This window comes from Amycolatopsis sp. NPDC088138, assembly GCF_044741685.1.
Classification (GTDB): Bacteria; Actinomycetota; Actinomycetes; order Mycobacteriales; family Pseudonocardiaceae; genus Amycolatopsis.
The window spans coordinates 840165-896426 of sequence record NZ_JBIUTB010000004.1; the positions used below are offsets into that span (position 1 = coordinate 840165).

54 protein-coding genes and 1 riboswitch (2 of these 55 running past the window's edge) are annotated in these 56262 nt (G+C 71.2%); of the genes, 38 read left to right on the plus strand and 16 right to left on the minus strand.

What is annotated here, in order from left to right:
• The 3 genes in view from ACIOD2_RS24640 to ACIOD2_RS24650 are tightly spaced (each overlapping or abutting the next) and all read left to right on the plus strand, a layout consistent with a single transcriptional unit that may run on beyond the window.
• On the plus strand, positions 1 to 537 hold the 3' portion of the coding sequence (locus tag ACIOD2_RS24640) for a gamma-glutamyl-gamma-aminobutyrate hydrolase family protein (protein WP_400542209.1). The gene continues 177 nt to the left of window position 1, outside the view; the window shows 537 of its 714 coding nt (coding positions 178-714); its start codon lies beyond the left edge, outside the window; its stop codon occupies positions 535 to 537.
• Positions 534 to 1898: an aldehyde dehydrogenase family protein gene (locus ACIOD2_RS24645; RefSeq protein ID WP_400542212.1), complete on the plus strand. Its 1365-nt coding sequence runs from the start codon at positions 534 to 536 to the stop codon at positions 1896 to 1898. The genes ACIOD2_RS24640 and ACIOD2_RS24645 overlap by 4 nt, the downstream gene beginning before the upstream one ends.
• Positions 1898 to 2665 (plus strand): 3-oxoacyl-ACP reductase, encoded by a 768-nt coding sequence (locus tag ACIOD2_RS24650; protein ID WP_400542215.1) that lies wholly within the window; start codon positions 1898 to 1900, stop codon positions 2663 to 2665. The genes ACIOD2_RS24645 and ACIOD2_RS24650 overlap by 1 nt, the downstream gene beginning before the upstream one ends.
• Here the strand turns inward: ACIOD2_RS24650 and ACIOD2_RS24655 are convergent.
• Positions 2662 to 2862: a hypothetical protein gene (locus tag ACIOD2_RS24655; protein ID WP_400542218.1), complete on the minus strand. Its 201-nt coding sequence runs from the start codon at positions 2860 to 2862 to the stop codon at positions 2662 to 2664. The genes ACIOD2_RS24650 and ACIOD2_RS24655 overlap by 4 nt on opposite strands.
• 71 nt (positions 2863 to 2933) lie before the next feature.
• Between ACIOD2_RS24655 and ACIOD2_RS24660 the strand changes: the two genes are divergently transcribed.
• The 7 genes from ACIOD2_RS24660 (at position 2934) to ACIOD2_RS24690 (ending at position 12551) form a co-directional block, all read left to right on the plus strand.
• On the plus strand, positions 2934 to 4274 hold the full coding sequence (locus ACIOD2_RS24660; protein ID WP_400542221.1) for a helix-turn-helix domain-containing protein: 1341 nt from the start codon (positions 2934 to 2936) through the stop codon (positions 4272 to 4274).
• Positions 4275 to 4419: 145 nt separating this feature from the next.
• Positions 4420 to 4519, plus strand: a riboswitch (glycine riboswitch).
• 44 nt (positions 4520 to 4563) lie between these two features.
• Positions 4564 to 7395: an aminomethyl-transferring glycine dehydrogenase gene (gcvP, locus tag ACIOD2_RS24665; RefSeq protein ID WP_400543235.1), complete on the plus strand. Its 2832-nt coding sequence runs from the start codon at positions 4564 to 4566 to the stop codon at positions 7393 to 7395.
• An 8-nt stretch (positions 7396 to 7403) separates the two neighbouring features.
• Positions 7404 to 8507 carry a glycine cleavage system aminomethyltransferase GcvT gene (gene gcvT, locus ACIOD2_RS24670; RefSeq protein WP_400542224.1) on the plus strand — a complete coding sequence of 368 codons (1104 nt, stop codon included), beginning with the start codon at positions 7404 to 7406 and terminating at the stop codon, positions 8505 to 8507.
• A 12-nt stretch (positions 8508 to 8519) separates the two neighbouring features.
• Positions 8520 to 8897 carry a glycine cleavage system protein GcvH gene (gene gcvH, locus ACIOD2_RS24675; protein ID WP_323331761.1) on the plus strand — a complete coding sequence of 126 codons (378 nt, stop codon included), beginning with the start codon at positions 8520 to 8522 and terminating at the stop codon, positions 8895 to 8897.
• Positions 8897 to 10171 (plus strand): serine hydroxymethyltransferase, encoded by a 1275-nt coding sequence (gene glyA, locus ACIOD2_RS24680; protein WP_400542227.1) that lies wholly within the window; start codon positions 8897 to 8899, stop codon positions 10169 to 10171. Before gcvH ends, glyA begins: the two co-directional genes overlap by 1 nt.
• A complete protein-coding gene (gene lipA, locus ACIOD2_RS24685; RefSeq protein ID WP_400542230.1) occupies positions 10168 to 11169 on the plus strand; it encodes a lipoyl synthase in 1002 nt (333 codons plus the stop codon). The genes glyA and lipA overlap by 4 nt, the downstream gene beginning before the upstream one ends.
• Positions 11170 to 11183: 14 nt before the next feature.
• Positions 11184 to 12551: an L-serine ammonia-lyase gene (locus tag ACIOD2_RS24690; protein ID WP_400542233.1), complete on the plus strand. Its 1368-nt coding sequence runs from the start codon at positions 11184 to 11186 to the stop codon at positions 12549 to 12551.
• Here the strand turns inward: ACIOD2_RS24690 and ACIOD2_RS24695 are convergent.
• Positions 12538 to 12774, minus strand: a complete 237-nt coding sequence (locus ACIOD2_RS24695) for a hypothetical protein (protein ID WP_400542236.1) — start codon at positions 12772 to 12774, stop codon at positions 12538 to 12540. The two genes, ACIOD2_RS24690 and ACIOD2_RS24695, sit on opposite strands and share 14 nt — an antisense overlap.
• 200 nt (positions 12775 to 12974) lie before the next feature.
• On the opposite strand from ACIOD2_RS24695, the gene ACIOD2_RS24700 reads away from it, so the two are divergent.
• Both ACIOD2_RS24700 and ACIOD2_RS24705 read left to right on the plus strand, forming a co-directional pair.
• Positions 12975 to 13703, plus strand: a complete 729-nt coding sequence (locus tag ACIOD2_RS24700; RefSeq protein ID WP_400542239.1) for a FadR/GntR family transcriptional regulator — start codon at positions 12975 to 12977, stop codon at positions 13701 to 13703.
• 89 nt (positions 13704 to 13792) lie between these two features.
• Positions 13793 to 15745 (plus strand): transglycosylase domain-containing protein, encoded by a 1953-nt coding sequence (locus ACIOD2_RS24705; protein WP_400542242.1) that lies wholly within the window; start codon positions 13793 to 13795, stop codon positions 15743 to 15745.
• Between the two features lie 4 nt (positions 15746 to 15749).
• Here ACIOD2_RS24705 and ACIOD2_RS24710 read toward each other — a convergent pair whose 3' ends face one another.
• On the minus strand, positions 15750 to 16406 hold the full coding sequence (locus ACIOD2_RS24710; protein ID WP_400542245.1) for an O-methyltransferase: 657 nt from the start codon (positions 16404 to 16406) through the stop codon (positions 15750 to 15752).
• A 68-nt stretch (positions 16407 to 16474) separates the two neighbouring features.
• Here ACIOD2_RS24710 and ACIOD2_RS24715 point away from each other — a divergent pair, with 68 nt between their 5' ends.
• Entirely contained in the window at positions 16475 to 17803 is a 1329-nt protein-coding gene (locus ACIOD2_RS24715; RefSeq protein WP_400542248.1) for a PLP-dependent aminotransferase family protein, read from the plus strand.
• Between the two features lie 331 nt (positions 17804 to 18134).
• Positions 18135 to 18806, plus strand: coding sequence for a S1 family peptidase (locus ACIOD2_RS24720; protein WP_400542251.1), 672 nt, complete (start codon positions 18135 to 18137; stop codon positions 18804 to 18806).
• Here ACIOD2_RS24720 and ACIOD2_RS24725 read toward each other — a convergent pair whose 3' ends face one another.
• The 3 genes from ACIOD2_RS24725 to ACIOD2_RS24735 form a co-directional block, all read right to left on the minus strand.
• Positions 18807 to 20603, minus strand: a complete 1797-nt coding sequence (locus ACIOD2_RS24725) for a hypothetical protein (protein ID WP_400542254.1) — start codon at positions 20601 to 20603, stop codon at positions 18807 to 18809.
• A 362-nt stretch (positions 20604 to 20965) separates the two neighbouring features.
• Complete coding sequence (locus ACIOD2_RS24730; RefSeq protein WP_400542257.1) at positions 20966 to 22936, minus strand: SDR family oxidoreductase; 1971 nt, start codon at positions 22934 to 22936, stop codon at positions 20966 to 20968.
• 67 nt (positions 22937 to 23003) lie between these two features.
• Positions 23004 to 23207, minus strand: a complete 204-nt coding sequence (locus tag ACIOD2_RS24735) for a hypothetical protein (protein ID WP_247062208.1) — start codon at positions 23205 to 23207, stop codon at positions 23004 to 23006.
• Positions 23208 to 23420: 213 nt separating this feature from the next.
• Between ACIOD2_RS24735 and ACIOD2_RS24740 the strand changes: the two genes are divergently transcribed.
• Together ACIOD2_RS24740 and ACIOD2_RS24745 are read left to right on the plus strand one after the other, a co-directional pair.
• Positions 23421 to 24644, plus strand: a complete 1224-nt coding sequence (locus tag ACIOD2_RS24740; protein ID WP_400542261.1) for an NAD(P)/FAD-dependent oxidoreductase — start codon at positions 23421 to 23423, stop codon at positions 24642 to 24644.
• Between the two features lie 17 nt (positions 24645 to 24661).
• Entirely contained in the window at positions 24662 to 25264 is a 603-nt protein-coding gene (locus ACIOD2_RS24745; RefSeq protein WP_400542264.1) for a hypothetical protein, read from the plus strand.
• On the opposite strand, the gene ACIOD2_RS24750 is transcribed toward ACIOD2_RS24745, so the two are convergent.
• Positions 25242 to 26468 (minus strand): multidrug effflux MFS transporter, encoded by a 1227-nt coding sequence (locus ACIOD2_RS24750; protein ID WP_400542267.1) that lies wholly within the window; start codon positions 26466 to 26468, stop codon positions 25242 to 25244. The two genes, ACIOD2_RS24745 and ACIOD2_RS24750, sit on opposite strands and share 23 nt — an antisense overlap.
• Before the next feature lie 202 nt (positions 26469 to 26670).
• Between ACIOD2_RS24750 and ACIOD2_RS24755 the strand changes: the two genes are divergently transcribed.
• Genes ACIOD2_RS24755 through ACIOD2_RS24780 form a run of 6 tightly spaced genes read left to right on the plus strand, consistent with a single transcriptional unit; the run spans position 26671 to position 33149 of the window.
• Positions 26671 to 27522: a fumarylacetoacetate hydrolase family protein gene (locus ACIOD2_RS24755; RefSeq protein WP_400542270.1), complete on the plus strand. Its 852-nt coding sequence runs from the start codon at positions 26671 to 26673 to the stop codon at positions 27520 to 27522.
• Positions 27523 to 27524: 2 nt separating this feature from the next.
• On the plus strand, positions 27525 to 28829 hold the full coding sequence (locus ACIOD2_RS24760; RefSeq protein WP_400542273.1) for an enolase C-terminal domain-like protein: 1305 nt from the start codon (positions 27525 to 27527) through the stop codon (positions 28827 to 28829).
• Positions 28822 to 29568 carry an SDR family NAD(P)-dependent oxidoreductase gene (locus tag ACIOD2_RS24765; RefSeq protein ID WP_400542276.1) on the plus strand — a complete coding sequence of 249 codons (747 nt, stop codon included), beginning with the start codon at positions 28822 to 28824 and terminating at the stop codon, positions 29566 to 29568. Before ACIOD2_RS24760 ends, ACIOD2_RS24765 begins: the two co-directional genes overlap by 8 nt.
• Positions 29569 to 29611: 43 nt before the next feature.
• Positions 29612 to 30646, plus strand: coding sequence for a sugar ABC transporter substrate-binding protein (locus ACIOD2_RS24770; RefSeq protein ID WP_400543238.1), 1035 nt, complete (start codon positions 29612 to 29614; stop codon positions 30644 to 30646).
• On the plus strand, positions 30643 to 32139 hold the full coding sequence (locus ACIOD2_RS24775) for a sugar ABC transporter ATP-binding protein (protein ID WP_400542279.1): 1497 nt from the start codon (positions 30643 to 30645) through the stop codon (positions 32137 to 32139). The genes ACIOD2_RS24770 and ACIOD2_RS24775 overlap by 4 nt, the downstream gene beginning before the upstream one ends.
• Positions 32136 to 33149, plus strand: coding sequence for an ABC transporter permease (locus ACIOD2_RS24780; RefSeq protein WP_400542282.1), 1014 nt, complete (start codon positions 32136 to 32138; stop codon positions 33147 to 33149). Before ACIOD2_RS24775 ends, ACIOD2_RS24780 begins: the two co-directional genes overlap by 4 nt.
• A gap of 108 nt (positions 33150 to 33257) precedes the next feature.
• Here ACIOD2_RS24780 and ACIOD2_RS24785 read toward each other — a convergent pair whose 3' ends face one another.
• A complete protein-coding gene (locus tag ACIOD2_RS24785; RefSeq protein WP_392763448.1) occupies positions 33258 to 33977 on the minus strand; it encodes a FadR/GntR family transcriptional regulator in 720 nt (239 codons plus the stop codon).
• A gap of 81 nt (positions 33978 to 34058) precedes the next feature.
• Here ACIOD2_RS24785 and ACIOD2_RS24790 point away from each other — a divergent pair, with 81 nt between their 5' ends.
• The 3 genes from ACIOD2_RS24790 to ACIOD2_RS24800 are packed head-to-tail and all read left to right on the plus strand — an operon-like array spanning position 34059 to position 36197.
• Positions 34059 to 34397 carry an L-rhamnose mutarotase gene (locus ACIOD2_RS24790; RefSeq protein WP_392763451.1) on the plus strand — a complete coding sequence of 113 codons (339 nt, stop codon included), beginning with the start codon at positions 34059 to 34061 and terminating at the stop codon, positions 34395 to 34397.
• A 4-nt stretch (positions 34398 to 34401) separates the two neighbouring features.
• The gene (locus ACIOD2_RS24795) at positions 34402 to 35370 is read left to right on the plus strand and encodes an aldo/keto reductase (protein WP_400542287.1); all 969 of its coding nucleotides are present in this window, start codon (positions 34402 to 34404) and stop codon (positions 35368 to 35370) included.
• The gene (locus tag ACIOD2_RS24800) at positions 35367 to 36197 is read left to right on the plus strand and encodes an amidohydrolase family protein (RefSeq protein ID WP_400542290.1); all 831 of its coding nucleotides are present in this window, start codon (positions 35367 to 35369) and stop codon (positions 36195 to 36197) included. The genes ACIOD2_RS24795 and ACIOD2_RS24800 overlap by 4 nt, the downstream gene beginning before the upstream one ends.
• A 67-nt stretch (positions 36198 to 36264) precedes the next feature.
• Here ACIOD2_RS24800 and shbA read toward each other — a convergent pair whose 3' ends face one another.
• The 4 genes from shbA to ACIOD2_RS24820 all read right to left on the minus strand — a co-directional run bounded on the left by shbA (position 36265) and on the right by ACIOD2_RS24820 (position 38677).
• Complete coding sequence (shbA, locus tag ACIOD2_RS24805; protein ID WP_392763457.1) at positions 36265 to 36918, minus strand: RNA polymerase sigma factor ShbA; 654 nt, start codon at positions 36916 to 36918, stop codon at positions 36265 to 36267.
• Between the two features lie 253 nt (positions 36919 to 37171).
• Entirely contained in the window at positions 37172 to 37765 is a 594-nt protein-coding gene (locus ACIOD2_RS24810) for a DUF202 domain-containing protein (protein ID WP_400542294.1), read from the minus strand.
• A 55-nt stretch (positions 37766 to 37820) separates the two neighbouring features.
• Positions 37821 to 38177 (minus strand): YidH family protein, encoded by a 357-nt coding sequence (locus tag ACIOD2_RS24815; protein ID WP_400542297.1) that lies wholly within the window; start codon positions 38175 to 38177, stop codon positions 37821 to 37823.
• Positions 38178 to 38188: 11 nt separating this feature from the next.
• Entirely contained in the window at positions 38189 to 38677 is a 489-nt protein-coding gene (locus ACIOD2_RS24820) for a GtrA family protein (protein WP_400542300.1), read from the minus strand.
• Between the two features lie 145 nt (positions 38678 to 38822).
• Between ACIOD2_RS24820 and ACIOD2_RS24825 the strand changes: the two genes are divergently transcribed.
• Together ACIOD2_RS24825 and ACIOD2_RS24830 are read left to right on the plus strand one after the other, a co-directional pair.
• On the plus strand, positions 38823 to 39233 hold the full coding sequence (locus tag ACIOD2_RS24825) for a hypothetical protein (protein WP_400542303.1): 411 nt from the start codon (positions 38823 to 38825) through the stop codon (positions 39231 to 39233).
• Between the two features lie 82 nt (positions 39234 to 39315).
• Positions 39316 to 39609, plus strand: a complete 294-nt coding sequence (locus ACIOD2_RS24830) for an iron-sulfur cluster biosynthesis family protein (RefSeq protein WP_400542306.1) — start codon at positions 39316 to 39318, stop codon at positions 39607 to 39609.
• Between the two features lie 653 nt (positions 39610 to 40262).
• Here the strand turns inward: ACIOD2_RS24830 and ACIOD2_RS24835 are convergent.
• The 4 genes from ACIOD2_RS24835 to ACIOD2_RS24850 form a co-directional block, all read right to left on the minus strand.
• Positions 40263 to 41387, minus strand: coding sequence for a glycerate kinase (locus tag ACIOD2_RS24835; RefSeq protein ID WP_400542309.1), 1125 nt, complete (start codon positions 41385 to 41387; stop codon positions 40263 to 40265).
• Entirely contained in the window at positions 41384 to 42316 is a 933-nt protein-coding gene (locus ACIOD2_RS24840; protein ID WP_400542312.1) for a 2-hydroxyacid dehydrogenase, read from the minus strand. Before ACIOD2_RS24840 ends, ACIOD2_RS24835 begins: the two co-directional genes overlap by 4 nt.
• Before the next feature lie 9 nt (positions 42317 to 42325).
• Positions 42326 to 43213: an SGNH/GDSL hydrolase family protein gene (locus tag ACIOD2_RS24845; RefSeq protein ID WP_400542315.1), complete on the minus strand. Its 888-nt coding sequence runs from the start codon at positions 43211 to 43213 to the stop codon at positions 42326 to 42328.
• Positions 43214 to 43322: 109 nt separating this feature from the next.
• A complete protein-coding gene (locus ACIOD2_RS24850; protein ID WP_400542318.1) occupies positions 43323 to 45410 on the minus strand; it encodes an alpha-galactosidase in 2088 nt (695 codons plus the stop codon).
• 76 nt (positions 45411 to 45486) lie between these two features.
• Here ACIOD2_RS24850 and ACIOD2_RS24855 point away from each other — a divergent pair, with 76 nt between their 5' ends.
• From ACIOD2_RS24855 to pcaD, 11 genes are all read left to right on the plus strand, one after another.
• Positions 45487 to 46677: an ROK family protein gene (locus ACIOD2_RS24855; RefSeq protein WP_400542321.1), complete on the plus strand. Its 1191-nt coding sequence runs from the start codon at positions 45487 to 45489 to the stop codon at positions 46675 to 46677.
• Between the two features lie 20 nt (positions 46678 to 46697).
• Positions 46698 to 47966: an ABC transporter substrate-binding protein gene (locus tag ACIOD2_RS24860; protein ID WP_400542324.1), complete on the plus strand. Its 1269-nt coding sequence runs from the start codon at positions 46698 to 46700 to the stop codon at positions 47964 to 47966.
• Positions 47966 to 48919 (plus strand): carbohydrate ABC transporter permease, encoded by a 954-nt coding sequence (locus ACIOD2_RS24865; RefSeq protein WP_400542327.1) that lies wholly within the window; start codon positions 47966 to 47968, stop codon positions 48917 to 48919. The genes ACIOD2_RS24860 and ACIOD2_RS24865 overlap by 1 nt, the downstream gene beginning before the upstream one ends.
• The gene (locus tag ACIOD2_RS24870) at positions 48919 to 49752 is read left to right on the plus strand and encodes a carbohydrate ABC transporter permease (RefSeq protein WP_400542330.1); all 834 of its coding nucleotides are present in this window, start codon (positions 48919 to 48921) and stop codon (positions 49750 to 49752) included. The genes ACIOD2_RS24865 and ACIOD2_RS24870 overlap by 1 nt, the downstream gene beginning before the upstream one ends.
• Before the next feature lie 29 nt (positions 49753 to 49781).
• Positions 49782 to 51089, plus strand: coding sequence for a glycoside hydrolase family 27 protein (locus ACIOD2_RS24875; protein WP_400542333.1), 1308 nt, complete (start codon positions 49782 to 49784; stop codon positions 51087 to 51089).
• 166 nt (positions 51090 to 51255) lie between these two features.
• The gene (locus ACIOD2_RS24880; protein WP_400542336.1) at positions 51256 to 52065 is read left to right on the plus strand and encodes a CoA transferase subunit A; all 810 of its coding nucleotides are present in this window, start codon (positions 51256 to 51258) and stop codon (positions 52063 to 52065) included.
• Positions 52066 to 52564: 499 nt separating this feature from the next.
• The gene (locus tag ACIOD2_RS24885; protein WP_400542339.1) at positions 52565 to 53323 is read left to right on the plus strand and encodes a CoA-transferase subunit beta; all 759 of its coding nucleotides are present in this window, start codon (positions 52565 to 52567) and stop codon (positions 53321 to 53323) included.
• Positions 53324 to 53339: 16 nt separating this feature from the next.
• Complete coding sequence (locus tag ACIOD2_RS24890) at positions 53340 to 54521, plus strand: thiolase family protein (protein ID WP_400542342.1); 1182 nt, start codon at positions 53340 to 53342, stop codon at positions 54519 to 54521.
• Positions 54522 to 54531: 10 nt separating this feature from the next.
• Entirely contained in the window at positions 54532 to 55266 is a 735-nt protein-coding gene (pcaH, locus tag ACIOD2_RS24895; protein WP_400542345.1) for a protocatechuate 3,4-dioxygenase subunit beta, read from the plus strand.
• Positions 55266 to 55820 (plus strand): protocatechuate 3,4-dioxygenase subunit alpha, encoded by a 555-nt coding sequence (pcaG, locus tag ACIOD2_RS24900; RefSeq protein ID WP_400542348.1) that lies wholly within the window; start codon positions 55266 to 55268, stop codon positions 55818 to 55820. Before pcaH ends, pcaG begins: the two co-directional genes overlap by 1 nt.
• 14 nt (positions 55821 to 55834) lie before the next feature.
• Positions 55835 to 56262, plus strand: the 5' portion of a protein-coding gene (pcaD, locus tag ACIOD2_RS24905) for a 3-oxoadipate enol-lactonase (protein ID WP_400542351.1). Its footprint extends 349 nt past the window's final position; the window shows 428 of its 777 coding nt (coding positions 1-428); its start codon is at positions 55835 to 55837; its stop codon lies beyond the right edge, outside the window.

Sequence of the window (56262 nt, forward strand, 5' to 3'; positions counted from 1 at the left end):
GTGTCCACAGTGGACGGCCTGGTGCTGACCGGCGGCGCCGACGTCGAGCCGGAGCGCTACGGCCAGGAACAGCACCCCAGCACCTACACCCGGCCGAACCGCGACGCCTTCGAGTTCGGGCTCCTGGCCGCCGCGCGCGAGCAGGGCAAACCGGTGCTCGGCGTGTGCCGCGGCCTGCAGGTGATCAGCGTCGCCCTCGGCGGGACGCTGGTCCAGCACCTGCCCGAGGCCCGGGAGTCCACCGAGCACCAGCCCGCGCCCGCGACGTTCGGCAAGGGCATCGTCACCCTGGCCGACGGCAGCCGCGTGGCCGGGATCCTGGGCCCGGAGACCAAGACCCTGTGTTACCACCACCAGGCCATCGACCGGCTCGGTGCCGGCCTCGAGCCGGTCGGCTGGGCCGCCGACAGCACGATCGAGGCCGCCGAAGCGCCGGGTGAGAACTTCCTGCTCGGCGTCCAGTGGCACCCCGAGCAGGACACCGACGACGTCCGGCTGTTCCGGGCGCTCGTCGAAGCGAGCAGGGAGAGGGCATGACCAGTTTCGACGTGATCAACCCCGCCACCGAACAGGTGGTGCGGTCGGTCGCGCTGACCGGCGCCGACGAGACCGACGCGGCGATCGCCCGTGCCCACGCGGCGTTCCCGGCGTGGCGCGACGTCGCTCCCGGCGACCGGGCGCGGCTGCTGCGCCGCTTCGCCGACGCCGTCGAGGCGGACATCGAGCACCTCGCGCGGCTGGAGGTCGAGAACTCCGGCCACACCATCGGCAACGCCCGCTGGGAGGCCGGCAACGTCCGCGACGTGCTCACCTACTACTCCGCCGCGCCGGAACGCCTGATCGGGCAGCAGATCCCGGTGCCGGGCGGGGTGAACATCACCTTCCACGAACCGCTCGGCGTGGTCGGCGTGATCGTGCCGTGGAACTTCCCGATGCCGATCGCCGGCTGGGGGTTCGCGCCCGCGCTCGCCGCCGGCAACACCGTCGTGCTCAAGCCCGCCGAGCTGACCCCGCTCACCGCGATCCGGCTCGGCGAGCTGGCCCGTGAGGCCGGCATCCCCGAAGACGTCTTCCAGGTGCTGCCCGGCAAGGGATCCGTTGTGGGACAACGGTTCGTCGAGCACCCGGCCGTCCGCAAGGTCGTCTTCACCGGCTCCACCGAGGTCGGCAAGCAGATCATGGCCGGCTGCGCGGCGCGGGTGAAGCGCGTGACGCTGGAGCTGGGCGGCAAGAACGCGAACGTCGTCTTCGCCGACTCCGACCTGGAGAAGGCCGCGGCGACCGCGCCCTACGGCGTCTTCGACAACGCCGGGCAGGACTGCTGCGCGCGGTCGCTGATCCTGGTGCAGGCGAGCGTCTACGACCGGTTCATGGAGCTGCTGGAGCCGGCGGTGCACGGCGTCGTCGTCGGCGACCCCGCCGAGGAGAAGACCGAGATGGGGCCGCTGATCTCCGCGGCCCACCGGGAAAAGGTCGCCTCCTACGTGCCGGACGACGCGCCGATCGCGTTCCGTGGCACCGCGCCGGCCGGGCCCGGCTTCTGGTTCCCGCCGACCGTCCTGACCCCGCCGGACCTGCGGCACCCCGCCGCGGCCGAAGAGGTCTTCGGCCCGGTCGTGGCCGTCGTGCCGTTCACCGACGAGGCGGACGCGGTGCGCCAGGCCAACGCCACCGAGTACGGCCTGTCCGGGTCGATCTGGACCCGCGACACCGGCCGCGCCTTCCGCGTCGCGCGGGCCGTCGAGGCCGGCAACCTGTCGGTCAACTCGCACTCGTCGGTGCGCTACTGGACACCCTTCGGCGGCTTCAAGCAGTCCGGCCTCGGCCGCGAGCTGGGCCCCGACGCCCCGACGGCGTTCACCGAGACCAAGAACGTTTTCATCAGCACGGAGGAGTAATGGTCCAGCGTTTCGAAGGCCGCGTCGCGGTGATCACCGGCGGCGCGAGCGGCATCGGCCTGGCGACCGCCCGCCGCCTGGCGAGCGAAGGCGCGCAGGTCGTCATCGGCGACCTGACGCCGGAGTCCGGCAAGGCCGCGGCGGACGAGGTCGGCGGCCTGTTCGTGCAGGCCGACGTCACCGACGCCGAGCAGGTGGAGAACCTCTACCGGACCACGGCCGACCAGTACGGCAGCATCGACGTCGCGTTCAACAACGCCGGCATCTCGCCGCCCGAGGACGACTCGATCCTGACCACCGGGATCGACGCCTGGGAGCGGGTGCAGCGGGTCAACCTGACGTCGGTTTACCTGTGCTGCAAGGAAGTCCTGCCGTACATGCAGCGCCAGGGCAAGGGCTCCATCGTCAACACGGCGTCGTTCGTGGCGGTGATGGGCGCGGCGACGTCGCAGATCTCCTACACCGCGTCCAAGGGCGGCGTGCTCGCCATGAGCCGTGAGCTGGGCGTGCAGTTCGCGCGGGAGAACATCCGCGTCAACGCGCTGTGCCCGGGGCCGGTGAACACGCCGCTGCTCAAGGAGCTGTTCGCGAAGGACCCGGAACGCGCGGCGCGTCGCCTGGTCCACGTCCCGGTCGGCCGGTTCGCCGAACCGGAGGAGATCGCGGCGGCCGTCGCGTTCCTGGCCAGCGACGACGCCAGCTTCATCACGGCGTCCCAGTTTCTCGTGGACGGCGGCATCTCCGGCGCGTACGTCACCCCGATCTAACGGCGGTTCGTCGGCTTCCGGATGCCGTACACCTCCCGCAGGTACTTCCAGGCGGCGTTGAGCGACTTCCGTTCGGCGGCCACCCGCGCTTCACGGCGGCGAAGCACGCGAACGGCGGTTTCGGCGGTGAGGAAGGCCCCGGCGGCGAAGGTGAGCACGCCGACGATCAGGGTCAGGGCGACGACAGTGGTGGTCATGGCTCCAGCGTCGGCGCGCTGTGGGCGGTTTGTCCCTGCGCAAAGCTAGCGGGTTTCGTTAGCTTTGTGAGGTGACGCACTGGCGCGCCGACGAGTGGGCGGAAGCGGTCCGGGCCGGGATCCGCTCCCGGGGCCTCTCGCTGGACGAGGCCGCGCGCCGGATCGGCGTGCCGACGTCGACCCTGCGCAGCTGGATCGAGCACCGGCACGCGCCGAAGGTGACCGTGTTCGACCACTGGGCCCAGCTCGCCGAGGTCACCGGGCTCGGGGAGGCCGAGCTGCTGCGGGTCGCCGGGGTGCTGCCCGAGTCGCTGGTCAGCCCGGTGCACGTCGCGCAGGCCGCGAAGTCGCTGCGGGAGGGCATCGACCGGGCCGGGGACTTCCTGCGGCAGGCGACGGCGCTCGTGTACTCGTCGCCCGGCACGCAGGTGGCGAACGCGATCGCCGCGTCGCCGATCGACTGGGAGATGCGGATCCGCTCGGCCACCCGCGGCGACGAGGTCCGCGTCACCTACCACCACTACGTCGGCATCGTGCCGCCCCGCGGCTTCCCGCATTCCGACGCCGAGGCGCGCCGGATCATCGAACGCGAGATCCTCGGCGGCCTCTGGCAGCCGCTCGGGCTGTACTGGCGGGTCGCCGAGCCGCACGACTGGGCCGACCCGCCGCGGCTGGTGATCCAGGTGCCCGAGCAGGAGGCGTCACGCCCGCCTTCGCCGTCGCCGCCGCTGGTGACCGCGCCGCCGGTCGTGGTGCTGTCGCCGATCTGGGGGTACGGCGAGCTGCTGGCGTCGCTGGTCGCCGACGGGCTCGGGTTCGGCAACGTCGACTTCCGCTACTTCGGCCTGCCGGACGCGATGGCCGACCGGCTCCGGATCACCGCGCGCGAGCTGGCCGAGCCGGCGCCGCGGCTGGTGCACAGCGTGCCGCCGATCATGCTGCTGCACGGCCTCGACGTGCCCGACCTGGCCGGGCGGCTCCCGGTCGTGGTCCGCCACGGCCCGCGGATGCGCGCCCGCGCCGCCCGGATCTACCGCGAGCCGCTGCTCGAGGCGGGCTTCGCCGACCCGGAGGACGGCGCCCGCGCGATCGAAGACGCCGTCGACGCGGTGGTCGCCCGGCTGCCCGGCGAGTACTTCGAGGTGGTCCTCGACGACGCGGACGTCTTCGACGGCGACCGGCCGTCCCTGGACCGGCTGAACGACTCGGTCGCGTGGCTCGCGGAGCAGGTGGTCGAGCACATCCTGCTCGGCGCGGGCCTCCCGCCGGTCCCGCTGGGCGGCCCGCTCAAGCGGCTGGTGCTGCCGTCGGGCCGGGTCCGCCGCCCGCCGCCACTGGTGAGCGCGGTCACCCGGCGGGCCGGCGGTCGAGGCGGGCTCGAAGACCGATGTGGTGTTGCCCGGGTGAAGTAGACGGGGGCCGAACGCGGCAGGTACGGTAGCCGCCATAACTGCAGATCGGGCCGTCGAGCCGAGGCGGGAGAGCCCTCACGAAGTCAGTGGGGCACCGAAGGAGCAAACTCCCCGGAATCTCTCAGGTACCTGCTACCGCTTCGCGCGAGGCCACTCTGGAAAGCAGGCGCACCCGCGCCTCACCCAAGGTGAAAGCCGTGTTCTCACACGGTGAAACTCTCAGGTGCCATGACAGAGGGGGAGTTCCCAGCGCACCGTTGTGCCCGGTGCCCGGCCCGAGGAGCTCCCGATCACCTCTACGCAGTTCGACGCCCGCCATATCGGCCCCTCCGAGGCCGAACGCGCCAAGATGCTCGCCGAGTGCGGCTACGGATCCCTCGACGCGCTGCTCGAAGCAGCCGTCCCGAGTGCGATCCGCGCCACACGCGACCTGGTCCTCCCGCCCGCGGCGTCCGAAGAGGACGCCACCGCGGAGCTGCGCGCGCTCGCCGCGCGTAACCGGCCGATGACGCAGATGATCGGTCTCGGTTACTCCGACACCGTCACCCCCGGCGTGATCCGCCGCAACGTCCTCGAGAACCCGGCTTGGTACACGGCCTACACGCCGTACCAGCCGGAAATCTCCCAGGGCCGCCTCGAAGCGCTGCTCAACTTCCAGACGATGGTCGCCGACCTCACCGGCCTGGCCACCGCGAACGCGTCCCTGCTGGACGAGTCGACCGCCGTCGCCGAGGCCGTCACGCTGATGCGCCGCTCGTCGAAGTCGAAGTCCAACAAGGTCGTGCTGGACGCCGAGTGCCTGCCGCAGACCATCGCCGTCGTGCGCACCCGCGTCGAGGCGCTGGGCATCGAGGTCGAGGTCCGCGACCTGCTGACCGGCCTGCCCGACGACTTCTTCGGCGTGGTCGTCCAGTACCCCGGCGCGTCCGGCGTGCTGCGCGGCCGCGGTTTCTACCACGCGATCTCCGAGTCGGCGAAGGCCGCGGGCGCGCTGTTCACCGTCGCCGCCGACCTGCTCTCGCTGACGCTGATCACCTCGCCCGGCGAGTTCGGCGCCGACGTCGCCGCCGGGTCGACGCAGCGCTTCGGCGTCCCGCTCGGTTACGGCGGCCCGCACGCCGGGTTCATGTCCGTCCGCGCCGGGCTCGAGCGCTCGCTGCCCGGGCGCCTGGTCGGCGTCTCGGTCGACGCCGACGGCAACTCGGCCTACCGGCTGGCGCTGCAGACCCGTGAGCAGCACATCCGCCGCGAGAAGGCGACGTCCAACATCTGCACCGCGCAGGTCCTCCCGGCCGTGCTGGCCGCGATGTACGCGGTCTACCACGGCCCGGACGGTCTCAAGCGGATCGCCCAGCGGGTCCACGGCCTGGCCGCGGGCTTCGCCGACACGCTGCGCAAGACCGGTGTCGAGGTCGTGCACGAGTCCTTCTTCGACACGGTCGTCGCGCACGTCCCGGGTCAGGCCGCCGACGTCCACGCCGCCGCCCGCGAGGCCGGCATCAACCTCGGGCACGTCGACGCCGACCACGTCCGCGTCGCCTTCGACGAGGTCAGCACCCCGGCGATCGCGGCGAAGGTCCTGAAAGCCTTCGGTGTCGAGGGGGACGTCCAAGACGGCGTCGCGCTGCCCAACGGCCTGGCCCGCGAGAGCGGCTTCATGGGCCACGAGGTCTTCGGCAGCCACCGCTCCGAGACGGCGATGCTGCGCTACCTGCGCCGGCTGTCCGACCAGGACTACGCGCTCGACCGCGGCATGATCCCGCTCGGCTCCTGCACGATGAAGCTCAACGCCACCACCGAGATGGAGCCGATCAGCTGGCGCGAGTTCGCCGGCATCCACCCGTTCGCGCCGGCCGAGGACGCCGAGGGCTACCACGTCCTCGTCGCGCAGCTGGCCGAGTGGCTGGCCGAGGTCACCGGCTACGACAAGGTGTCGCTGCAGCCGAACGCGGGCAGCCAGGGCGAGTTGGCCGGGCTGCTGGCGATCCGCGCCTACCACCGTTCGAACGGCGACGAAGCTCGCGACGTCTGCCTGATCCCGTCGTCCGCGCACGGCACCAACGCCGCGTCCGCGGTGCTCGCCGGGATGCGCGTGGTCGTCGTCAAGTGCACCGACGAGGGCAACGTCGACCTGGCCGACCTGCGGTCCAAAGTGGACGCGCACCGGGACACGCTCGCCGCGATCATGGTCACCTACCCGTCCACGCACGGCGTGTACGAGCACTCGATCGACGAGCTGGCCAAGATCGTGCACGACGGCGGCGGCCAGGTGTACGTCGACGGCGCGAACCTCAACGCCCTGCTGGGCCTGGCCAAGCCGGGCGAGTTCGGCGGCGACGTCTCGCACCTGAACCTGCACAAGACCTTCTGCATCCCGCACGGCGGTGGCGGCCCCGGCGTCGGCCCGGTCGCGGTGCGCGCGCACCTCGCGCCGTTCCTGCCCAACCACCCGCTGCTGGACCAGGCCGGTCCGGCGACCGGCGTCGGCCCGATCAGCGGCGCGCCCTACGGCTCGGCGTCGATCCTGCCGATCTCCTGGGCCTACGTCCGGATGATGGGCGCCCCCGGCCTGACCGCGGCCACGAAGGTCGCCGTGCTGGCCGCGAACTACGTCGCCTCGCGGCTGGCGCCGCACTACCCGGTGCTCTACACGGGCCAGGACGGCCTGGTCGCGCACGAGTGCATCCTCGACCTGCGCCAGATCACCAAGGAGACCGGCGTGACGGTCGACGACGTCGCGAAGCGGCTCATCGACTACGGCTTCCACGCGCCGACGATGTCGTTCCCGGTCGCCGGCACGCTGATGGTCGAGCCGACCGAGTCCGAGGACCTGGGCGAGATCGACCGGTTCATCGCGGCGATGATCGCCATCCGCGGCGAGATCGACGAGGTCGCCAAGGGCACGTGGACCGCGGAGGCGTCGCCGCTGCGCGGTGCCCCGCACACCGCCGAGACGCTGGTCGGCGAGTGGGACAAGGCCTACGACCGCGAGCTGGCGGTGTTCCCGGCGGGTGTCTCGCGCAAGAACAAGTACTGGCCGCCGGTCCGCCGCATCGACGGCGCCCGCGGTGACCGCAACCTGGTCTGCTCCTGCCCGCCCCTCAACGCTTACGAAGGCTGAGTTCTCCCTTGAATTCCACAGCGTCGAAAGAGACCAGCCTGCACGGAGTCCACAAAGGACTTGGTGCACTGTTCACCGACTTCGCGGGCTGGTCCATGCCGGTCCGCTACGCCAGCGAGCTGGCCGAGCACAAGGCCGTCCGAGAGGCGGCCGGGCTGTTCGACCTTTCGCACATGGCCGAAATCCACGTCACGGGCAAGCAGGCCGCCGACGTCCTCGACTTCGCGCTGGTCGGCAACCTCACCGGGGTCAAGCCGGGCCGGGCGCGCTACACGATGATCTGCGACGCCGACGGCGGCGTGCTCGACGACCTGGTCGTCTACCGGCTGGCCGACGAGCACTACCTCGTCGTCGCCAACGCGGGCAACGCGAAGGTCGTCGCGGACGCACTGGCCGAGCGGGTCGCGGGCTTCGACGCGGTGGTCGACGACCGGTCCGAGACGACCGCGCTGATCGCCGTCCAGGGCCCGAACGCCGTCAAGATCCTCGGCGCGGTCACCGACGCCGACCTCGACGCGCTCAAGTACTACGCCAGCGTCCCGGCGGTCGTGAAGGGCCACGAGGTCCTGCTCGCCCGCACCGGTTACACCGGCGAGGACGGCTTCGAGCTGTTCGTCCCGGCCGACGAGGCGCCCGACGTGTGGCGCATCCTGTCCGAGGCGGGGGAGGCCCACGGGCTGGTCCCGGCCGGCCTGGCCTGCCGCGACACGCTGCGGCTCGAAGCCGGGATGCCGTTGTACGGCAACGAACTCACCCTCGGCCAGAGCCCGTTCGAAGCCGGGCTCGGGCGCGTGGTCAAGTTCGAGAAGCCGGGTGACTTCGTCGGCCGCGCGGCCTTGGAAGAGCGGTCCAAGGCGGACGTTCCGCGCGTACGCGTGGGGCTCAAGGGCCAGGGTCGCCGCGCGCCGCGGCACGGTTACAAGCTGCTGGCCGACGGCGTCGAGATCGGCGAGGTCACCAGCGGGGCGCTGTCACCCACTCTGGGTCACCCGATCGCCATGGCGTACGTCGATCGGGCGTACACCGAGCCCGGCACCGAACTTTCCGTCGACATCCGGGGCAGGATCGAGCCCGTCGAGGTCGTCGCCCTCCCGTTCTACTCCCGCGCGTAAAGGACTTTCACCATGAGCATCCCCGAGAACCTGAAGTACACCAAGGAACACGAGTGGCTGAACGTCGAAGGTGACGTCGCCACCGTGGGCATCACCGCCTTCGCCGCCGAGTCGCTCGGCGACATCGTGTTCGTCCAGCTGCCCGACGTCGGCGCCACGATCACCTCCGGCGAGGTGTTCGGCGAGGTCGAGTCGACCAAGTCCGTCAGCGAGCTGTACGCGCCGGTCTCCGGCGAGGTCGTCGAGGTCAACGGCACCACGTCGGACACCCCCGAGGTGATCAACTCGGACCCGTACGCCGAAGGCTGGCTGCTCAAGGTGCGGCTCTCCGGAGACGTGCCCGAGCTGCTCGACGCCGCCGCCTACGCCGCCCTCACCCAGGAGAACTGATGACGACCTTCGACGCCCACCTCGCCGACGTCGACCCCGAGGTCGCCGCGGCCGTCGCCGACGAGCTGACCCGCCAGCAGTCCACCCTGGAGATGATCGCCTCCGAGAACTTCGCCCCGGTGGGCGTGCTCGAGGCGCAGGGTTCGGTGCTGACCAACAAGTACGCCGAGGGTTACCCCGGCCGCCGCTACTACGGCGGCTGCGAGCACGTCGACGTCGTCGAGCAGCTCGCCATCGACCGCGCGAAGGCGCTGTTCGGCGCCGAGCACGCCAACGTGCAGCCGCACTCGGGCGCGCAGGCCAACGCCGCCGCGATGTTCGCCGTGCTCAAGCCGGGTGACACGATCCTCGGCCTCGACCTGGCGCACGGCGGTCACCTGACGCACGGGATGAAGATCAATTTCTCGGGCAAGCTCTACAACGTCGTCGCCTACCACGTCGACAAAGAGACCGGCATCGTCGACCTGGCCGAGATCGAGCGCCTCGCTGTCGAGCACAAGCCGAAGCTGATCATCGCCGGCTGGTCGGCGTACCCGCGTCAGCTCGACTTCGCCGAGTTCCGCCGCATCGCGGACCTGGTGGAAGCCAAGCTGATGGTGGACATGGCGCACTTCGCCGGGCTGGTCGCGACCGGGCTGCACCCGTCGCCGGTGCCGCACGCCGACATCGTCACCACGACCACGCACAAGACCCTCGGCGGCCCGCGCGGCGGCCTGATCCTGTGCCGCCAGGAGCTGGCGAAGAAGATCAACTCGGCGGTGTTCCCGGGCCAGCAGGGCGGGCCGCTGGAGCACGTCATCGCGGCCAAGGCCGTCGCGCTGAAGATCGCCGCGAGCGAGGAGTTCAAGGAGCGCCAGCAGCGCACCCTGGACGGCTCCCGCATCCTGGCGTCGCGGCTGTCGCAGCCGGACCTGGCCGAGGCCGGCGTCCGCGTGCTGACCGGCGGCACCGACGTCCACCTGGTGCTCGTCGACCTCGTCCAGTCCACTCTGGACGGTCAGCAGGCCGAGGACCGGCTGCACGAGGTCGGTATCACGGTCAACCGCAACGCCGTCCCGTTCGACCCGCGCCCGCCGATGATCACTTCCGGGCTGCGCATCGGCACTCCGGCGCTGGCCACCCGCGGCTTCCAGGCCGAGGACTTCACCGAGGTCGCCGACGTCATCGCCGAGGCGCTCAAGCCGGACTTCGACGACGCCGTGCGCTCGAAGCTGCGTGACCGCGTCGAGACGCTGGCCAAGAAGCACCCGCTGTACGCGGACCTGTCCCGGTGAGCGCTCTGCCCGAGGGCCGGAAGCTGCTGCGTCTGGAAGTCCGCAACAGCGAAACGCCGATCGAGAAGAAGCCGCCGTGGATCAAGACGCGCGTGCGGATGGGCCCGGAGTTCACCGAGCTGAAGGGCTTGGTGCGCCGGGAAGGTCTGCACACGGTTTGTGAAGAAGCGGGTTGTCCCAACATCTACGAGTGCTGGGAAGACCGCGAAGCCACGTTCCTCATCGGCGGTGACCAGTGCACCCGCCGGTGTGACTTCTGCCAGATCGACACGGGCAAGCCGGCCGAGCTGGACCGGACGGAGCCGCGGAAGGTCGCGGAGTCCGTCCAGGCCATGGGTCTGCGGTACTCGACGATCACCGGTGTGGCTCGCGACGACCTCGCTGATGGTGGGGCGTGGCTGTACGCGGAGACCGTGCGTCAGATCCACGACCTGAACCCGGGTACCGGTGTCGAGCTGCTGATCCCGGACTTCAACGCGGACCCCGCGCAGCTGGCCGAGGTCTTCGGATCGCGGCCGGAAGTCCTTGCTCACAACGTCGAAACGGTGCCGCGGATCTTCAAGCGGATCCGGCCGGGCTTCCGGTACGCGCGTTCGCTCGAGGTCATCACCAAGGCGCGTGAGTTCGGCCTGGTCACGAAGTCCAACCTGATCCTCGGCATGGGGGAGACCCCGGACGAGGTCGCTCCGGCGATGCAGGACCTGGTCGACGCGGGGTGCGAGATCCTGACGATCACGCAGTACCTGCGTCCGTCGCCGCGGCACCACCCGGTGGACCGGTGGGTGAAGCCGGAGGAGTTCGTCGAGCACTCCCAGGCCGCCGAGGCGATGGGCTTCGCGGGTGTCATGGCGGGTCCGCTGGTGCGGTCTTCGTACCGCGCGGGACGGCTCTACGCCCAGACCAAGGCCCACCGCGGCGAAGACCTCCCGGACAACCTGCGGCACCTCACCGAGCAGGGACCGGCCGCGCAAGAAGCCAGCTCCCTGCTGGCGAGATAGGAAGGGGCAGATCAATGGCGATCAGCGTCTTCGACCTGTTTTCCATCGGCATCGGGCCGTCGAGTTCCCACACCGTCGGCCCGATGCGGGCGGCACTGACCTTCGCGGACGGCCTCGGCGACGAGCTCGGCAAGACCGCGCGGGTGCAGGCCGAGCTGTTCGGCTCGCTCGGCGCGACCGGTTTCGGCCACGGCAGCGACAAAGCCGTCCTGCTCGGGCTGTCCGGTGAACGTCCCGAGGACATCGACACGGACACCGTTCCGGTTCGCGTCGCGGCGATCCGTGAGTCCGGGCGGCTGCTTCTGGCCGGCACGCACGAGATCGCGTTCGACGAGGACAACGACCTCACCATGCACCGCCGCAAGTCCCTGCCCGCGCACCCGAACGGCATGGTCTTCCGCGCCTTCGACGCGGACGGCACGCTGCTGCGCGAGCGGACGTACTACTCGGTCGGCGGCGGGTTCGTCCGCGACGAGTCGTACGAGACGGACGCGGTGTTCGTCGAGGACGCGACGCCCGTGCCGTACCCGTTCCGCACCGGCGCGGACCTGCTCGGGCACTGCGCGTCGACCGGCCTGCCGATCAGCGAGATCATGATGGCGAACGAGCTTTCGTGGCGTTCGCGCGACGAGGTGCGGGACGGCCTGCTGCGGATCTGGGCCGTCATGGCGGAGTGCGTCCGCAACGGCTGCGTCCACGAAGGGGTGCTGCCGGGCGGGCTGAAGGTGCCGCGCCGGGCCCGCGCGCTGCACGAGAAGCTGCTCGCCGAAGACGGCGTCGGCGATCCGCTGTACGCGATGGACTGGGTGAGCCTGTACGCGCTGGCGGTCAACGAGGAGAACGCCGCTGGTGGCCGGGTAGTCACCGCGCCGACCAACGGCGCCGCCGGGATCATCCCCGCGGTCCTGCACTACTACCAGCGGTTCATCCGGCACTCGTCGGACGACGGGATCGTCACGTTCATGCTCACCGCGGGCGCGATCGGCTCGATCCTCAAGCAGACGGGCTCGATCTCCGGCGCCGAGGTCGGCTGCCAGGGTGAGGTCGGCTCGGCGTCCGCGATGGCGGCGGCCGGCCTGACCGAGGTCCTCGGCGGCTCACCGGCCCAGGTGGAGAACGCGGCCGAGATCGGCGTCGAGCACCACCTCGGGCTGACCTGCGACCCGGTCGGCGGCCTGGTGCAGATCCCGTGCATCGAGCGCAACGCGGTGGGCGCGTCGAAGGCCATCCACGCGGCCCGGATGGCGATGCGCGGCGACGGCAGTCACGTGGTGACGCTGGACAAGGCGATCAAGACGATGCGCGAGACGGGCGCGGACATGAGCGTCAAGTACAAGGAAACCGCGCGCGGCGGCCTGGCGGTGAACGTCATCGAGTGCTAGCCGGGGCCCCCGGCTCTGCTGACTCTTCCGGCTCCACGGCCAGCCGCAGGCCGACCTCCACGAGGGTCCAGCCGAACTGCTGGCGCCGGGTCCCGGTGTGGCGCCGTGGCGTCGCCCGGCCCGGCGGACGGTTGCGCACTCCGTGGCGCAGCTCGTTCTCGCGCTCGTGGACCAGGTCCTCGGCCATCAGGAAATGCACCGGATCGCCCCCTGCGTCGTTCATCGGTGTCGTGGGACCATCGTCGCCGACGGTGCCCGTCCGGTTCCACCGGTTTTTCGCACAACGAACACAGTGTGACGGCCGGGCCGAGCATGGTCCACTCCGACGATGCGATCCGTGCCGGAACGGACACCGAGTGTGTCCGGGTCGGCCGAGGCGGGTGAACCACCCGGCCTCCGCGGCCCGCGGCCTAAACTCGCGGGATGGAGTCGACCTCGGTGGTGAATGCCGGCGAAGCGCTGTTCCGGCCGGTCCGCGCGGGCAACGCCTTCGAGGAGACCGTCGAGCGGCTGCTGCAGGCGATCCGCCTCGGCGTGGTGGGCGCGGGGGAGCGGCTTCCGTCCGAGCGTGAGCTCGCCGAGCGCCTCGGGGTCAGCCGTGTCACGCTCCGCGAGGCCATCCGAGCGCTCTCCGACGCCGGTTACGTCGAGTCACGACGAGGGCGGTACGGCGGCACGTTCGTGAACGAGACCCTGCCCGGCCCACCCGAGCGCTCAGCCGACGCGGCCGCCGTCGACTCGGTGGTGCTGGAGGACGCACTGAGCCTGCGCTACGTCCTGGAGACGGGCGCGGCGGAGATGGCCGCGGCCCGCTCGCTGAGCCCGGCCGACCGCCAGCACCTGACGGGCACCCTGGCTGAGGCAGCGGGCGCCGACCTCGAGGACTACCGCCGCAAGGACTCCCGCCTGCACCTGGCGATCGCCGAGGTCACGGCCTCGGGCTCGCTGACCACGGCGATGGCCGACGCGCGGACCAAGGTGAACCAGCTGCTCGACCGGATCCCGCTGCTGCAGCCCAACCTGGAGCACTCGAACGCCCAGCACGAAGCCATCGTGGACGCGATCCTGGCGGGCGACGCCGAAGCGGCCCGCCAGGTGATGGCGGAGCACATCGAGGGAACGGCTTCGCTGCTGCGCGCCTTCCTGGCCTGACCTGACGCCGTCAGGGCGTCTTGACAGGATTCTGACAACCTCGTTAATTCTCCACAGAACCTTTTCAGCCGACCGGGCGTCATCCATTCGTGACCTCGACGACGACGGAACCCGACGACGCCGATGACGCCGACGCGACGCCCGGCACCCCGCGGCGACGGCGGTGGCGGCGGATCCGGCGGATCGGGTACTGGACCGCCGGTGTGCTCATCGGCGGACCCCTGATCGCCTTCTGGATCGCCTACCTGGTGCTCGACGTCCGCAGCCCGCAGGAAGTCCTCGCCGGGCTCGACAAGACCGTCGTCCTGAACTACTCGGACGGGTCGCCGCTGCTCAAGGTGATCCCGGCCGACGGCGACCGGATGTTCGTGCCCTACGCGCAGGTGCCCGCGAAACTGCGCGACGCGATCATCGCCACCGAAGACCCGACCTTCTGGGACAACCAGGGCTTCGACCCGACCGGCATCGGCCGCGCGTTCCTCACCGGCGTCGGCGGCGGGTCCGGGATCACCCAGCAGTACATCAAGAAGTCCACCGGTGACGACGACGCCACAGTCGGGCGCAAGTTCGCCGAGCTCGTGCTGGCCACGAAGATCACCCAGGAACAGAGCAAGGAACAGATCTTCGAGAGCTACGTCAACATCATCTCCTTCGGCCGCGGCACGTTCGGGCCCGCCGCGGCGATGAACGCCTACTTCGGCAAGAAGCTCGACGACTCGATGACCTGGAGCGAGGCCGCGTTCCTGGCCGGGATGATCCAGTCGCCGTCGGTGCACGACCCGGCGGCCTCCGGCGACGCGCACGCCGCGCGGCGCTGGCAGTACGTGCACGACAAGCTCGTCGCGCGTGGTTACGTGAAGAGCGACGAGACCATGGCCTACCCCGGTGCGGAGATCCAGCCGCCGTCGGAAACCCGCGCCGGCCGCGTCACCTACGACGAATTCCACATCAAGCAGCAGGTCCTGGCGGAGCTGGAACAGGACGGCTTCCCGCTCAGCCGGCTGCAGGAGGGAAACATGACCGTCGAGACGACGCTGGACCGGAAGGCGCAGGAGGCCGCGAAGAAAGCGTTGCAGGACAGGCTGAAGGGCGAGCCGAAGGAGTTCCGCGGCGCCGTCGTCGCCGTCGACCCGAAGACCGGGGCCGTGCGCGCCTACCAGGGTGGTGACCAGGGTGTCCGCGACTACGCGAGCACCCCGCACGCGGCCGGTTCGGCGTTCTACCCCTTCACGCTCGTCGCGGCGCTGCGCCGTGGTTACGGCCCGGACCAGCCGCTCCCGTCACCGGAGAAGCAGGAGTTCCTCGGCGAGAGCTTCCAGTACCCGGCCGTCTGCGGCCCCGAGTGCACCCCGCGCACCGCCATGGAGACCCACGCCGACAGCCCGTTCATCGACCTGGCGAAACAGCTCGGCCCGGACGCGGTGAGCGAGGCCGCGCGGCAGGCCGGCATCCCGGAGACCGTCGACGGCGTGCCGACCATGCGGGAGAAGGACGGCTTCCTGATCGGCGCGGGCATCGCGATCGGCCGGTACCCGTTGCGGCCGCTGGACATGGCGGGCGCGTACGCGACCTTCGCCGCCGACGGTGTACGCACGACGCCGCACCTGGTGGCGAAGGTGCGCGACGAGAGCGGCGCGGTCGTCTGGGAGCACACCGACACCGCGCGGCCGGCCTTCGGCGGGGACGGCGACGCGAGCCGCCGCATCGCCCAGGACGTCACCGGCACGCTGGTCACGAAGCTCGGTGACGGCCGTCCGGCGGCGCTGCGCACCGGCGAGGCCGAGCACGGCATCTCCCCGGACAACCAGGACGCCTGGGCCGTCGGGTACACCCCCCAGCTGGCCACCGCGGTCTGGATCGGCTCCGACGACGAGCGGCTGCTCAAGGACGCGACCGGCGCCAAGCTCACCGGCGACGTCGTCCCCGGCGACATCTGGCGCACGTTCATGGCGGCAGCTCTCGACGGTCAGCCGATCCGCCCGCTCGGCGGCGGCGAGCGGAAGGTGCTCGCGCCGCCGCCGGAGATCCGCCCGCGGCGGTGACACCTCAGCGCACCAGGCCGAGCACGAACCCGTCGTACCCCTTCCCACCGACGGTCTGGACGGCGGTCGCGTCCAGCCGCGGCTCGGCGGCGAGCAGCTCGAACATCCGCCGCGCGCCCACGACGTAGGAGTCGGTGCTCTGCGCGTCGACCACGGCGCCCTGCCGGACGACGTTGTCGACCACGATCGTCGTGCCCGGCCGCGACAGCTCCAGCGCCGCGCTCACGTACCCGGCCAGGTTGATCTTGTCCGCGTCGATGAAGATGAAGTCGAACGGCCCGTCGAGGGTCGGCAGCGTGTCCAGCGCGGCGCCGACGCGGATGTCGACGACGTCTTCGCCGAAGCCCGCCCGCGCCAAGTTCGCTCGTGCGACGTCGGCGTGCTTCTGCTCGTACTCGCAGGTCACCAGCCTGCCGCCGGCGGGAAGCGCGCGGGCCAGCCAGATCGTGCTGTACCCGCCGAGCGTGCCGATCTCGAGGATCGACCGCGCGCCGGCGAGGCGCGCCAGCAGGTTCAGCAGCTTGCCCTGGTTCGGGGCGACGGCGATCGACGGCAGGCCGGCGGCCGCGGAGTCGGCCAGCGCGGCGTCGAGCACCGGATCGGGACTCAGCACGGCGTCGGCGAAGTACTCGTCGACCGCGGCCCAGGTGTTGTCGGTCATGGGACCCAACCTAGCGGGATCCGGGCCGGTGGGATCATGACCGGGACGGCCGAGCAGGGAAGGTGGACATGGACGACTACCGCGTCGTCGCGGACACCCTCGCTGCCGACATCGAAGCCGGCCGCCTGCGTCCCGGTGACCGGCTCCCGCCGCAGCGCCGCTTCGCGCGGCAGCACGGCATCGCGAACTCCACCGCCGCCCGGGTCTACGGCGAGCTGGTCCGGCGCGGCCTGGCCGTCGGCGAGGTCGGCCGGGGCACGTTCGTCCGGGCCGCGAAGCCGCCGCCGGAACCCGCGCTCGCCGAGCCCGGGGACGCCCGCGTCGACCTCGAACTCAACTTCGCCGTGCTGCCCGGCCAGTCCGCGAACCTCGCCCGCGCGCTGGAACCGTTGCTGCGCCAGGACGTCCTGACCGCGGCGCTGCACCCGGTCGGCGCGGCGGGCACCCCGGCCGCGCGGACGGCGGCGGCCGCGCTGCTCACCCGCGGCGACTGGCGCCCGGACCCGGCGACGGTGCTGTTCACCGGCAACGGCCGCCAGGCCATCGCGGCGGCGATCGCCGCGTTCGTGCCGGTGGGGGAGCGGCTCGCGGTGGAGTCGCTGACCTACCCGGTGCTCAAGGGCGTCGCCGCGCGGCTCGGCGTGGAGCTGGTGCCGATCGAGACGGACGACGACGGTCTGGTGCCTGCGGCGCTGGAGGCGGCCGGTCCGGTACGCGCGCTGTACGTCCAGCCGACCCTGCACAACCCGCTCGGCACGACGATGCCCCCGTCCCGGCGCGCGGCCCTCGCCGAAGCCGTGGCCCGGCTGGACATCCCGGTGATCGAGGACGGCATCTACACGTTCCTGCGCGGTGAGGTCCGCCCGTTCGCCGCGTTCGCGCCGGAGCGGACGGTGTTCGTGGACAGCCTGTCCAAGCGCGTCGCCCCGGGGCTGACGGCGGGTTTCCTGGTGCCCCCGCCGGCGTGGACGGCTCGGCTGGCGTCGGCGATCCGGTCAGGCGGCTGGGCGGCTGGGCGGTTCGCGCTCGAAGCGGCGACCCGCTGGATCACGACGGGCACCTTGGCGGAGGTCGAGACGGCGAAGCGCCGTGACGCCGCTTCGCGTGCTGCGGTGCTGGAGGAGAAGCTGGCCGGTTTCACGGTGCTGGGCGACCCGGCGTCGTACCACCGCTGGTGGGTGCTGCCGGAGCAGTGGCGAGCGGAAACGTTCGTCGCGGCGGCGGCCCGCCGTGGGATCGCGTTGTCCCCGGCGTCGGCGTATGCGGTGTTGCCGGGGCATGCGCCGAACGCGGTGCGGATCGCGGTGTCAGCGCCGCCGGTCGAGACCCTGGCTGCGGCGCTGGAGGCTCTCGCGGCTCTCGCCTCCGGCACGCCGGACGACTTGTTCGTGGACTAGCTCGCGGTTTCGGCGCTATCGGTCGAAATGCTCGAACCAGCCCTTGCAACGCCGGCGTCCGGCGGCCCAGGCGACTTGTTCGTGGAGTAGATCACGCAACCATCTCGGCCTGGCATACGTACTCATAAGAGTGAGGACGAAATCGCGCGGCCGCCGCGGGCCGAGGCTGGGGGCTGCCGCTGTCGCGGCTGTCGTGGGAGCCGGGCTGGCCTGCGCTTACACCACTTTTGGTGCGTCGCTGATCGCGAGCGCCGATGCGCCACGTCATGCCGCTGTCACCCAAAGCAGTACTACCGCGAGTAGTCCGACGACTCCGGTGCTCAGTCGTCCGGTGCCCGATCCGGTGATTCCGTTCAACGCCAAGCTGACTTCCCAGGACATTCCGGTCCCGGACGGCGGTGTGCGCAGCGGTGCGTGCAGCGGCTCGCTCGTCGATCCCGAGTGGGTCGTGACCGCCGGGCACTGCTTCCACGACGTCAACGACGTCCGCGTCGGGGGCAAGCCGCGCTACCACATGACCGTGACGCTCGGGAAGCTCAAGGACAGCGACACCGGCGGTGAGTCCGCGGAGGTGATCGACGTCCGGCAGTCCGCGCTCAACGACCTCGCCGTGGTCAAGCTGAGCAAGCCGATCACCGGCATCACCCCGCTGAAGCTCGCGGACGAGCCGCCGGCGAAGGGGCAGCCGCTCAAGTTCGCCGGCTGGGGGTCGGTGTCGGCCACCGTCGTCGCGCCGTCGGATCACCTCAAACGCGGGAACTTCACCGTCGCGAAGATCCGGCAGACCACCCTCGAAGCCGCGCCGGTCGTGACGCGGACCGTCGAGAACAGCCCGTGCAAGGACGATTCGGGCGGCCCGTTCTTCACCTCGGACGACGACCGCACAGGCACCCTCGTGGCGATCGTCAACGACGGCCCGGCGTGCCCCCAGCCCGGCCTCGAGGTGATCGCGCGGGTCGACGTCGTCGCGAACTGGATCCACCAGCAGATCAACGAAGGCTGATCAGCGCGCGTACTTCCCGACAAAACTCCCGCAGGTCACCGCTTGCCCGGTGAGCTTCGCCTGAATCGCCTTCTCCAGCCCGAGGTAGTCGAACACCGGCGTGTCCAGCGGGATCTGCGTGGGCACCGGGCCGCCGGTCGCGAGCTGCCGGATCGAATCCGTCTGGAACAGCACCAGGTAGTCGCCCTCGCGGTTGAGGTCGCCGGCCTCGTCCAGCATGCGCTGCGGCGCGTCGCCGACGATCTCCAGCGGCAGCGGCCACTCCAGCGGGAACGGGTTGCGCAGCCCGAACGCGGGGTAGGCGAACGAGCTGTCGGGCAGGATCGCCGTCCGGCCCGCCGGGAACTCCGCCAGGCAGTCGCGGATCTGCTGGACGTACCGGAACGTCGAGGGGTTCGTGCGGATCCCGCTCATCGCCGGGGTCACCGCGCCGAGGTCCTCGGTCAGCTTGTCGTGGCTCAGGTCGAGGTAGGCGGCCTGGTCGTGCCGCGCGACGACGACCCAGCCGCACACCGCCACCGCCGTCAGGCCCGCCGTCGCCGTCACCCAGCGCCGGGCCAGCCGCGGTCGCGGCGGGACGACGGCGCTCAGCAGCAGCAACGTCGTCAGGGCGAGCGTGCCGGTGAGCAGGGTCGGGGTGTCGTTGCCCCACGACAGGCTGGTCATGAAGCCGGTCGCGAGCACCAGCAGCCCGGCCCACGGCACCTTCCGCGTCACGGCCGCGTTGACCAGCACGCTCAGCGCGACGATCCACCACAGCACGTCCGCCCAGCGCGACGAGCCGGTGAACCGGCCGTCGACCACGGTCAGGACCACGGCCGTCGCGCCGCCCAGCACCAGCACCCAGGACGCCGCGCGCCCGGCCGCGCCGAGCCGGTCGCCCGGCAGCCGGACCGCGAGCAGCACCACCGAGATCGCGGCGAAGAAGCTCAGCTCCCGCACCGGCGCCCGGGTCAGCACCTCCGGATCGTCCAGCCACAGCCCGAGCAGCCGTTCGCCGTACGCGGGCACGCCGCCGGTCAGCTGCTCGACCATCTCCGAGAACCCGCCGCCCAGGCTCACCCAGGCCACGTACGCCAGACCGGGCGCGCCGAGCGCGAGCAAGTCGAGGACCAGGCGGCGCCACCAGCGTGCCGTCCGCAGCGCCCCGGCTCGCGTCGACGGGTGCAGCAGCAGCCAGAAGACGCCGATCACCGCGGCCAGCACGAAGCTCTGCTTGACGAACACCGCGCAGCCGAGCAGCGCCAGGCCGCCGCGCCGGGCGAGCGCGTGGTCGCCGCGCAGGCCCGCGTCCAGGGCCCAGGCGCCGCACGCGGTGAGGGCGATGCCGTCGACCGTGTGCCAGGCCATCAGCGGGAACGCGTTGAGGTTGATCAGCGAGGCCGCCGCGACCATCGCCGTCATGCCCGGCCCCCAGGCCAGCACGCGGCGGCGGGTGACCAGCGCGGCGAAGGCGATCGTCGCCACGATGATCTCGATCATGGACAGGAAGCTCGACCCGAAGAACAGCGGCATCGGCAGCGCGAAGTCGACGACGTGCAGGACAGCGGAACCGAGCGGGCGCGCGGAGATGATCTCGGCGTGCGGCACTTCCCCCTGCAGCACCCGCCAGGCCTGGGCGAGGATGAAGCCCTGGTCGGACGGGTGGAAGCCGAAGCGGCCGACGCGCAGTTCGGTGGCCAGCGCGAGCAGCACGACCCAGCAGGCGTGCACGCTCCAGCGCAGCAGCGGCCGGGACCGCGTCGCGGGAACGGGTTCCGGGGCGGCGGTGGCGCGCACAGGACTCGCCACGTCCACGCCCGCCCGCCTTCCGCTCCCGATCACACCCGGGAAGCGATGGTAGCGGCCGTGGTCGGCACCGGGATGAACCGCACCACCGGGCCCGCCCGGTCCACCCGGCCTGGGGCGACGCCGGCCCCGCATGCCGTGAAGGCCACCTTGAGGGACTCTGAGTCCCTCAAGGTGGCCTTCACGGACTTGGTGAGTGTCACCCGGTCGTGGTGCGGGCCGTGCCGATCGCGGCGGTCGTGCTGCGTTCCCCAGCGGTGGATTCCGGCATTTCTGACTCCCCAGTTCATGCTCGATCTGATGAACGAGACTCGCGCGAGGGTAGAAGTACCGTCGTCGTGAATCCAGGGTTTTGCCGGAATTCGCACGGATCAGGCACGACTGCGCCAGATAACGCGGGTCAGCGCCGCCGCGACGGCCGCCGGCGCGGGCCGGCTCCGCAGCCCGCGTGCCTCGGGCGCCGACTCCCGCGTCGCGCTGTAGGCGAGGTGCGCGGCGAAGCGGGAGAGCCGCGGGGCGGCGAGCGTGGCCAGCTCGGCCGCCCGCCCTTCGGGGAGGCTGAGGATCGCGGGACGCTCTTCGAGGGCCTTGACGACGAGTGCGGCCGCGCGTTCCGGGCTGCTCGACGGGATCCCGCGGTAGCCGGTCGGCGCGATCATCGGCGTCCGCACCAGCGGCATCCGCACGGACGTGAAGGTGACGCCGTCCGAGAGCGTCTCGCGCCCGGCGGCCAGCCCGAACTCCTCCAGCGCCGCCTTCGAAGCCAGGTACGCCGAGAAGCGCGGGGTGTCGGTCTGCAGGCCCATGGTGGTGACGTTGACGACGTGGCCGAAGCGCCGCTGCGCCATCGACGGCAGCAGCCCGAGGATGAGCCGGACCGGGCCGAAGTAGTTGATCGCCATCGTGCGCTCGTAGTCGTGGAACCGTTCCGTGGACAGCGAAACCGAGCGCCGGATCGACCGGCCGGCGTTGTTGACCAGCATGTCGACCGCGCCGTGGTCGCCGAGCACGTCCTTGACCAGCGCGTCGACCGCGTCGCCGTCGGTGAGGTCGCACGGGTACGCCGCCGCGACGCCGCCGGCGGCCGTGATCTCGCTTCGGACGTCGTCGAGCTCGTCAGCCCGCCGGGCCACGAGGATCACCTTCGCGCCCTTGCGCGCCACGGCGAGGGCGGTGGCCCGCCCGATGCCGGACGACGAGCCGGTGACCAGCACCGTCCGCCCGGCCAGGCCGTGGGTGCGGCGGGCGCGGTCGGGGTCGAGGTGTGCCCGCCAGAAGCGGTGGAGCGGGGCGGCGTAGTCGCGCAGCTCCGGGAGCTGGATGCCGCTGCCGAACAACGCGGTCGTCGTGCGCGCGGTGTCGAAGACGACCTCGGTGCTCAGGTGCGGCAGGACTTCGAGGGGAATGCCCAGCTCTTCGAGGACGGCGGCCCGGGTCGCCCGCCCGCCGGGCACGCGGTCGATCCCGGCGGCGGCCGCGTGCGCGAGCCGGGTGCCCGCGCGGCGCAGCACGTTCGACGGCTTCGCGGGCAGCACGGCCCGGACCGTCGGCCCGCCCGCGACGCGCGCGAAGGCGTTGTAGACGGAGTTCAGGGACTGCGGACGCGCGGCGGCGAGGTGGTAGGTCGCACCGGACGGCGCGTCCCGGTGCATCAGGAACTCCATCGCCTCGACGACGTAGTCGACCGGCACCAGGTTGGTCGCGCCGAGATCGGGCGCGGCCAGCGGGAGACGCCGGGGCAGCGCCGCCAGCCGCGAGATCGCGGGCAGGAAGTAGTACGGGCCGTCGATCTTGTCCATCTCGCCGGTGCGCGAATCACCGACGACCGCCGAGGGCCGGTAGACGCGGTGGGGCAGCGGCTGCTCGCGGACGAGCTTCTCGGCCTGGAACTTCGTGGCGTGGTACGGCGAGCCGAAGCGCTGGCCGAGGTCGAAGTCGGCCTCGGTGAAGCGCCCGGCGTGGTCACCCGCGACGGCGATCGAGGACACGTGGTGCACGAGCCCTGCCTCCGCCGTCGCGGCGAAGGCGAGCAGGTGCCGGGTGCCCTCGACGTTGGCGCGCCGGTTGGTCTCCTCGTCCGCGGTGAGGTCGTAGACCGCGCCCAGGTGCACGACGTGGTCGAGGTGCGGCAGCCCGGCGGGATCGACGCCGAGCCGCGGCTCGGTCAGGTCGCCGACCACGGAATGGAGCTTGTCCGTGCCTTCCGCGAGCACGGCCAGCCGCTCCCGGGAGGTCTCACGCACGAGTGCGTACACGGCGGACGTCTCCGGCCGCCGCAGCAGCCGGGCGACCAGGCGTTTCCCGAGGAAGCCCGTCGCGCCCGTCACGAAGTAGGTGGTCATGGCCGGTCCCTTGCGCTCGTCGTCGTGGGGCCGACTCTAACCTACTGGAAAGTAGGAACGGTAGTTGTCAGGTTTCCACCTTGTCGTCGGCGGTCGCCACGATGGCGTCACGCAGGGCGGCCCGCAGCCGTCCGACGTCCAGCGGCCCGAGCACCGCCGCCTCGCCCGGTGGCGCGACGAGCACCACCTTGTCGTTGCTGACGAACACCGTCACGTCCCTGCGCCTGCCGGCCAGATCCCGGCAGGTGACCGACCATTCGCCCCGACTCACGGTCGCCGCCTCCGATTCCTTCGTGGGTCCTTCATGGGTGTGCTTCGTGCGGGGGTGGGATGGGCCCGCCACGGGGCCATGACGCCGGTTCACCCGATTTGCCTACTCGCGAGTTTTCCCTTGCGGAACGAGAGGTTCCGGCGTACCGGGATGTGGTGTCGCGGGTTCGGGAGTAGGTTCGCGCCAGGATTGCTGTCGCCGGTGGAGGTCAGGATGTCGGAGCCGCGGAAGATCGTCGTCGTCGGAGCGGGCCTGGGCGGTGCGTCCGCCGCGGCCGCGTTGCGCGAACGCGGTTATACCGGCGAAGTCCTGCTCATGGGGTCCGATCCGCACCGGCCGTACGAGCTGCCGCCGCTGTCGAAGGGCGTGCTGCTCGGCACCACGGATGAACCCGATTGGGTGCACGACGAGAAGTTCTACGCGGAGAAGGACATCCGGTTCACTCCCGGTGTCACCGCGACCCGCGTCGAGCTGGGCGCGCGGCTGGTGCTGGACGACGCGGGCGGCGAGCACCGCTACGACCGGCTGGTGCTGGCCACCGGCTCACGCCCGCGCACCTTGCCGATCCCCGGCGGCGACCTGCCGGGCCTGTACACGCTTCGCAGCCTCGACGACGCCCTCAAGCTGCGGTCCGCGTTCGCCGAGGCGGAACGCGTGGTCGTGATCGGTGCCGGCTGGATCGGCTCGGAAGCCGCGGCGGCCGCGCGCTCGCACAACGCGGACGTCACCGTGGTGGACCCGGTGGCGGTGCCCCTGGCGAACGTCATCGGCGAGACGGTCGGCGGGGTGTTCCGGGACCTGCACACGGAAAACGGCGTCCACTGGCGCCTGGGCGAGCAGGTCGCGGAGATCACCGGCGGCCCGGACGGCGTCCGCGGCGTCAAGCTGGGCAACGGCGACGAGCTGCAGGCGGACGTGGTCCTGGTGGCGGTCGGCGCGGCCCCGCGGGGCGAGCTGGCCCACGCGGCGGGCCTGGAACTGTCGGACGACGGCGGCGTCGCGGTGGACGCGGGCCTGCGCACGGCGGCCCCGGACGTCTACGCGGTGGGCGACATCGCCGCCCACTTCCACCCGCGCTACGGCCGCCGCATCCGCGTGGAGCACTGGCAGAACGCGAAGGACCAGGGCACGTACGTGGCGCAGAACCTGTTGGGGGAGAACGAGCCTTACCTCGCGTCTCCGTATTTCTTCACGGACCAGTACGACCTGGGTTGCGAATACCGGGGTCTGGCGGACCCGGCTGCGGACGAGCTGGTGGTGCGCGGAGACCTTGCGTCACGCGAGTTCACGGCGTTCTGGCTCCGCGACGGTCAGGTCTCGGCGGCGATGAACGTGAACATGTGGGACGACGGGGATGCCTTGAGCGCGTTGGTCGACGGCCGCACGAAGGTGACGGCGGAGCAGCTCAAGACAGGGAACCTCGCGGACATCGGCTGAGAGCCAAGCCTGCTCACATGAACAACACCCCCGCTTGGCTGACCATCGCTGTCGCCGGTACGACAGCGTTGGTCGCCCTTCTGACGGCGTCGATCACCACGTGGTTGACGACGAGAAGCGCGAACAGGAGATCGGCGACCGAGCTGGAGCAGCAACGAGAGCGGTTCGCCCAGGAGCTCGAGCACCAGCGCGAGCTGGAACGCCGGAAGCTCTTGTTCGGGTTGAGAGCAGAGATCTACCTGAAGATCACCCAGGTGTTCGCGGATGCCGTGGCCGCTCTTTCCGCCTATCTGTCCAGTCAGTCCGATGGCGACACGGAAACCGTTCACGAGCTGGCCGGCGCGCTGCGCAGGTTGCAGGATCTGGTCACCTCGTGCGCCATCATCGCTTCCGAGGACGTCACATCGGCAGCTCGTGCTTTCGGCGGTCGCCTCCGCGCGACCCTCGATTGGCTCGCTCGGCCGGACATGAAGCTGCGGGGGCGGAACTTCGACCACGTTTGGGACCCCACGGTAGACGCCTTCGAGCTACTCACGAACGCCATGCGAGTCGATCTGGGATCGATCGATGACGGCTCGAGAGAGGTGAACAACCGGCTCAAGACAGCGGATCTGGCCTGATCGCCGGCCGGGTCAGGGTCAGGAACGCGACCAGCGCCAGCAACGCGAACCCCGCGATGGTCGCCGCCATCGGGACGGCCGTTCCTGGCCCGCCCAAACCCACCAACGGTGTCGCCACGCCGCCCACCACGAACTGCAGCACGCCCAGCAGCGCCGACGCCGCGCCCGCCGAACGGGCGTGTTCGGCCAGGGCCAGGGAGCTCGCGTTCGGCATGACCAGGCCGATGCTCGACACCAGCAGGAACAACGACACCAGCAGCGCGGCCAGTGGCAGGTGTGCCCACGCCGACACCAGTACGAAGATGCCACCGAGAGCGCCCAGCAGAAGGCCGGACAGCAGCAGTGTGCGCTCGGAGATCCGGCCGACCAGGCGGCCGTTCAGCTGACCCGCCAGCACGATGCCGACGCCGTTGGCGCCGAACACCACGCTGTAGGCCTGCGGGCTCAGCCCGTACACCCCCTGCAGCGCGAACGACGACCCCGAGATGTAGGCGAACATCGACGCGAACAGCAGGCCGGAGGCCAGCGCGTAACCCGCGAACGACCGGTCCACCGCCAGCCGCCCGTACGTCTTCATCACGCGGCCCAGCCGCGCGGGCGAGCGGCGGGATGCGGGCAGCGGCTCCGGCAAGAAGAAAGCCACCACGGCCAGCAGCACCGCCCCGAACACCGTCAGCACGACGAACACCCCGCGCCAGGACGTCCAGTTCAGCAGCTGCCCGCCGATCAGCGGGGCGAGGATCGGGGCCAGGCCGCTGACCAGCATCAGCGTCGAGAAGAACTTCGTCATCGCGGTGCCGGAGTACAGGTCGCGCACCGCGGCGCGGGCGATCACGATGCCCGCGGCGGCGCCGAGGGACTGGATGCCCCGGGCGGCGACCAGCAGCCACGCGTCCGGGCTGACCGCGCACAGCACCGAGCCGAGGACGTACAGGACCAGCCCCACGAGGAGCGGCCCGCGACGGCCCAGGGCGTCCGACAGCGGCCCGAGCACCAGCTGGCCCAGCGCGAGGCCGACGATGAACGCGCTCAGCGTCAGCTGCACCGTCGTGTCCGCGGCGTGCAGGTCGCCCGCCATCTGCGGCAGCGCCGGCAGGTACATGTCGATGGACAGGGGCCCGAACGCCGAGAGCCCGCCCAGGATCAGGACGAACTTCAGCTGCGCGCGCCGGGTCGGCGCGGTAGGTTCCGCTGCGGTGGTCATCGGCCTCCTAGGGTCACTCAACGGAGCAGCGACGCAGTGACCAGGGCTATTCCGCCTGTGAGTGGTGACACCCCGTGCTCGGACGGGTCGTGAAGCGACACTGATCCGACCAATTTCGCGTCGATTACGCAAGGGCTCTGGATCGACGGCCCTGTCTGCGATATACATCGGATGTCTGGTCGTGCTGGTGAAGGGAACATCCGTGCAGCTTGTACGTCTCGGAGAGCCGGGTAGTGAGCGTCCGTACGTCCGCGCCGACGACGGCGTGACCTACGGGCTGAGCGGCCTGACCGCCGACGTCGACGGCGGGTTCCTCGCTGCCGGCGGCGTCGCCCGCGTGGCCGCCGCGCTCGCCGCGGGGGAGCTGCCGCAGGAAGACGTGACGGGTTTGCGTGTCGGCTCGCCGATCGCCCAGCCCGGCAAGGTCGTCTGCATCGGGATGAACTACCGCCGCCACGCCGAGGAGACCGGCGCGACGCCGCCGACCGAGCCGGTCGTGTTCATGAAGGCGCCGGACGTCGTGGTCGGCCCGGGTGACGACGTCCTCATCCCGCGCAAGTCGGTCAGCACCGACTGGGAGGTCGAGCTCGGCGTCGTCATCGGCAAGACCGCCCGCTACCTCGACAACGTTGACGAAGCGCTGGACCACGTCGCCGGGTACGTCGTCTCGAACGACGTCTCCGAGCGCGCGCTCCAGTTCAGCACCGCCCAGTGGGACAAGGGCAAGTCCTGCGAGAACTTCAACCCGCTCGGCCCGGCGCTGGTGCCCGCGGCCGAAGTGCCCGACCCGCAGGACCTCGGCCTGCGGCTGTGGGTCAACGGCGAGAAGAAGCAGGATTCCTCGACCAAGGACATGATCTTCTCCGTGGCCGAGATCATCCACCACCTGAGCCAGGTGATGGTGCTGCGCCCCGGTGACCTGATCAACACCGGCACGCCCGAAGGTGTCGCGCTCGGCCAGCCCGACCCGAAGCCGTACCTGCGCGACGGCGACGTGATCGAGCTGGAGATCGACGGCCTCGGCCGGCAGCGCCAGACCGCGAGGCAGGCCTGACCATGGCGAAGATCATCGGCATGGAGGTCCTCGACGTCCGGTTCCCGACGTCACGGGAGCTGGACGGCTCGGACGCCATGAACCCCGACCCGGACTACTCCGCGGCCTACGTCGTGCTGCACACCGACGCCGGCCCGGACGGTTACGGCCTCGCGTTCACCATCGGCCGCGGCAACGACGTCCAGGCCGCCGCGATCCGCGCGCTCGCGCCGCACGTCGTCGGCCGGGACGTCCCGGAGGACGCGGCCGCGCTCGGCGACCTGTCACGCACGCTCGTCGGCGACTCGCAGTTCCGCTGGCTGGGCCCGGAAAAGGGCGTCGCGCACATGGCGGTCGGCGCGGTGGTCAACGCCGCGTGGGACCTCGCCGCGCGCCGCGCCCAGCTGCCCGTCTGGAAGTTCGCGGCCCGGATGACGCCGGAAGAACTGGTCAGCCTGGTCGACTTCCGGTACCTGTCCGACGCGCTCACCGAAGCCGAAGCGCTCGACATCCTGCGTGCCGCCGAACCCGGCCGCGCCGAGCGCACCGCGCAACTGGAAGCGCACGGCTACCGCGCCTACAGCACGTCTCCCGGCTGGCTCGGGTACGCCGACGCGAAGCTGGTCCGGCTGTCCGAACAGGCCGTCGCGGACGGCTTCGACATGATCAAGCTCAAGGTCGGCGGCAACCTCGACGACGACGTCCGCCGGATGAAACTCGCCCGCGAGACCGTCGGTGACGACATCCGCATCGCCGTCGACGCCAACCAGCGCTGGGACGTCTCCGCCGCGATCACCTGGATGACCGCGCTCGCGCCGTACGACCCGTACTGGATCGAGGAACCGACGTCACCGGACGACATCCTCGGGCACGCCGCCATCGCGAAAGCGCTTGCGCCGATCCGCGTCGCCACCGGTGAGCACGTCCAGAACCGGGTGATGTTCAAGCAGCTGCTGCAGGCGAACGCGATCTCGGTGCTGCAGCTGGACGCCGCGCGTGTCGGCGGGTTCAACGAGAACCTGGCGATCCTGCTGCTGGCCGCGAAGTTCGGTGTCCCGGTGTGCCCGCACGCCGGCGGGGTCGGGCTCTGCGAGCTGGTGCGGCACCTGTCGCTGTTCGACTTCGTCGCGGTGTCGGCGACCGACACCGACCGCAGCATCGAGTGGGTCGACCACCTGCACGAGCACTTCACCGACCCGGCCGTCGTCGAGCGCGGCCGGTACCTCGCCCCGACCGTCCCCGGGTTCTCCGCGCGCATGCACGACGCCACGCTGCGCCGGTTCCGCTTCCCGGACGGTCCCGAGTGGACGGAGACCGCAAGTGAGTGAATTCGAGGGCCTGGTGGCCGCCGTCACCGGAGGCGCCTCGGGGATCGGCCTCGCGACAGCGACGTTACTGGCCGAACGTGGCGCGCAGGTGGCCGTCCTGGATCTGAAGCCGGGTGACGACGGCTTCCGGTGTGACGTCTCCTCGGACGACGAAGTGCGCTCGGCCATCGACGCCGTCGTGGAACGCTTCGGGCGCCTGGACATCCTCGTCAACAACGCCGGCATCGGCGCGCAGGGCGACGTCACCGCCAACGGCGACGACGAGTGGCACCGCGTGTTCGACGTCAACGTCGTCGGCATGGTCCGGCTCGCCCGGGCCGCCCTGCCACACCTCAGGAACTCGCCGTCCGCGGCGATCGTCAACACCTGCTCCATCGCGGCCTGGGCCGGCCTGCCCAGCCGCGCGCTCTACTCGGCCACCAAGGGCGCGGTGCTCTCGCTGACCCTGGCCATGGCGACCGACCACCTGCCCGACCGGATCCGCGTCAACTGCGTGTGCCCGGGCACGGCGGACACCCCCTGGGTGGGCCGGCTGCTCGACTCCGCGGGCGATCCGGCGGCCGAACGCGCGGCGCTGGCCGCACGCCAGCCGATGGGCCGCCTGGTCACCGCCGACGAGGTGGCGAACGCCATCGTCTACCTCGCCAGCCCGCTTTCCGCTTCGACCACCGGCACCGCGCTCGCGGTCGACGGCGGCATGTACGGCCTGCGCCCGCGCGGTCCGGTGCAACCCCAATAAGACTTTTTTCGCTGTCATCAAGGAGGATGCGGTGCACAACAGGGTGATCCAGGTGGCCGCCACGGCCGCCGTCTGCGGCTTGGTGCTGGCCGCCTGCGGGTCCACTAAGGACAATGCGGCCGCGCCCAGTGCGGGCGGGGGCGACACCGGTGGCAAGGTCGGCGCGACCCTGCCGCTGCTGACCTCGCCGTTCTGGCAGGCCTACAACAACTACGTCCCGCAGATGGCCAAGTCCGAGGGCGTCGACGTCCTCCCGACGGTCAACGCCGACAGCGACCCGGCGAAGCTGATCACCGACATCGGCACTTTCCTCAACCAGGGCGTCAAGGGCCTGGTCGTGACGCCGCTGGACTCCGCGGCGATCGTCGCCGGGCTCAAGCAGGCGGAGAACAAGGGTGTGCCGGTGGTGGCGGTCGACGTCGCCCCCGAGAGCGGCAAGGTCGCCATGGTCGTGCGGGCCGACAACAAGGCCTACGGCACCAAGGCGTGCGACGCGATCGGCGAGAAGGTCAAGTCCGGCAAGGTCGTGCAGATCCAGGGTGACCTCGCCTCGGTCAACGGCCGCGACCGCTCGGAGGCCTTCAAGGCCTGCATGGCGCAGAAGTACCCGGGCATCCAGGTGCTGGACATCCCGGCCGAGTGGAAGGCCGACAAGGCGTCCTCCGGCCTGGACAGCATGCTGACGGCCAACCCGGACATCAAGGGCGTCTACATGCAGGCCGGCGGCGTCTACCTCGCCCCGACCGAGCAGGCGCTCAAGCGCAAGAACCTCTCCTTCCCGGTCGGCGACCCGAAGCACATCGTGCTCGTGTCCAACGACGGCATCCCGCAGGAGCTGGCCGCGATCCGGGCCGGCGAGCTGGACGCCACGGTGTCCCAGCCCGCCGACGCGTACGCGAAGTACGGCCTGTACTGGCTGAAGAAGGCCATGGCGGGCGAGACGTTCAAGCCGGGCCCGACCGACCACGGCAGCACGATCGTCGAGATCAGCCCCGGTATCCTCGAGGACCAGCTGCCCGCGCCCGTCATCACCAAGGCGAACGTGGACGACAAGGCCCTGTGGGGGAACAACCTGTGAGCCCCGTCGTCAGCGCCCGCGGCGTCGGGAAGCGCTACGGCCCGACCGTGGCGCTGCACGACGTCAGCCTCGAGGTCAACCCCGGTGAGTCGCACGCGCTGGTCGGGCGCAACGGGGCCGGCAAGTCGACACTCGTCTCCATTCTCACCGGACTGTCCGCCACGGACACCGGGCACGTCGAGTTCGGCGGCGAGCCGGCCCCGCCCCTGACCAAGCAGGACGACTGGAAGGCGCGCGTGGCCTGCGTCTACCAGCACGCGATGGTCGTCCCGCAGCTCACGGTGGCCGAGAACCTGTTCCTCAACCGGCAGGCCGGGGGCGGGTTCTCGATCGGCTGGAAGAAGCTGCGGCGGCAGGCCGAGGAGCTGCTCGGGTCGTGGGACGTGCACGTCGACGTCGACACCCCGGCCGGCGAGCTGTCGGTCGAGGACCGGCAGTTCGTCGAGATCGCCCGCGCTTTGTCCTACGGCGCCCGGTTCATCGTGCTCGACGAGCCGACCGCGCAGCTGGACAAGCAGGCCATCGAGCGGCTCTTCGAGCGGATGCGCCAGATGCAGGCGGGCGGCGTGACGTTCCTGTTCATCTCGCACCACCTGCACGAGGTGTACGAGGTCTGCCAGGCGGTCACGGTGCTGCGCGACGCGAAGCACGTGCTGACCGCCCCGGTGGCCGAGGTCGGCCGGGCCGAGCTGGTCGACGCGATGACCGGCGAACCGGGCGGCCTGTCCGTCCGCGACGCCGCCACGCGGGACGCCCTGGAAGCCGACGCGGCGGAGATCCTGCAGGTCGACGGCCTGTCCGGCGCCGGCTTCCACGACGTCTCCTTCCGGCTGCGCCGGGGTGAGGTCGTCGGGCTCGCGGGCAGCAACGCCAGCGGGAAGCACCAGGTCGCCGAGACGGTCTACGGCCTGCGGACGCCGTCGGCGGGCACCGTCCGGGTCGAAGGCAAGCCGTTGCGGTCCGGCGACATCCCGGGGGCGCTGAAGGCCGGGATCGGCTGCGTGCCGCGCGACCGGCACCACGAAGGGCTGGTGCTGGAGCACCCGATCATGGACAACACCACACTGTCCATCTTGGACAAGATGGGCCGCGGCGGGATCGCTTCGCCGAAGACGCGGTTCACGAAGGCGTCGCAGGCATTGGCGGACTACGGCATCGTCGCCGCCAGCGCCGAGCAGCCGGTGTCCGACCTGTCCGGCGGCAACCAGCAGAAGGTCGTCCTCGCACGGGCCCTGGCCAGCGACCCGCGGGTCGTGGTGCTGATCAACCCGACGGCCGGCGTGGACGTGAAGTCGAAGGAGGCGCTGCTCGCGGTCGTCGACCGGGTGCGCGCCGAAGGCAAGGCGGTGCTGATCGTCAGCGACGAGCTCGACGACCTGCGCCTGAGCGACCGGGTCCTGGTGTTGCGCGCCGGGGCCGTGGTCGCCGAGCACCAGGCCGGGTGGTCCGACGGCGACCTCGTGGCCGACATCGAAGGAGTCGAGCTTTCGTGACCGACGTGATGACCGATCCGCAGACGGAGCTGCCCGCGCCACCCCGGCGCCGGAAGGCCGTCTGGCTGCGTGAACTCGCGCTGCTGCCCGCGCTCGTCGTGGTGTTCGTCATCGGCGGCCTGGTCGACGACACGTTCGTCGGCTGGAACAACATCGTCAGCATCCTGACGGCGTCGGCGGCGCTGTCGCTGGTCGTGCTCGGCGAGTCGCTGGTGCTGATCACCGGGAAGTTCGACCTGTCGCTGGAATCCACCATGGGCCTGGCGCCCGCGCTCGGCGCGATGGTGGTGATCCCGGCCGCGTCGGCCGGCTTCGGCGTCGAACTGCCCGCCGCCGTCGGCCTGCTGGTGATCCCGCTGTGCGGGGCGCTCGTCGGGTTCGTCAACGGCTTCCTGATCGTGAAGCTGAAGCTGAACGCCTTCATCGTCACCCTCGCCATGCTCACCGTGCTGCGTGGTGTGCAGGTGGGTTCGACCAAGGGCAAGACGCTGTTCAACCTGCCGGACTCGTTCACGAACCTGGCGACCACGACGTTCGCCGGGCTGCCGATGTCGGTGTGGCTGGCGGCGGTGCTGTTCGCGGTCGCCGGCTGGGTGCTGCGCTACCACCGCGTCGGCCGCGCGCTGTACGCGATCGGCGGCAACCGCGAAGCCGCGCGGGCGGCCGGTGTGCGCGTCGACCGGATCGCGTGGGGGGTGTTCGTCGTCGCCGGGATCCTCGCGGCGGTCGGCGGCCTGGCCTACACGGGTTACGTCGGCGCGCTCGGCGCGAACCAGGGCTCGGGGCTGATCCTGCAGGTCTTCGCGGCCGCGGTGATCGGCGGCGTCTCGCTCGACGGCGGCAAGGGCACCCTCGTCGGCGCCCTCACCGGCGTCCTGCTGCTGTCGTCGGTGTCCAGCCTGCTCAACTACGCGCACGTCACGGCGGAGTGGCAGGGGGCCATCTACGGCGCCATCATCCTGGTCGCCCTGATCATCGCCCGGTACGCGGGCGGCAAACCCCAAACCTGAGCCGCACCCCGTGATCATCCGACGTTCAAAGCCGTGAAGGCCACATTGAGGGACTCAGAGTCCCTCAATGTGGCCTTCACGGACCACTGCCAGGAGGTGCCGGTGGCCTCAGGAGGCTTCCGCGGCCAGGTCGGGCGTCGTCGGGTCGTCGGCCGTGCCCAGTGCGTTGCGCAGCCACTGCTCCACGCCCGCGACGTGCACGGTCGCCCACGAGCGCGCCAGTTCCGGCTCGCGGGCCGCGATGGCCTCGTAGATCGCCGAGTGCTGTTCCCGGGTCTTCGCGACCGCGCCCTCCTGGGTGAGGCCGCGCCAGATCCGGGCCCGGGCGGTCGGCCCGGAGAGGCTGTCGAGCAGCGAGCAGAGCACCGGGTTGCCGGACCCGTCGGCGATCTTGCGGTGGAACTGGAGGTCGTTGGCGACGAGGGCCTCGACGGTCGGCGAGTCGGCCAGCTCCCCGAGCAGGGTGCCCAGCTCCGCGATGTCGTCGTCACTCATGTGCAGCGCGGCCAGCGCGGTCGCGGCCGGCTCGAGGATCCGCCGCACCGCGAGGAAGTCGAGCACGGTGTCGTCGCGGTGGAAGTCGACCACGAACGTCATGGCGTCGAGCAGCAGGTTCGGCTCGAGGCTGGTGACGTACGTGCCGTCGCCCTGGCGCACGTCGAGCACCCGGATCAGGCACAACGCCTTGACGGCCTCCCGCAGGGAGCTGCGTGAAAGCCCGAGCCGCTGGGCCAGCTCGGCCTCCTTCGGCAGCCGGTCGCCGGGCGCCAGCTCGCCGGAGATGATCATGTCCTTGATCTTGTCGATCGCGACATCGGTGACGGGCATCGTGTCCGCCCTTCCCTGCAACAGACCTCGGATGTTTGGGTGTTACTCCCCAGCGTGCCATGTCCCGGCTAAGGAGTGGTCATGACCCACGGTCCCGCACCTCAAAGAGTGGCTCTCCACACGAAGCTGAAACCCGGCAAGGAGGCCGACTACGAGTCCGTCCACGCCGTGATCCCGCCCGAGCTGGACGTCGCGCTGCGCGAGGCCGGGGTCCGCACCTGGCGGATCTGGCGTAACGGTCTCGACCTGTTCCACGTCCTCGAAGTCGACGACTACGCGGCGATGCGGGCGGCGTTGCGGGACCACCCCGCGAACGTCCCGTGGCAGGCCAGGATGGCCGAGCTGCTGGCCGTCGAGGACGACTACTCCGGCGACGACACCGGCATCGGGCTGGTCTGGGAACTGCCGGTGAAGGAGTGACCGCGTGAACCTCTCCCTGTCCCCGCTCGGTCTCGGCTGCGCGCAGCTGGGCAACCTGTACCACGCCATCAGCGACGAGACCGCCGCCGCGACCGTCCGGCGTGCCTGGGACGAGGGCGTCCGCTACTTCGACACCGCACCCCACTACGGCCTGGGGCTGTCCGAAACCCGCCTCGGCGCGGCGCTGCGCGACCTCCCGCGTGAGGAGTACGTGCTGTCCACGAAGGTCGGCCGCGTGCTGGAGCCGAACCCGGACGGCGCCGGCCGGAAGGACGACGAGGGCTTCGCCGTCCCGGCCGCCTACAAGCGCCGCTGGGACTTCAGCCGTGACGGCGTCCTGCGGTCGTTCGAGGACAGTCTCACCAGGCTCGGCCTCGACCGCGTCGACGTCGTCTACGTCCACGACCCGGACGACCACTTCGAACAGGCGCTGCGCGGCGCCTTCCCGGCGTTGCGCGAGCTGCGGGAGCAGGGCGTGATCGGCGCGTTCGGCGCCGGGATGAACCAGGCGCCGATGCTGGGCGAGTTCGTCCGCCGCACCGACCTCGACGTCGTGCTGGTGGCCGGCCGCTACACGCTGCTCGACCAGCCCGCGCTGGACGAGCTGCTGCCGCTGTGCGCCGAGCGCGACGTCACGGTGGTGGTCGGCGGCGCGTTCAACGGCGGCATCCTGGCCACCGCGGAACCCGGCAGCGTCTACGACTACGCCGAGGCGCCTGCCGAGCTGGTCGAGCGGGCGAGCCGGATCGCGAAGATCTGCGCGAAGCACGGCGTCGAGCTGCCGGAAGCCGCGCTGGCCATGCCGATGGCGCATCCCGCGGTGGCGTCGGTCGTCGTCGGCGCGCATGATCCGGAGCAGGTGAGCGTGAACGCGCGGCGGGCCCGGGCCGTCGTGCCGCCGCAGCTGTGGACCGAACTCGTCGACGCCGGGTTGCTGCGCGCCGACGTCGTCATCGCCGAAGGAGTCGCATGATCGACGCGCACCACCACCTCTGGGACCCGTCGCGGCGCGAGTACCCGTGGATGGCGGGTGCCGCGATGGACCCGATCCGCCGTCCCTACACCGCCGAGGACCTGCGCGCGGTGACGAAGGCGGCCGGGGTGCACGCGACCGTGCTGGTCCAGACGGTGTCGGCGCAGAAGGAGACCGAGGAGTTCCTCGCGACGGCGAAGGCGGAGCCGGTGATCGCCGGGGTCGTCGGCTGGGTCGACCTGCGGGCCCCGGACGTCGCGGACCGGCTGGCGGCGCTGCGCGAACAGGGGCCGCTGGTGGGGATCCGCCACCAGGTCGAGGAGGAGCCGGACGACGACTGGCTGCTGCGCCCGGAGATCGTGGCGGGGCTGAGCGCCGTCGCCGACGCCGGGTTGGTGTACGACCTGCTGGTGCGGCCCGCGCAGCTCGCGGCGGCCGGCGAGGTGGCGCTGCGGCTGCCGGGGCTGCGGCTGGTCCTGGACCACGCGGCGAAACCGCCGATCGCGGCGGGGGAGTGGGAGCCGTGGGCGTCCGCGGTCGCCGCGCTCGCCGAGCGCGAGAACGTCGTGTGCAAGCTGTCCGGCCTGGTCACGGCGGCGGACTGGTCGGGCTGGGAGGTCGGGCACCTGCGCCGCTACGTCGACCACGTGCTGGACGCGTTCGGCCCGGCACGGCTGCTGTTCGGCTCCGACTGGCCGGTGTGCGAGCTGGCGGCGGCGTACGAGGTGGTCCTGGACGCGGCGGTTTCGCTGACGAGCTCGCTCTCGGACCCCGAGCGCCTGGGGTTCTTCGAGCACAACGCCCGAAGCGTCTATGCCCTGAGCTGAGGTTGGATGCGGGCGGGGAACGTCCCCCAGGGGGTAAGAGAGGTTCCCCGCCCGCCGGTGTGAAAGGTCAGAACTCGTCGTCGCGGATCATGCCGCGCAGACGGGTGAGCGCGCGGTGCTGCGTGACGCGCACGTTGCCGGGTGAGATGCCGAGTGCCTCGGACGTCTCCGTCGCGGACAGGCCGACGGCGATGCGCAGGGTCAGGATCTCCTGCTGCACCCGGGGCAGCGTGGCGAGCAGCCGGCCGAGGCGGGCACCGAGGTCGAGCGAGAGGGCGCGGGTCTCGGGCTCGTTGCCGACCAGCGGGCGCTCGGGGAGCTCGGGAACGGGCTCGGAGCGGTCGCGGGCCACGGCGCGGTAGGCGTCGGCGACCTTGTTGGCCGCGATGGCGTGCACGAGGTAGAGGAAGGAGCCGCCGCGGTCCTGGTAGTCCGGGAGGGCCTTCAGCACCGCGAGGCACACTTCCTGGGCGACGTCGTCGGCCGACAGGTAGGAGAGGTCACGCCCGCCCATCCGGGCGCGGCAGTAGCGCACCACCACCGGCTCGATCATCTTGAGCAGGGTGTGGACGGCGGCGGGGTTGCCCTCGCCCGCGTCCTTGACGAGCGGGTCGAGGTCTTCCTTCGTCAACCGCCCGCCTGGCCGGGGCAAGGACTCCGGAGTGCGGTAATCGCGAACCTCCGTGGTGGATTCCTCGGTGGTCCTCGGCGGTGCTGTCATGGTCGTCTCCCCGGCCGACCCTCGACCGTCGCTGCCGGGGGTTCAACTCTCCGTAACGGTGTGATCGCAGGTACTCCGGGAGACCCGACCCGTCCTGCGCTCCGTGCGACGCTGGGTAATCGTAAGCACCTCTCGGGGCATCAGTCCAGATTTCAACCACCAATACCCCGTTCGCAGGAGCGACCGTGATGCAACCGCGACCAGACGCCTCACATTGCGATTAATCGCTTTCAGGATGTGCCGAGTTCACCCTTCAGTGGAGGATGAACACGGAAGTGGAGGTCGCGGTGACGGCGAGCGACACCGCTGCCGGAAGCAGCCGGGGCATGGCCGCCGGTTCGGCGACCCGCAGCGCCCGTTCGCGGTACACGTCGACCACGGCGAGCAGGACAGACGTCCCCGCGGAGAGCAAAACGGGGATCAGGGCGGCTCCCCAGTGGCGTTGTGCGGCCATGTGGAGCAGCAACATGGTGCAAGCGGCGGAGGCCAGTACTGTTCGGCGCCACGCGAGCCCGGTCCGCTCGGCCTGCGCCCCGGTCGGCGCCGTCACGGCCGCACCGGCCCGATCGCCTGCGTGGAAGCGGTGCCCGGCCGGTCGCGAACGGCCGCCGCGCTCCGCGCGGCGATCGCGGCGGCGGTGGGCCCGGGTGACATCGCGGACCGAAGGGTCACGGGAAGCTCGCCGCGGACGGCGCCGTACCGGTCGGTACGTGCGGCTGCACGTGCGCCTGCACCGGAGTAGTCGTGAATCTCCAATAATCCGGTTTCGTGGAGCGCCTTGGCGGTAGAAGTACCGACAGCGTGAACCCGGGTCCCCGAGGCGGAAACTCGTGTTTGTGGCTGCCACGCACGGTGACCAAGCGGTGTGGTGGGCGTCACAGAAGAGTGAACGGGACGGGCGGTCACGACAGCACCAGCAGCGCGGCCGCCGCCACGATCAGGAGGAACACGCCCGCGGTCAGCACCACGATCATGAGGCTCCGCGGCAGCGGCTCGCCGGCCCGCATCGCGATCTGGACCCGCCGCCAGCGCGGGTAGGCGTTCGCCGCGAGGGCCGCCGCCAGCACGACGCACAGGCTCGCCAGCACCGCGCTGGCCCCGGCCGGGCTGGGCACGAGCTGGTGCACCGCCACCCCGCCCGCGAGCAGGCCGAGGGCGGTCCGCAGCCAGGCCAGGAACGTCCGTTCGTTGGCCAGCGTGAAGCGGTAATCAGGTTCGGTGCCGCCCGCGTGGGGCTTGATTTCTTCTTCCGGGGCCACGTCCGCTGACGCTAGCCGCTGTGCGCGGTCCGAGCCTGTTCCGCGTCTTCCGAGCCGTGCGCGAACACCCACCAGCGCAGCACGGCGAACCGCACGAACCCGCCGACCAGGCTGGACAGCAGCAGCGTGCCGGTCTCTTCCCACGACGTCGGCCGGTCGACGACCGCGTCGAGGATCGCCAGCACGGCCGAGCCGTACCCGGCGTAGAAGGCGAAGGTGAGGAGGTCCTGCAGGTGCCGCTTCCCGGCGTTGCTCCGCCGCCCGGCGAAGGTGACGCGGCGGTGGAACTCGGTGTTCCCGACCGTCGTCAGCGCGATCGCGACCAGGTTCGCGACCTGCGAGCCGAGCCGGTCGCGCAGCAGGAGGAACAGAACGGCCTGGACGCCGGTTGTCACGATGCCGGCCACGACGTACCACGCCGCGTGCGTGCCGAGTTCGTGGTGGCGTTCCGGGTCGGTCGCGAACGGCCGATGATCGGGTGCGCACCTGGTGGTGGCCATGATCCGAAGCTACTCCGCCTTCACAAACTTGTGAATATGTTAAACCCGTTGAAGAAATGTGATCCCGATGACATCGCCGGGGTTTCGCCCTCCGGCGGCTCGGGTAGGTCGCGGGGGATGACTACTTATCACGCGGGAGAAACCAGTGAGTGACCGTGACGCGGCCGATTCGGAAAGCCTGAGCCCCAGCGAGTCGCTGGACGAGGACGAGCTGCGCGTCGACCCGCTCGAGGCGGGCATCGAACCGCCCGAACACTGGAGCGCCGCCGACCGGTTCGGCACGACGGCCGGCGAAGTCCGCGAGGGTGAGCCGATCGAGCTGCGGCTCGCGGAGGAGGAACCGGACACCGAGCCGGACCCGATCCCGGACCGCCCGCTCGCCGCGACCCCGGCCGCCGAGCTCGACGAGACGGTCGAGGACGCGCCGGCGGACTACGAGCAGGTGACCCCGGACGACGAGCTGCCCCACCGCCACGCCGACCCGGACCCGGGCGAGCGGGCGGACTACGCCGGCGGCTCGGTGGCCGACGCCATCCGCGAGGCGAGACAGGGCTGATCCGCTCACGCTGCGCGCCCGTTCGGACGCATTTAGCGTGGGACCCCAAGTGCATCGGACCGCGACGAAGGGAAGGCCGAAGATGCTGACCGTGACCGAAGCCGCCGCCGAGGCGATCACCGCACTGACCAGCCAGGGCGACGGAGATGCCGGGCTCCGCCTGGCGGTCCAGAACGCCGAGGGCGAAAGTGCCCAGCTGGCCTTGTCCGTGGCGCCGGAGCCCGCGGAAGGTGACAGCGTGCTCGGCGCCGACGAGGGACCGAAGGTGTTCCTCGAACCCCAGGCAGCGGCGCTCCTGGACGACAAGGTGCTCGACGTCCAGGAGGACGAAGCCGGCGGAGTGGCGTTCGCCGTGCTGCCACAGCACACGAGCTGACCGCGGCGGGCGGGCCTTCCTCATTGGGTGCGGAAGGCCCGCCCGCCCGCTTGTCGGCCGCTGCAGTGGTCCCGGGGCAGTCTTGCTGTGCTGTTCGACGGACCATCGTTGCCGCTGGTGACCCGGCCGCCTAGCGGGATCGCCACCCGCTGATCAGGATCGCGGCCCGCAACAACTCAGCCGCGTTCCCTCGCGCGTGGTCCAGGGAGTCCGTGTGGTCGCTTGTGCGTGGTTTCCGTCGACATCCGAGCTCGTCAGCCGGTCTGACCAGGATCGCGATGCCTGCGCGCGGCGGACCGACCGGCTAGCGGGATCGCCAGCCGCTGACCAGGATCGCGGCCCGGACCCGCAACAGCTCAGCCGCGTTCGCCCGGGCGTGGTCCAGCGACTCCGCGTGGTCGCTTGTGCGTGGCTTCCGGCGACATCCGAGGCTCGTCAGCTGTTTGACCAGGATCGTGATGCAGACCGACCGGCTAGGGGGATCGCCAGCCGCTGATCAGGATCGCGGCCCGGACCCGCAACAATTCAGCCGCGTTCCCTCGCGCGTGGCCCAGCGAGTCCGCGTGGTCGCTTGCGTGTGGTTTCCGTCGACATCCGAGCTCGTCAGCCGGTCTGACCAGGATCGCGATGCCTGCGCGCGGCGGACCGACCGGCTAGCGGGATCGCCAGCCGCTGACCAGGATCGCGGCCCGCACCCGCAACAACTCTGCCGCGTTTGCCCGGGCGTGGTCCAGCGACTCCGCGTGGTCGATGAGCGCGCTGCTCGCGATGACCCCCAGGCTCGCCAGCTCGGCCTCGCCGAGCTGGATCCGTCCCGCCAGCGCCATCAGCGGCACCCCGCGCGGCCGGGCGCGCGCCGCGATTCCGGCCGGGGCCTTGCCGTTGAGGCTCTGCTCGTCGAGCGAGCCCTCACCCGTGATGACGAGGTCCGCGCCCTCGAGCGCGGCGTCCACTCCGGTCAGCCCGGCGATCAGGTCGAACCCGGACTCCACCGTCGCGCCGAGGCCCGCGATCGCGCCCGCCGCGACCCCGCCGCCCGCTCCCGCGCCCGGTACCCGCGACACGTCCGGAGCGCCACCGACCTGCAGGGCGTGCGCCCAGCGGCCCAGCGCCGCGTCGAGCGCCGCCACCTCCTCGGGGCCCGCGCCCTTCTGCGGTCCGAACACCGCCGCGGCGCCGTCCGGGCCGAGCAGCGGGTTGGTCACGTCGGTCGCGACCGCGACGCTCACCCCGTTCAGCCGTTCCCGCACCGGCGTCAGCTCGGTCGACGCGACCCGCGACAGCGTGCCGCCGCCGAGCCCGACCGGGGCGCCGAACGCGTCGAGCACACCGGCGCCGAGCGCGCCCAGCATGCCGGCGCCGCCGTCGGTGCTGGCCGTGCCGCCGACCGTCAGGACCAGCCGCGCCGCGCCGTGCATCAGCGCGTCCATGAGCAGCTCGCCGACACCCCAGGTGTGCGCGGCCAGCGCGGTTTCCGGGCTGGGCTCGACGAACTCGATGCCGCACGCGCGCGCCGACTCGACGTACGCGGTGCCGTCGAGCACCGCATAAGAAGCCCGGACCGCCTCCTCGAGCGGCCCGCGGACCGTCAGCCGGACGATCCGGGCGCCCGCGGCTTCGAGCACGTCGAGGGTGCCTTCGCCGCCGTCGGCGACGGGGCAGGTGACGATGTCGGCGTCCGGCAGCGCGTCCCGCACGCCGAGCGCGATCGCCTCCGCGGCCTCGACCGCGGTGAGACTGCCCTTGAACTTGTCCGGCGCGATGACGACACGGGTCACGGCTTCACCTCCGTCAGCGGGGGACGCCCGGCGAGCACCGCCGCGACGTTGCGGGCCGCCAGCACGGCCATCGCGGTACGGGTCTCGAGCGTGGCGGACCCGAGGTGCGGGCTGAGCACGACGTCGTCGCGCCCGAGCAGCCGAGGCTCGACGTCGGGTTCGTGCTCGAACACGTCGAGCGCGGCGCCGGCGATCTCCCCGGCCTCGAGCGCGTCCGCGAGGGCCGCTTCGTCGACGACCGGGCCGCGGGTCGTGTTCACCAGGTAGGCGCCGGGTTTCATGGCGCGCAACGCGGCGGCGTCGATCAGGTGCCGCGTCTCCGGCGTCAGCGGGCAGTGCAGCGAGACGACGTCCGAGCGCTCCAGGAGTTCCTGGAAAGAAACGGATCCGCGGCCGGACCGTCCTGAGTGGATGATCGACATGCCGAACGCCTCGGCCCGCTTCGCCACCGCCCGGCCGATCTCGCCGAGCCCGACGATGCCGAGCGTCTTGCCCTGCAGCCCCGAGCCCAGCAGGAAACCGAGGTGGAACGACCAGGGCGTGCGTGAGCGCAGCAGCCGTTCCCCCTCGCCGAGGCGCCGCGTGATCGCGAGCAGCAGGCCGAACGCGAGGTCGGCGGTGGCTTCGGTGAGCACACCCGGGGTGTTGGTGACCACGACGCCGCGCTCGGCCAGGGCCGGGACGTCGACGTTGTCGTAGCCGACGGCGACGTTCGCGACCACCTTGAGCCCGGGTCCCGCGGCGTCGGCGAGCGCGCCGTCGAGCCGGTCGTGCAGCATGCCGACCACCGCCGCCGCGCCCGCGGCGAACTCGTGCAGCTCGGCCGTCGTCAACGGCCGGTCCGCGGGCGACACCGTCACCTCACCCGCTTCCGCGAGCACCTTCACCGCTTCGTCGGGTATCCACCGGGTCACCGCGATCTTGGGCACCCCGACAGACTAGTCCCCGAGGACGGCCCCGAGAACGATCTCCGACTGCGCCGCTGCACCCGCGCCGTTGGGGTGGAAGGGGAAGGCGAGCAGCAGCGGGTTGCTCACCGAGATGGGGATCAGGCCTTCGATGTAGCGCACGGTGGGCGCCTGGCACGCGTCGTGCCCGAGGGTCGGGGTGTAGGTGTCGACCAGCTCGACGCCGTTGTCCGCGGCGACCCGCGCGAGCATGGCGTTCATCTGGAGGAACTTCGCCTGCAGGTAGGCGACGTCGCCGTCGGCGACCGGGATCACCGGCCAGCAGCCCTTGCCGCTCGCGGGCAGCCCGGCGAGGTAGTTCACCAGCAGGATCCGCGCGTTCGGCGAGCGCTGCTTGATCTGCTGGAGCGCGTTCGCGATCTTCGGGGCGGTCGCGTTGACGGCGTTTTCCAGCTGGTCGACGCCGCCCGCGGTGAACTTCGCCTTGCACGTGCTGATCGGCAGGAGGTTGAGGCACTTCGTCACGGCGGAGGCGAGCCCGATGTCGTTGCCGCCGATCCCGACGGTCACCAGGTCCGTGGTCGGGGTGAGCCGGTCGAACTGCGGGGCGTTCGTGCCGCCCAGCGGAAGGCTCTGCGGCTGGGTGAAGTCGGTCGTGGTGGCGCCGCCGCAGCTCGCGTCGCGGAAGGTTTCGACGCCGAGCGCGCCCGCCACCTCGTGGGGGTAGTCCGAAGTGGACTGCGCGCAGTCGAGCGGGGTGTAGGCGGTGGTCGGCGGGAGCGTGACGAAAACGTCCGCGGTCCAGGAATCGCCCAGCGCCACGTACTCGTGGTAACTGGTGCTCGCGGACGCCGGAGCGGCGGCAGCGAGCGCGGCGATCACGGGCACGAAGAGGAGAGTGAACAGGCGCCTGCGCATGCTGCCTCCGTTGGCGAGCGGCGTGGTGAAGAGCTTTCACATTCAGCCCGCGCCCGGTGAAAAGTCAATGCGGGTCACCCGTACTGGGGACGCCGGTCGGTGTGGGTATTCAGGCCCTGGTCAGCCGCACCACCGCGCTCGCGTAGCCGCTGCCGGGCAGGTCGACGTCGATGCCGTGGCTCAGCAGCACCGCGCCGTGGTGCACGACGCCGTCCTCGTCCCGGTACCGCGCCGCCGGATCCAGCCCGGCCAGGCGCGGCGGGGTGAACGGGCGCGCGAACTCCGTCGGCCGCCGCCAGAAGAACACGACGACCGAGTCGCCCAGCACGTACTGCACCGCCGTCAACGCCGAGTGCGCCGGATCCGCCAGCCGGTACAGCTCGCCGTGCTGCACGACGGGCCGGATCTCCTTGTACAGCGCCACGAGCGACGCCGCCTCTTCGAGTTCGGCGGCACTCCAGCGAGGCAGGTCCCCGCCCAGGCCGAGCACGCCCGCCATCGCGACGTGGAACCGGAAGCGCAGCGGCGCCTCCCGGCCGGTGGTCGGGTTCGGGCTGTCGGTGACCCAGGCGGCCATCGTGCCGGCGGGGTAGAGCTGGCCGTACCCGTGCTGGATGGTGATCCGGTCGGCCGCGTCGGTGTTGTCCGACGCCCAGATCTCGTCGGTGCGCGCGAGCATCCCCAGGTCGGTGCGCCCGCCGCCGCCCGCGCAGCCCTGGATCCGCAGGTCCGGGTGGTCGGCGCGGAGCCGGTCGAAGATCCCGTGGACAGCGCGGACGTGGTCGATCCACAGCCGTCCCGGATCCTCGCCTGACGGCCAGCCGGCCTCGGTGAAGGCGCGGTTCATGTCCCACTTGAGGTAGTCGATCCCGTGCTCGCCGACCAGCCGGTCGAGCCACTTGTGCGCCCAGTCCGCGACGTCCGGGCGCGCGAAGTTGAGCACGAGCTGGTTGCGCAACGTCGTGCGCGTGCGGTGCGCCATGTGCAGCACCCAGTCCGGGTGCTCGCGGTAGAGGTCGCTGTCCGGGTTGACCATCTCCGGCTCGACCCACAGCCCGAACTTCATCCCGTGCGCGTGCACCGCGTCGGCCAGCGGCCCGAGGCCGGCGGGGAAACGCTGCTCGTTGGCGGTCCAGTCGCCGAGCCCGGCGGTGTCGCCGGTGCGCGCGCCGAACCAGCCGTCGTCCATCACGAACAGCTCGGCGCCGAGCTTCGCCGCGGCCTCGGCGAGTCCCGCCTCGGTCTGCTCGTCGACGTCCCAGCCGGTCGCTTCCCAGGAGTTGTAGACGATCGGCCGCAGCTCGCCCGGGTGCGGCTGGACGAACTCGCGGACGTAGGCGTGCCAGCGCCGGCTGGTGCCGCCGAAGCCGTCGGCCGCGTAGAGCCCGGCGAACACCGGCGTCTCCCAGGTCTCCCCGGGCTGCAGCCGCCAGTGGACGTTCTCGTGGCCGAACCCGCCGGTCCACGTGACGCGGCCGGTGTGCGTCCGCTCGACGGTGATCCGCCAGCTGCCGCTCCACGCGAGGGCGGTACTCCAGACCTCGCCGGACGTCTCCGTCGCGTCACCGGCGTCGAGCATCACCCACGGGCTGACCTGGTGGCTCGACACACCGCGACGGCTGGTCAGCGTGGTTTCCCCAACGGGCAGCGGCTCGCGCAGCACGCCGTACTCGGCGCTCCACGCCCCCGACGTCCGGCTCAGCCGCACGCCGTCCCGCCGGGGGAGCGTCCAGGACGCGGAATCCGTGCGCAGCAACACAATCGGGTCGTCCCCGGTGTTGCGCAAGGTCGTCCACCGCTCGAGGACCTCCCCGCGGACGCGGTAGTGCAGCGACAGCTCGAGCGGGTAGTGCCGGTCCGCGAGCCGCACGACGAGCGCGCCGCCTTCGAGCGCGTAGCCCGCGTAACGCCACTCCAGCGCCGACGTCCCGTCCTCGTACCGGACGGCCAGCGCCGCGACGCCGAAGAACGCGCCCCCCTCGGCCGGCAGTTCGAGACGCTCGTCGCCCGGCTCGTCGAAGCTGCTCTCGGCCGGGTTGCGGCGTTCGGCGACCTCCGCGGCCTGCTCCAGCGTCAGCGGCGGCCCCCAGTGGACGTGCCGCGGCCGGTCATCGGCGTCGAGCCGGAAAGCGTACGAGCTCTCGGGGGTGCGCAGCAGCCACAGCCGGTGCGCGGGGTCGTGTTCCACGAGCGACATGGACCTGAGCGTAGGCACGACCAGGCGAAAAATAAATTCTTGACGAAGTTAATTAATCCTGCCTACCCTTCCGGCCATGCCTCGCAGTGCACCGGCAAGGGCGCCGATCACCAGTCCAGCGGCAGTGACCGTGTTCACCACGGTCCTGACCGAAGGGCCGGTCTCCCGCGTCGACGTCGCCCGGCGCACCGGGCTCTCCTCCGCCGCGGTCACCAAGGCCGCCCGGCCCTTCATCGACGCCGGTTACCTCGAAGAACTCGCCTCCGAAGGCCGCACGACACCGGGGGCGGGCCGCCCGGCGAACCCGCTGGCCATCCGGCCCGACCGCGAGTACTTCGTGGGCGTCAAGATCACCGGGGACGACCTGATCGGCGTGGTCACCGACCTGCGCGCCGACGTCCGGGCGACCGCCCACCACGCGCTGACGAGCCACGACGTCGAGCACGTCGTGCGGGCGCTGGCCGACCTCGTCGGCGAGCTCTTGGGCGGGCCGACCCCGGACGGCACCAGCAACCTTCGCGAGCGCGCCTATTGCATCGGCGTCGCGGTGTCCGGCGACGTCGACCGCGCGTCCGGGATCGTCCGCTACTCGCCGTTCCTCGGCTGGCGCGACGTCCCGCTGGCTTCCCTTCTGGAAGACGCCACCGGGCTGACCGCGACCCTGGAGAACGACGTCAAGGCGCTGACCGTGGCCGAGCAGTGGTTCGGCGAGGGCGTCGGCGCATCGTCGTTCGCGCTGGTCACCGTGGGGACCGGGATCGGCAGTGCACTGGTCGTCGACGGTGCGCTGGTCCGCGGCGCCCACGGCGTCGCGGGCGAGATCGGGCACGTCCCGGTCGCCGACGGCGGCCCGCTCTGCCACTGCGGCGGCCGCGGCTGCGTCGAGGCGATCGCGTCCACCGAAGCGATCCTGGTGCGCGCCAGGGAAGTCTCCGGCGAACCCGGGCTGACCATGGAAGACGCGGTCATCCGCGCCCGCGGCGGCGATGAGCCGCTGCGCGAGGTGTTCGCCGCGGCCGGCCACGCGATCGGGCTCGGCCTGGCCGCGCTGGTCAACCTGTTCGGCCCGGAGCGGGTGGTCGTCTCCGGGGAGGGCGTCGCCACCTACGACCTGTTCGAGGACCAGATCCGCCGGACCTTCGCGGTCCAGGCGTTCGGCAGCGCCGCCCGCTGCGGCCTGGTGATCCGGCCGCTGCCGTTCGAGGAGTGGGCGCGGGGCGCGGCCGCCGTCGCCATCCAGAGTCTTTTCGTCGCCGAGAGCGTCTAAGGAGAAATCCCGTGAGCCCCATGAATCGCCGAAGCTTCCTGGTCGGTTCCGTCCTGTTCGCCGGGGGCGCCGCCCTCGCGGGCTGCACGAGCGACCCGCTGAACAAGAACGCGGGCGCCTCGTCGGGCGCCAAGGTCACGTTGCAGCAGTGGTACCACGCGTACGGCGAATCCGGGACGCAGCAAGCGGTCCAGCGCTACGCGCAGGAGTTCACCAAGGCCAACCCGGACATCGCGATCAACGTCAGCTGGATCGCCGGCGACTACGAGACCAAGCTCAACTCGGCGATGCTCACCGCGCAGGCCCCGGACCTGTTCGAGCTGGGCGACTTCCGGTACCAGAACGTCAAGAACGGCCTGCTCGCGCCACTCGACGACATCGTGAACCCGGCCAAGGCGGACTTCAGCCCGGCCGCGCTGGACACCGTCACGGTCGAGGGCAAGATCTACGGCGTCAAGATGATCGACGACGTCATGATGCTGTACTACCGCAAGAGCGCGCTGCAGGCCGCGGGCGTGCAGCCGCCGCAGACGTTCGCCGAGCTGCTCGACGCGACCCGGAAACTCAGCACCGGCAAGCAGAAGGGCCTGTACGTCGGCACCGACGGCGTCGGCGAGGCCGCGACGCTGCTGCTCTGGTCGTCCGGCGCGGACTTCTTCGACAGCAGCGGCAAGAAGGTCGCGTTCTCCTCGCCCGAGGCCGTCGCCGCGATCGCCGGGCTCAAGCAGCTGCACGACACCGGCGGCCTGCTCCAGGGCTACCCGACCGACTGGTCCGACCCGGGCGCGTTCGCCAACGGTGCCACCGCGATGCAGTGGGGCGGCCTCTGGTCGCTGCCGGACGTCAAGAAGGCGCTCGGTGACGACTTCGGCATCGTCGCGTGGCCGAAGTTCGGCGACACCGGCAAGCAGGTCGCGCGGGTCGGCGGCTGGTACCAGCTGGCCAACGCGAAGAGCCAGAACCTCGACGCCGCCAAGAAGTTCATCGACTGGCTGTGGATCAAGAACGCCGACCTGCAGAAGGACTGGTGCGTCAAGTACGGCTTCCACATCCCGGCCCGCAAGCCGGTCGCCGCGCAGACGACCGAGTTCTCCAGCGGCCCGGCGAAGGACGCCGTGACGATCTCGCAGCAGAACGGCAAGTCGTACTCGGGGCTGTGGAACAAGGCGTCGGCGACGCTGTTCCTGCAGGCCGCGACGAAGATCGCGAACGGGCAAGCCGACCCGGCCGCCGAGCTCGCCGACGCGGCGAAGAAGGCCCAGGCCGAAGTCGACAAGCAGCTGGCCTGATGACGGCCGTGCTGGAGGCCCCGGCGGTCCCGGTGACGCCGAAGAAGCGTCGCCGTCGCCGGGACTGGCGGGCGATCGGCGCGTTCACCGTGCTCACCGGCCCGGTCGTCATCGGGCTGGGGCTGTTCAAGTACGTCGCGATCGCGTGGAGCTTCCTGCTCAGCTTCAACGACGCGCGCGGCACGATCAACATCGGCCACTGGATCGGCTTCGACAACTACGCGTTCCTGCTGGGTGACGACGCCTTCCTGACGTCGCTCTCGACGATCGCGCTGTTCACCGTGTTCATCGTGCCGATCACGTTCGTCGCGTCCCTCGGCCTCGCGGTGCTGATCAACAGCATCCGCCGGGGTCGCGCGTTCTTCCGGACGATCTTCCTCATCCCGGCCGCGGTGTCCTACGTCGTCGCGGCGCTGGTGTGGAAGATGGCGCTGTTCAACGGCCTGCCCTCGGGCGTCGCGAACGTGCTCGGCGGGCTGTTCGGCGCCGACCCGGTGCCGTGGCTCTCGGAGACGAGCCCGCCGGTGTACTGGGTCGCGGTCGTGACGCTGCGGCTGTGGCTGCAGGTCGGGCTGTACATGATCCTCTTCCTCGCGGGGCTGCAGGCGATCTCGCCGTCGCTGTACGAGGCGGGGGAGCTGGACGGCACGACCAAGTGGCAGGCCTTCCGGTTCATCACGCTGCCGCAGCTGCGGAACACCTCCGTCGCGGTGCTGCTGCTCATCCTGATCGCCGCGTTCCAGGCGTTCGACGAGTTCTACAACCTGTTCGGCACCGGGCTTTCCGGCACTGCGACGGCACCGGTGAAGCCGCCGCTGGTCTACCTCTACGACTCCGCGCTCGGTGACCAGAACTACGGCGTCGGCTCGGCGGGCGCGTTCCTGCTGACCGTGCTCATCGTCGTGATCACCCTGCTGCAGGGCCGGTTCGTCGGCTTCGGGAAGAAGGACTGATGGCCGTCCTCACGGTTCCCCGGAAAGCGCCGAAGTACGTCCTGGCTTCCGTGCTCGGCCTGATCTTCCTGCTGCCGTTCTACATCATGGTGCGCAACGCGCTGATGACGCGCCAGCAGGTCAGCTCGCCGGACTGGTCGTGGCTGCCGGACCCGCTGTCGTGGGTCAACTTCGGCGACCTGTTCGCCGACGCGTCGGTGCCGATGGCGCACTCGCTCTGGAACTCGTTCTTGGTCGCCATCGTGACCGCGCCGGTCGGCACGCTCTTCGGCTCGATGGCCGGCTACGCGCTGGCCCGGATCAACGTGCCGGGACGCCGTGCCGTGTTCACGTACGTGCTGGTCACGCTGATGATCCCGCAGTCGGTCACGTTCGTGCCGACGTTCGTCGTCGTGGGTTCGCTGGGCGGGGTCAACACGGAGTGGGGGATCATCGCGCCGAACCTGTTCAGCGCGTTCACCGTGATCCTCTTCCGCAACTTCTACCTGCGGTTCCCCGTCGAACTCGAAGAAGCGGGCCGGCTCGACGGCCTCGGTTACCTCGGCGTCTACCGGCGGCTCGTGCTGCCCAACTCGGGAAGCATGATCGCGTCGCTCGGCGCGCTGATGTTCATCGAAAGCTGGAACGCGTTCCTGTGGCCGCTGGTGATCGGGCAGGACCCGTCGTCGTGGACCGCGCAGATCGCGCTCTCGACGTTCCTGACCGCGCAGTCGGTCAACCTGCCGGCCCTGTTCGCCGGCGCGCTCGTCACCATCGCGCCGCTGGTCGCGATGTTCCTGGTCGCGCAGCGGTTCATCGTCAGCGGGATCGCGGCGAGCGGCCTGAAGGAGTAGTTCCCCGTCCCCGTTCCGAGGAGAGTTCAGTGAAGCGCCTCCTTCCCGTTTTTGTTGCTGTGCTCGGATTTCTGGCTTTCCTGGTGCCTGCGGCCGACGCGCGGACGCCGTTCGTCAAGCCGTTCATGGGCTGGAGCAGCTGGAGTCTCGAGTCGTCGACCCGCGCGGGTTACGGCACGTCGTGGCTGAACGAAGGGCACATCCGCGACGCGGCCGACGCGCTCGCGGGCAAGCTCAAGTCCGCGGGCTACACCAACGTCAACATCGACTCCGGCTGGAACGCGGACCTCGCGTGGGTGTTCCACACCGACGTCAACGGCATCCCGGCGCCGGACCCGGGCCGGTTCCCGTCCGGGATCCCCGCGCTGGCCTCCTACGTGCACTCGCGCGGGCTGAAGCTCGGCCTGTACGCGGTGACCGGGCTGGAGAAGGAGGTCTACGACAAGAACGCGCCGATCCTCGGCACGTCGTGCCACGCGCAGGACATCGCGTTCCGGCCGCTGACGCCGTCCAACGGCTGGGGCGGCAACTGGAAGGTCGACTTCGGGAACCCGTGCGCGCAGAAGTACTACGACTCGATCGTGTCCCGGTTCGCGTCCTGGGGCGTCGACTTCGTCAAGGTGGACGGGACGACCGCGGACAACGTCGCCGATATTGCGGCGTGGTCGAAGGCGATCGACCACGCGCGGCGGCCGATGTGGCTGACGGCGAGCGCGTGGCCGGTGCCGCGGTCGATCGGGCCCGCGCTCGCTCCCTACGCGAACGGCGTCCGCATCAACACCGACGTCGAGTGCTACTGCGACACGGTGTCCACCTGGGACAGCTCGGTGAAGGTGCGCTGGACGGATCTGCCCGCCTGGCAGGGCGTGTTCGGGCCGCAGTTCCGGCCGGACCTGGACTCGATGCCGATCAGCAACAACACCGGCAGCGGCATCCAGGACGGCATCTCCGACGTCGAACGGCAGAGCGTCATGACGTTCTGGTCGATGGCGTCCTCGCCGCTTTACGTCGGGGGCGACATCTACTTCCTGGACTCCGCCGCGGTGTCGATCCTGACGAATCCCGAGGTCATCCGCGTCGACCAGGCCGGGTCCTACCCGACCCAGGTGACCGGCGGGAACCTCCAGGTGTGGAAGAAGCGCGCGCCGGACGGCCGGACGTACGCGGCCGTCTACAACCTGGGTTCGGCACCGGCGGACATCAAGGTGGACCTGGGCGGCCACGGATCGAGCCCGGTGCGTGACCTCGTCGCGCGCACGGACCTCGGCCGGTTCCGGGGCTCGTGGACCGCGTCCGCCGTCCCGGCCCACGGCTCGCGCCTGGTCCGGATCGGCTGATCGTTCCGGTCGAAGGGGACTTTTCTCTCTTGGCTGAGCGAGAAAAGTCCCCTTCGTCGTGCGTGCGTCATCCATTGGGTGGAAGACACCTGGTCGGCGCCCCGGGCGTCATGCTATGTTCGGTTTCAGAACGAGTGTGCGTGATGCGAACAGTTTGGGGTGTGTGATGGCGGAGCTGCTGTCGCTGGAGGAGGCCGTGGGCCGCCTGGTGCACGACGGGGACACCGTCGCGCTCGAAGGCTTCACGCACCTCATCCCGGTCGCGGCCGGGCAGGAGATCATCCGGCAGGGCCGCCGCGACCTCACGCTGGCCAGGATGACCCCGGACATCGTGTACGACCAGCTCATCGGCGCCGGCTGCGCACGCAAGCTGATCTTCTCCTGGGGCGGCAACCCCGGAGTCGGCTCGCTGCACCGCTTCCGTGACGCGGTCCAGCACGACTGGCCGGTCCCGCTGGAGATCGAAGAACACAGCCACGCGGGCATGGCGAACCGCTACGTGGCGGGCGCGTCCGGCCTCCCGTTCGCGGTCCTCCGTGGCTACACGGGCACGGACCTCCCGGCCCAGACGGACACGATCAAGCCGATCACCTGTCCCTTCACCGGCGAGCAGCTGACGGCGGTCCCGGCCCTGAACCCGGACGTCTCGATCGTCCACGCCCAGCGAGCCGACCGAGCGGGCAACGTCCAGATGTGGGGCATCACGGGCGTCCAGAAGGAAGCGGTCCTGGCGGCTAAGCGCTCACTGGTGACGGTGGAGGAGATCGTCGACACCCTGGACCCCCGCCCCGGCGCGGTAGTCCTCCCGGCCTGGGTAGTCACAGCGGTAGCCGAAGTCCCAGGCGGCGCCAAGCCGTCGTACGCGGCGGGCTACTACGAACGCGACAACGCGGCGTACCAAGCCTGGGACGAGGTGGGCCGCGACCGCGAGGCGTTCACGAAGTGGCTGAACGACCTGACCGGGGTCAAGGCATGACCCCCACTCCGGCAGGTCACCGCAGCCGCCCACTGCCCTTCCTCACGAGCCCGCCTGCCCACAGCCCCGCTGACCGGACCCCGACTCCGCATGGCGGCCTCGCCTGGCACGCTCTGGCGCCTTCGGTGACCCGCGGCTCTGCTGACCTGACTCCCGCTCCGTCGGGTGGTCTCGCTCGGCGCATGCCGGGCTTGCTCGCGCGGCCGGGCTCCGCCGCCGGGATGACCTCCATCCCCCTCAGCGGGCGCGCACCGAGTCTCTCCGCGCAGTCGGCGCCCACCATCCCCATAATCCCAAGCCGATCCGGCGGCCGTGTGGTCGCAGCCTCCTTCTCCGGCGCGGCGGTCTTCGGCCCGGCCGGCGAGATCCAGGCTGGCGAGCCTCCGACCCGATCGCCCGGCCAGGCGGTCGCCGCCTCCTTCCCCGAGGCAGCGCCTGCCACCCCGGTCCCCACCGCCCCGAACCCCGGCGACACCCGCACCACCGCGGAGGCAACGGCATGACCACCGACTACACCGCCGACGAGATGATGAGCGTCGCGGCCGCCCGCGCGCTCGGCGACGGCATGTCCTGCTTCGTCGGCATCGGCCTGCCGAGCAAGGCGGCCAACCTCGCCCGCCGCGCGCACGCCCCCGGCCTGACCCTCATCTACGAGTCCGGCTGCCTCGGCGCCAAGCCGTCCCGCCTCCCGCTGTCGATCGGCGACGGCGAACTGGCCGACACGTCCGACGCCGTGGTCAGCGTCCCCGAGATCTTCAACTACTGGCTCCAGCCCGGCCGCATCGACGTCGGCTTCCTCGGCGCCGCCCAGCTGGACAAGTTCGGCAACATCAACACCACCGTGATCGGCTCGGACTACCACGACCCGAAGGTCCGGCTGCCCGGCGCGGGCGGCGCCCCGGAGATCGCCGCGTCCTGCCGCGAGGTGTTCGTCGTGCTCCGCCAGAACCCCCGCGCGTTCGTCGAGAAGGTCGACTTCGTGACGTCCTTCGGCCACGGCACCGGCAAGGGCGACCGCGAACGCCTCGGCCTCCCCGGCCGGGGCCCGACCCTGGTGGTCACCGACCTGGGCCTGCTGCGCCCCGACCCGGAAACCGCGGAGCTGACCCTCACGGAGCTCCACCCGGGCATCGAACTGGAGCGCGCGGTGGCGGCGACCGGGTGGACACTGAAGGTCGCGGACGATCTCAAGACCACCCCCGCGCCCACCGAAGAGGAGCTGACGGTGCTGCGAGATCTCGAGAAGGCAAGCAAGTGACCCGGAAGGCGACCGCATGACCGACGTCTACGTCCTCGACGCGCTCCGAACCCCGTTCGGCCGCTACGGCGGCGCACTGGCCGGTGTCCGCCCGGACGACCTCGCCGCGACCGTCCTGAGGGCCGTCCAGTCCCGCAACGACCTTGATCCGTCCACAGTGGACGAGGTGACCTTCGGCGACGCGAACGGCGCGGGTGAGGACAACCGCAACGTCGCCCGCATGGCCACCCTGCTCGCGGGCTGGCCGACGAGCATCCCCGGCAACACCGTCAACCGCCTCTGCGGTTCGGGGCTCGACGCGGTGATGCAGGCCAGCCGGTCGATCCAGGTCGGTGACGCCTCCCTGGTCGTCGCCGGCGGCGTCGAGTCGATGACCCGCTCGCCGCTGGTCATGCCCAAGCCGGAGAAGGCGTTCCCGGCTGGCAACCAGACCCTCTACAACACCGCCCTCGGCTGGCGCATGGTCAACCCGGCGATGCCGGGGGAGTGGACGATCTCCCTCGGCGAGTCCACCGAGAAGCTCGCCGAGCGGTACGGCATCGGCCGTGACGAGCAGGACGCCTTCGCCGCGCGCAGCCACGTCAACGCCGCCAAGGCGTGGGACGAGGGCTTCTACGACGACCTCGTCGTCCCGGTCGAGGGCGTGGACCTGGCCCGCGACGAGGGCATCCGCCCGGACTCCAGCCCGGAGAAGCTGGCGAAGCTCAAGCCCGCGTTCCGCAAGGAGAACGGCACCGTCACCGCGGGCAACGCCTCACCGCTGAACGACGGCGCCTCGGCCCTGCTGCTGGGTGACCAGGCGGCGGCGAGCCGGCTCGGCAAGGCGCCGCTCGCCCGGATCGCCGGGCGGGGCGCGGCGGGCGTCGACCCGGACGTGTTCGGCATCGGCCCGGTGCGCGCGGCCGAGATCGCGCTGGAGCGCGCGGGGATCGGCTGGGACGACCTGGCCGCGGTGGAGCTGAACGAGGCCTTCGCCGCGCAGTCGCTGGCCTGCCTGCGCGACTGGCCGAAGCTCGACCCCGAGATCGTCAACACCCACGGCGGCGCGATCGCCATCGGCCACCCGCTCGGCGCGTCCGGTGGCCGGATCCTCGGCACCCTGGCGCACGACCTGCACCGCCGCGGCGGTGGCTGGGGACTCGCCGCCATCTGCATCGGCGTCGGCCAGGGCCTGGCCGTCGTCCTCGAAGGCCGGTAAGGGAGGCACCATGGCTGCTCCGACCGAACTCAAGCTGCCGCACTACGGGCCGGACCCCGAAGGCACGCACCCGCCGCTGGGCTTCACCGGCTACCGGTCCACGGCGTTGCGGCACCCGCACCAGCCGCTGGTGCTGCTCCCGCAGATGCTGACCGAGGTCACCGGCCCGCTGCTCGGGCCCGGCCGCCTCGGCGAGCACGACAGCGACCTCACCCGGCAGCACGTGGACGAGCCGCAGGGCCAGCGGATCGTCGTCACCGGCCGGCTGCTCGACGGTGACGGCCGCCCGGTGCGCGACTCGCTGGTCGAGATCTGGCAGGCGAACGCGGGCGGGCGCTACCGGCACACCGGCGACCGCTGGCCGTCCCCGATCGACCCGAACTTCGACGGCGTCGGGCGCGCCCTGACCGACAGCGACGGGCGCTACACCTTCACCACCATCAAGCCCGGCGCGTACCCGTGGAAGAACCACGACAACGCCTGGCGTCCGGCGCACATCCACTTCTCGGTGTTCGGCTCGGCGTTCACCCAGCGGCTGGTCACCCAGATGTACTTCCCGGACGACCCGCTCTTCTCCCAGGACCCGATCTTCAACTCGATCCCGGACGAGAAGGCCCGGCAGCGCATGGTCTCGCGGTACGACCACGACATCACGCGGCCGGAGTGGGCGCTCGGCTACCAGTTCGACATCGTGCTGCGCGGGAGCGAGGCGTCGGTGTTCGAAGAGGAGGAGGACGAGGACTGATGCCCAAGCTGCTGCCCACCCCGTCGCAGACCGTCGGCCCGTACCTTGCGATCGGCCTGCCCTGGCCGGACGGCCCGTACGTCGTGCCGGAGGGCACCCCCGGCGCGTTCTGGATCCGCGGCACGGTGCGCGACGGCGCCGGCGACCCGGTCCCGGACGCGATGATCGAGACCTGGCAAGCCGACCCCGAAGGCGGCTTCCGCCACCCCGACGACCCGCGGGGCGAGGCGTCCGGCGAGTTCCGCGCCTTCGGGCGCTGCCCGACGGAAACCGATGGCACGTACGGGATCCTGACCCTGCTGCCGGGCGTGCTGCCCGGCGGTGGCGGCACCACGCAGGCCCGGCACATCGACGTGTCGGTGTTCGCGCGCGGCCTGCTCAACCGGGTCGTCACGCGGATCTACTTCGCGGACCAGGACAACTCGGCGGACCCGACGCTGGCGACGGTGCCGGAGGATCGCCGCGGCACGCTGATCGCCGCGAAGACCGCGGACGGCTACCGCTTCGACGTGCGGTTGCAGGGCGACGGTGAGACGGTGTTCTTCGCCCTATGAACGGAGATGGGAACGTGAACGCCGTACCGGTGCACCGGGTCGTCGAAGGCCCTGAAGACGGGCCGGTGGTGGTGTTCGCCGGTTCGCTGGGCAGTGACCTCCGGATGTGGGAGCCCCAGGTGGTTCCGTTGCTGGAGCGCGGTTTCCGGGTGGTGCGGTACGACACGCGCGGCCACGGCGCGTCGCCGGTGCCGCCCGGGCCGTACGACCTGGACGACCTGGGTGCCGACTTCCTCGCGCTGCTCGACGACCTCGGCGTCGCGAAGGCGCACCTGGTGGGCCTGTCGCTCGGCGGGATGACCGGCATGTGGCTCGGTGTCCACGCGCCCGACCGGATCGCGAGCCTGGTGCTCTGCTGCACGTCCGCCAAGCTCGGCCCGCCGGAGATGTGGGCGGACCGGGCCCGGACGGTCCGCGCGGAGGGCACCGCGGCCGTGGCGGG

Coding starts and splice junctions, on each gene's coding strand:
- ACIOD2_RS24890 (WP_400542342.1), top strand. CDS start 53,340: ATGACCGACGTCTACGTCCTCGACGCGCTCCGAACCCCGTTCGGCCGC.
- glyA (WP_400542227.1), top strand. CDS start 8,897: ATGACGACCTTCGACGCCCACCTCGCCGACGTCGACCCCGAGGTCGCC.
- ACIOD2_RS24710 (WP_400542245.1), bottom strand. CDS start 16,406: ATGACCGACAACACCTGGGCCGCGGTCGACGAGTACTTCGCCGACGCC.
- ACIOD2_RS24655 (WP_400542218.1), bottom strand. CDS start 2,862: ATGACCACCACTGTCGTCGCCCTGACCCTGATCGTCGGCGTGCTCACC.
- ACIOD2_RS24830 (WP_400542306.1), top strand. CDS start 39,316: ATGCTGACCGTGACCGAAGCCGCCGCCGAGGCGATCACCGCACTGACC.
- ACIOD2_RS24860 (WP_400542324.1), top strand. CDS start 46,698: ATGAATCGCCGAAGCTTCCTGGTCGGTTCCGTCCTGTTCGCCGGGGGC.
- ACIOD2_RS24845 (WP_400542315.1), bottom strand. CDS start 43,213: ATGCGCAGGCGCCTGTTCACTCTCCTCTTCGTGCCCGTGATCGCCGCG.
- ACIOD2_RS24760 (WP_400542273.1), top strand. CDS start 27,525: ATGGCGAAGATCATCGGCATGGAGGTCCTCGACGTCCGGTTCCCGACG.
- ACIOD2_RS24790 (WP_392763451.1), top strand. CDS start 34,059: ATGACCCACGGTCCCGCACCTCAAAGAGTGGCTCTCCACACGAAGCTG.
- ACIOD2_RS24695 (WP_400542236.1), bottom strand. CDS start 12,774: ATGAACGACGCAGGGGGCGATCCGGTGCATTTCCTGATGGCCGAGGAC.
- ACIOD2_RS24750 (WP_400542267.1), bottom strand. CDS start 26,468: ATGACCACCGCAGCGGAACCTACCGCGCCGACCCGGCGCGCGCAGCTG.
- ACIOD2_RS24885 (WP_400542339.1), top strand. CDS start 52,565: ATGACCACCGACTACACCGCCGACGAGATGATGAGCGTCGCGGCCGCC.
- ACIOD2_RS24850 (WP_400542318.1), bottom strand. CDS start 45,410: ATGTCGCTCGTGGAACACGACCCCGCGCACCGGCTGTGGCTGCTGCGC.
- ACIOD2_RS24800 (WP_400542290.1), top strand. CDS start 35,367: ATGATCGACGCGCACCACCACCTCTGGGACCCGTCGCGGCGCGAGTAC.
- pcaG (WP_400542348.1), top strand. CDS start 55,266: ATGCCCAAGCTGCTGCCCACCCCGTCGCAGACCGTCGGCCCGTACCTT.
- ACIOD2_RS24865 (WP_400542327.1), top strand. CDS start 47,966: ATGACGGCCGTGCTGGAGGCCCCGGCGGTCCCGGTGACGCCGAAGAAG.
- ACIOD2_RS24785 (WP_392763448.1), bottom strand. CDS start 33,977: ATGCCCGTCACCGATGTCGCGATCGACAAGATCAAGGACATGATCATC.
- shbA (WP_392763457.1), bottom strand. CDS start 36,918: ATGACAGCACCGCCGAGGACCACCGAGGAATCCACCACGGAGGTTCGC.
- ACIOD2_RS24715 (WP_400542248.1), top strand. CDS start 16,475: ATGGACGACTACCGCGTCGTCGCGGACACCCTCGCTGCCGACATCGAA.
- ACIOD2_RS24855 (WP_400542321.1), top strand. CDS start 45,487: ATGCCTCGCAGTGCACCGGCAAGGGCGCCGATCACCAGTCCAGCGGCA.
- gcvH (WP_323331761.1), top strand. CDS start 8,520: ATGAGCATCCCCGAGAACCTGAAGTACACCAAGGAACACGAGTGGCTG.
- ACIOD2_RS24880 (WP_400542336.1), top strand. CDS start 51,256: ATGGCGGAGCTGCTGTCGCTGGAGGAGGCCGTGGGCCGCCTGGTGCAC.
- ACIOD2_RS24700 (WP_400542239.1), top strand. CDS start 12,975: ATGGAGTCGACCTCGGTGGTGAATGCCGGCGAAGCGCTGTTCCGGCCG.
- ACIOD2_RS24745 (WP_400542264.1), top strand. CDS start 24,662: ATGAACAACACCCCCGCTTGGCTGACCATCGCTGTCGCCGGTACGACA.
- ACIOD2_RS24740 (WP_400542261.1), top strand. CDS start 23,421: ATGTCGGAGCCGCGGAAGATCGTCGTCGTCGGAGCGGGCCTGGGCGGT.
- ACIOD2_RS24690 (WP_400542233.1), top strand. CDS start 11,184: ATGGCGATCAGCGTCTTCGACCTGTTTTCCATCGGCATCGGGCCGTCG.
- ACIOD2_RS24820 (WP_400542300.1), bottom strand. CDS start 38,677: ATGGCCACCACCAGGTGCGCACCCGATCATCGGCCGTTCGCGACCGAC.
- ACIOD2_RS24645 (WP_400542212.1), top strand. CDS start 534: ATGACCAGTTTCGACGTGATCAACCCCGCCACCGAACAGGTGGTGCGG.
- ACIOD2_RS24650 (WP_400542215.1), top strand. CDS start 1,898: ATGGTCCAGCGTTTCGAAGGCCGCGTCGCGGTGATCACCGGCGGCGCG.
- pcaH (WP_400542345.1), top strand. CDS start 54,532: ATGGCTGCTCCGACCGAACTCAAGCTGCCGCACTACGGGCCGGACCCC.
- ACIOD2_RS24730 (WP_400542257.1), bottom strand. CDS start 22,936: ATGACCACCTACTTCGTGACGGGCGCGACGGGCTTCCTCGGGAAACGC.
- ACIOD2_RS24870 (WP_400542330.1), top strand. CDS start 48,919: ATGGCCGTCCTCACGGTTCCCCGGAAAGCGCCGAAGTACGTCCTGGCT.